Raw genomic sequence first — 57,671 nt, forward strand, 5'->3', positions numbered from 1 at the left:
ATTGACTTTTTTGCACAAGCACTGCTGGCTAATTCTAATAATTATCTGTCTCGGCCATCACTGCTTCCTAAATATTAGACCTGAATCCTTACTAATTTTGTAAATTCTCGTAGCTGAATTTGGGCTTTATGTAATGCTTCAGGGCGGTTTTTACCTTCTTGTCGCTGCTGGTAGTAAAAAATAGAAAATAATGCTGTAGCTAAATCATTAACTGACCACAAAGTACTAACAACGCTTCTAGCACCAGCACACAAAAAGCCTGTGGAGAGAGTAAGAATATCGTCAGTTAAGGAAGGAGTACCCAAATTAGTTTCGCAGCAAGACAGAAATACTTCTACAAGTTGAGGTAAACGCCAGCTTGGTGTCATCAATTGCCCCAAGGTGATGCTACCATCAGCTAATTTTAACTGTGATTCTAAGGGATTATCAAGGCGAGATTGGGCATGGTGGCAGCAATGAAGTACTTGAACTTGTTGTGCTAACTGTCGATACTTGTTAGAGGTAGCTTGGCTGCTGCCAATTAATCTGTTTTCTGGTGGAATGTTGTACATTTTGGCGAGTTGTTCGCCTTCAAATCTGGCACAGGGAAGGTTATCTTCGGCATCTTCCACAGTTCCATATTGTAGAGATATTTCATTAAATTTCCCTACATTGTCGCGTTGTTGACAAAATTCTAAAATTTGGCAGCTTGGGGTATAACGAATAATAAATTTATCTCCTAAATATTTCTGATATTCTCCTGTAGGCAAAGCAGCAAACGGAATCTGATGTAGTAATATGTGAGGTACTAAAATTAACTCTTCTATTTCTTCAAGATGTTGGTCAATGAGTTCAGATATTTGCAGGCGTTCAGCTAGTTCGCGGAGAATACTATTAATTTGAGTTTCCCATTTTTGGGAATCATTCATATAAGGCAATAACCAATTCTGGTTAATCCAGCCTTGCAACGTATTTAACCCTTGTCCTGTGCAGGTGTGGAAAGTAATTTGGTTTTGCTGCACAACAAAAATATGAGTGTCGCTGTTGGTAGTGTAGAAACTGAGGATAGCTGTATTGGGTTGGTCAATTAGCTTTTGAATTTCCGATAAGCTGAGGGGGTTAACTTGAATTTCGCCAGCTAATACGGGATCTTCGCGTCTGAGATTTTCCCAAACTTGTTGTTTTTGAGTTTTTAAAGATGCGATCGCCTCATTATAAGCTTCCCAAACAGCGCGTGTTTTACTGCGATTATTTTCAGATTTATGGCTTTGGCGTTCTTGATCAATTTGCCGTTGCAGTTCTTCATACTGCTGCAATAATTCTTGGATTTTCGGGGGAATTTCTTCGCCTTTAGAGAGGTTGTAGCTTGCCATTAAGTCTACCAGGCGTTTAGAACGCGATCGCTCTGAATATTCAAAAGCTTTTTCTATTTGTCCGACGTTGATACAGGCTTGCACCATGCTTTCGTAAATGCCGATGGATTCTTCTAGAATCTTTTGACGACGTGATTCAGATTTTACCCAACTACGGCTAGTCTCTACTGCTTTAATAGCAATACTATAGCCTTTAATAGCTTCGTCCCAGTATCCAAATTTAAAAGCTGTATTACCAAGATTGCGAGAAGCTCTAAGTGATTCATTAGGGTAAGCTGTGTGTATATGAATTTCTAAGGCTAACCAATAATAATTTATTGCAGAAGTGGCTAATCCTTGATCCCGGTAAGCATTACCTAAGTTATTCTGAAGTATGGCACATGTAAATGGATGATTCTCACAAGTATAAATTTTTAAAGAATTCTGATAAGCTTTAACTGCCAAATTAAAATTTTCTTGGGGATCTCCCTGAACCCTTTTATCATATGCAATACCCATATTCATTTGAGTATTTGCCCATTCTTCAGGAAATGATTCTTTATTCAATACACCTAATACTTCATTGTAAATATCTATAGCTAATTCAAAGTTATTTGAGCGATTAGGATGTGGAGTATCACAGTAAAGAGATGCGAGATTATTTTTAATAACAACCCATTTTTCAGTAAACCTATCTTGAGTAAAATTTTCTAACACTACATTACAGATTGATACTAATTTATCTAAATTTACATAATTATCATCTCTTTTTGTATTTTTGATTTTTGCAGAATAAAGAGGAATTACTTTCTCTATACGCCCCATTAGCAGCCAAAACATTTTTCACAGCAAAAATCCTATCTTCTTCAGATAGACTCAAACATTTTTCCAACTCTACAGCAACTTCTCCTTCCCTACTAGCGTTAGGGAGTAAGATTCAAAGTCTAAAAGGAGAGAGGTCAGACTGTATTGCATACAAACAAGAAACGCTATAATGTTCCGTTTCCACTCAGGCTAAAATAGGTAAATCCCTAACAGAGATGATTTATGAACCAGCCAATATCTGAAAGAGTGCGCTGGACTACCGCCGATTTAGAGTTGTTTCCAGATAACGGGAATCGCTATGAAATTATTGACGGAGAATTGTTTGTGACTAAGGCGCCCCACTGGAAGCATCAAAAAACTTGTGTGAGAATTAGCACTTCCTTGGATAACTGGTCACAAACTACTGGTCTGGGAGAAGTTGTGACTGCTCCAGGAATAATTTTTGGCGATAATGATAATGTTATTCCCGATGTTGTCTGGGCTAGCAATCAGACATTGCCTCTACTTTTAGACGAGGCAGGGCATTTGACTGGTGCGCCAGAACTGATTGTAGAGGTGCTATCTGCTGGTAGTGAAAATGAAAAGCGGGACAGAGAACTAAAACTTAAGCTCTACTCATCACGAGGTGTCAGAGAATATTGGATTGTAGATTGGCGCAAGCAACAGGTGGAAGTATATCGACGCGAACAAGCGAGTTTAAAATTAGTTGCAACGTTATTCAATGGTGATGAATTGAGTTCACCCCTATTGCCTGATTTTACTTGTGCGATTGCACAACTATTTAATTAATAAAAATTACGAATTACGAATTAGTTAATTGTGCTGTAAAAACTCAATTTTGGGCAATAACGGGTCAGTCACAATACCCACACCGCTAAAACCCCAACGCTTGAGCAAGTTTCCCAACTGTGTACGCGCAATAGATTCCACTGCAAAGCGATTTGCCACTTCTGCCGCATGGGTGTTGAGATAGCTAAGGGCGTCAAAGTTTTCTTGAAACAGCAATAAATAACCTGATGTTTCAGCATCAGGACGAGCTATAAGATAATTCCCGTCAGTTTTTGAGCGCACCAAGTAATAGACATCGGACAGCATGGAGATGAAGTTTGTTGGGGAGAAAAAAATCCTTAAAATAAAAAACATAGAGGAATATCGCACAACTTTAATTTCCGAGTATCCCTCATTGCTTTAATATCAACAATGTAAAATATTTATTTATCCAAATTTGCCACTGACGTAATCTCTGGTATCTTCCTGCTGAGGATTGTTGAAAATTACTTCTGTTGCATCATACTCTACCATATAGCCATTACGGGTTCCTGTTTCTGAAGTCCGAACATTAAAAAAGGCTGTCTTATCAGAAACACGCGCTGCTTGCTGCATATTATGGGTGACAATGACAATAGTATATTGCTCTTTAAGTTCGTGAATCAGTTCTTCAACACGCAAGGTGGAAATAGGGTCAAGAGCGGAGCAAGGTTCATCCATCAGTATAATTTCAGGTTGTACTGCGATCGCACGAGCAATACATAACCGTTGTTGTTGTCCACCCGATAAAGATGAGCCACTTTGCTGTAGTTTATCTTTGACTTCATCCCACAAAGCTGCTTTTCTGAGACTGCTTTCTACCAATTCATCCAAATTACCTTTATAGCCGTTGATTTTGGCTCCAAAAGTAATATTGTCATAAATTGATTTAGGAAATGGGTTTGGTCTTTGAAACACCATTCCAATTCTCCGACGCACTTCTACAGGGTCGATGTCGGATGCATACAAATTTTTATCGTAAAAAAGTATTTTACCTTCTGCCCGAAATGACTCAATCAGGTCATTGAGACGGTTATAGCATCGCAACAACGTACTTTTACCACAACCAGAAGGGCCGATAAAAGCTGTCACCTGATTTTTCGGTATATCTAGCCAAATATTCTGTAAGGCTAAAAACTTGCCATAGTAAACGTTGAGATTTTCAGTGCGTAAAACGGTTTCAGTGTTATTCACTGTCCTAGTGTTGGTAGCCATAAATTAAATCTAGTGTTAGTTTAAACGATGGGATTTGCACTGTGGATGGTTGTTTACTAAGCTTTTTTGCGAGTTGCCCAGCGAGCGATGATACTTGTGATTAGAACCATCAATACCAAAATTAAAGATGCTGCCCAAGCTAGAGATTGCCAATTTTTAAACGGAGAAATGGCGTATTTGTAAACTAAAACAGCCAGGGAAGCTGTTGGTTGGAATAAACCATCTGGCCAAAAGTTAGAAAATAGAGCAGTAAATAGCAAAGGTGCGGTTTCTCCAGATGCTCTGGCGATCGCTAACGTTGCCCCAGTTACAATAGCGGGTAAAGCTGCTGGTAAGACTACTTGACTCACCGTTTGAAAGTTAGTCGCTCCCAACCCTACAGATGCTTGTCGCAAATCTTGCGATACTAACTGTAACGCTTCATCAGTGGTTCGCAGAATAATTGGCAACATCAAAATTGCTAGTGCAAACCCTCCAGCTAGAGCTGAATACGATCCTAAGTTCAACTTTACCATTGTCAAAACTACAATCCCATAGGCAAATACCCCAGCAATAATTGAGGGAACTCCACTAAGGACGTTAGCTGCAAAACGCACCCATCTAGCTACTCTCGCCGAACTAAATTCTGTGATGTAAATCGCCCCTAAAACTCCAAATGGGATACTAATCAAGGCAGCAATTCCTACCATTAGTAACGTACCTAAAATGGCATTACCAAAGCCTCCTCCCTTTTGGAGAGCTTTAGGTGGCAATTCCACAAACACGGCCAGACTCAGACTGCTAAAGCCTTTAATAATCACATAAGAAAGCACTGCTAGCAAAGGTAAAAGTGCCAATACTCCGCAGGTAAAAGCGATTACGGTCATCACTGTATTAAACAGTGTCCTTTGAGACGTGGGGGAGCGAGTTAAACTGCGCTCTGGAAAATTAGAAGTCATAATTTAACCCAAAACTAAGCTATATTCGCTTGACTCTCAGAACGATCAACTCTGCCAGAATATTGACTACTAGTGTCAAAAAAAATAGAATTAAAGCCGCGTACATTAAAGCCGCAACTTGCAAACCACTCGCTTCTGAAAATTGATTTGCCAATAGAGAAGAAATCGTATTGGCTGGTGCTAAAAGAGAAAGACTGATGTTGTTGGAGTTGCCGATTAACATCGTTACAGCCATTGTTTCTCCCATTGCCCGGCCAAGTCCCAGCATCACAGCACTAACTATGCCCGAAAAAGCTGCTGGAATGAGAACTTGCAAAATTGTTTCCCAGCGGGTTGCTCCCAGCCCTATAGAGGCTTGGCGCAAACTGGGGGGTACAGAAATCAAGGCATCGCGCGATAAGGCTGTGATTATGGGCAAAGTCATAATTGCTAAGATGACTCCCGCCGGTAACATTCCTGGCCCTGTAGGAGAAGTGCTAAAAAATGGCAGCCAGCCAAAGTAACCATTGAGCCATTTTCCCAAGTTGGTTAAGATTGGCACTAAAACGAAAATACCCCACACCCCGTAGACAACGCTGGGAATAGCTGCGAGCAGTTCTACTGCAAAAACCAGTACCAGCTTCACTTTAGCGGGCAAAAAATCCTCGCTCAGTACAATAGCAGTACCAACCCCAATTGGCACTGCTATCAGCAGACCAATAAAAGAACTCACGAGAGTTCCATATATTTGAGGTAGAACTCCGTAGCTATCATTAACCGGGTTCCAAGTGGTGTTGACTAAAAAGCCAGCACCAAACTTTTGGATAGCAGGCCAAGAGGCAATTGCAACCTGCGACCCAATCCATAATAAAGTCCCAGCAACTCCAAAAGCGAAAATTTTAGTCAGCCAAATAAAACCCAAATCTAAGGATTTTTCGGCATCAGAGCGATTTTTCATCGCTGATGAAAGATTTTGAGAATTTGTAGTCATGAATACCGACTTTCAGAATTAAATCAGAGAAGAATATGGGAGGCAACGAGATTAGTAAAATTGTCGCCTCATCATCTATTTCAACTGATACAATGGTAACTTAATGTTCAAAGTTACTACTTAATAAGCGTGTTTTATTGCTTACTTGCTAGCGCTACTACCACTGGCGACAGAAATTTTATATTCTGGGCTGATTTGGTCAGCAGCAGCAGCCACCTTTGTGATCACATTTGAGGGTAAAGGAACATATCCTAATGCACTAGCCTGCTTCTGTCCATCAGTTAAAGCGTATTCGAGCGCAGCTTCAATCGCCTTGGCTTTTGCCGCATTGGGATATTTCTTGTAAGCCAAAATCCAGGTGTAAGTGACGATGGGATAGGAATCAGCCCCTTCGGGATCGGAAATGAAGGAGCGGAGATTTGCGGGTAGAGCTACTGATTCGAGAGTTTTAGAAGCTGACTCCTCACTAGCTACAACAAACTTACCGCCTTTATTTTCCAAAGCAGCAAACTTGAGACTATTTTGTTTGGCATAGCCATACTCTACATAACCAATGGAACCTTGAGTTTGTTGGATTTGGGCAGTAACACCCTCGTTACCTTTAGCACCTACTCCCTTAGGCCAGTTGACAGTTTTGCCTTCACCAACTTTACTTTTCCACTCAGGGCTGATAGCGCTGAGGTGTTTTGTGAACACACCCGTAGTTCCGCTACCATCGGAACGATAAACAACTGTGATTGACTCTTTTGGAAGCTTTGCACCTGGGTTAGCCTTAGCAATTTGGGCATCATCCCAAGACGTGATTTTGCCTAGTAGAATATCGGCGTAAACGGCTCGTGGGAGCTTGAGTTCTGGAACATCAGGCAAGTTGTAAGCCAACACGATGCTACCAGCAGTCACAGGCAGTAAAATAACACCTCTATCTGCTGGTACTTTCTGGATTTCTTCATCCTTCATTGCGACATCGCTGGCACCAAAGTCTACAGTGCCTTTGATAAATTGCTCAACTCCAGAACCGCTACCAACTGATGCATAGTCAACTTGCAGATTGGGATATTTTTTGTTTAAATCTGTGAACCAGGTATCGTACAGTGGTGCCGGAAAAGACGCACCAGCCCCGCTTAACTTTACGGTTCCGCCAAGGTCTAATTTAGCTGGGCTAGAGGCAGTAGTATCTGTAGCAGTGCCAGAAGGCGCATCCTTGGTGACTGTATTATCTGGTGCTTGCTGTCCGCCACAAGCTGTTAGGCTGATTGTCAGTGCTAACACTGAAATTGAACCTGTGAGGCGATGAATTTTTGTTGCACTAAGACGTGAGAGCATCGCTATCAATTTTTTAGTAACTTTTCAGGTGAGCGTTTCTAAGATACTCCCAAAGAACAACAATAGAGATTAACGAAAGGTTAACAAAGCAAAAAGATACTTGTTTTTTTAATGAAGTGCAAACCCTTATTTCTAGATTTTATTGATAAATTTTATACTCTTACTTTAGGTTTAAGATAGAAATATTACTACAGTAAGTTTGTTGTACTCATTTACAAAACTTTATTGCTAGTGTACTTTCGTTAGTCAAGTTATAAAAAAATATATTAATATTAATTAAGATTAAGCATTAAACACTTTGTAGCCAAATTTAGGCACTGCTCTGCAAAACTAGTATAAATACTAGTATAAATGTAGACTTTACCATTTTTTAGGTTAAATACCAGAATTCACAGCACTCTTCAGCCAAGAAAATCAGACAATAGACGCCTTAGTTGCAATTCGTAGAACTGAAAAATTACGTACCAAAAAGGCAAAAGAAAATATGCTAATTCTTAAGATGTAAGCACAAATTTCATTTCAATATTAATGAATATACTAGTTGCTGTTGGTTTTCCCTTTTGCTTTTCCTTGGTTGCCTGATAAATGTTTGCTGCTTCCAATCAATTACTATGGTCTATGATTGGCTTACTCCTGACAATGGGTGGTACCTTCTTAGAAGTTTATGGCATCACCTTACCTTGGACTTGGAGTCAGCACGGAATTCAGACTTTTTCTTTAGGTGTCAATTTTCAAATTGGCGCAGTATTGTTAGTGGGTTGTTTAGGGGGCAAAAATGCGGCTGCACTCTCGCAAATTGCCTATTTAGTCATGGGGTTAACCTTACTACCAGTATTTGCCGATGGCGGCGGTATTGGTTATCTCAAGCTATCTTGGTTTGGCTATCTACTAGGCTTTATTCCTGGAGCTTGGATTTGTGGCTTAGTTGCCTTTAAAGCAAGACCTCGACTAGAAACTCTTGCCTTCAGTTGCATCTGTGGCTTGTTAACTCTCCACCTATGCGGTATTACTTATTTGATTATTAGCTATCTTTTTCAGTGGAAAGGCACAGAAAATCTAACCTTGATGCAAGCAATCCTTAGATACTCCTGGTTTGCACTACCAGGTCAACTAACTGTGGTCTGTGCAGTTACTGTAATAGCATATATATTGCGTCACTTAATGTTTTATTAGTTCATTGTTATTTGTCTTTGTCCTCTCTTACAAAGTTCTGATGCCTACGGCGGGCTGCGCCAACGCCGGAAGGCGGCGCTCAGACTTTGCGCTTTGTCAAAAGCTCATGACTAATGACCAATGACTAATGACCGATGACCAATGACCAATGACTAATTTGCCATGCGTTTAAAAAATCGTCTTTTCTGGATCGCTGCCTTCATCGCTTTTTTCTTAGACCAAATAACAAAGTACTGGGTAGTACAAAGCTTTAGCTTGGGGCAGACACTACCACTCTTACCTGGGATATTTCACTTCACCTATGTCACTAACACTGGGGCGGCTTTTAGTCTGTTGAGTGGGAAAGTAGAGTGGTTGCGCTGGCTATCTTTAGGAGTGAGTTTAGTATTGATAGCCTTGGCGTTAATTGGCCCAACATTAAATTTGTGGGATCAGTTAGGCTATGGCTTGATTTTAGGTGGAGCTATGGGCAACGGTATTGATCGTTTTGTTTTAGGCTACGTCGTTGATTTTCTTGATTTTCGCCTAATTAACTTTGCTGTATTTAATGTGGCAGATTCATTTATTAGTATCGGTATTGTTTGCCTGTTAATTGCTTCCTTGCAAAAAACACCGACTCCAACTGGCAGATCGCATTAAACTATTAAGCCTGGGATGAGTAACCCCAGGCTATTAACTTAGTTAAACCCTTGCTCAGTCTTATATGCGAAGACTTTACGTATAAGGTTTTAGCAATTTTTTTTTATTTCTCACCTGACACCAGTTTGCATAACTGGTGCAAGAGTTCAAGGAAGATGCACCTGCGATCGCTGATGGCAAACCATTATTTAGATTATGCCCCAGCTTTTAATTTAATTACCTGTGGTAGGAGTTTTTGGCGAACTAGAGCCGGGAGTACTGGGAGAGCTACCGGGTGCGGGTTCTATACTGCTGCCAGGCGTGCCAGGAGTGCCAGGTTGTTCAGGTGGGGTTGCGCTTCCTGGGTCGGTAGTGCTACCAGGAGTGCCATCAGGAGTGGTTGAACTTCCTGGTGCTGGAGTTAAGTTGCTAGGTGCGCCATCAGGTGTGGTTGGAGTAACGCTTCCTGGTACTGGAGTTAAGTTGCTAGGTGCGCCTTCAGGAGTGGTTGGAGTAACGCTTCCTGGTGCTGGAGTGGTTTCGGGAGTGCCAGACTCAGGAGGAGTGGTTGAGCTTCCTGGTGTAGTGGTTCCTGGTGTAGTTGTACTATCAGGAGTGGTGGTGCTATTTGGCGTTGTTGTTTCTGCTGGTGCTGTAGTGCTACCAGGAGCGCTAGGGGTGGCTGCTGTGCCGCCGGGACAGCGGGAGTTGAGCGGAAAATGATCGCACAGAATTTTCTTACCTTCTGGCGACAGCTTGATTTCCGTTGGTGCGCTAGTGGAGTCGCTAGTAGATTGGGCTATGGGGGATTTACTGGATTCGGCTACAGCAATATTAGTGGTAAGTGCCAAAGATAAAGCTGTACCAATCAGGGTCAGAGATTTTCCCATCATTACTGTAATTAACCTCAACGGAATACTCGCCCCATTAAAGCAGATAATTAAGATTTAGAAAATCTTCCTAAATGAAGATATTTAGGTTTGTTTTAGAAGATGTGGATATGTAAAATTGGTAAAAATTAAATCAGTTATTTATTGAAAACTAGTGTTTAAAAAGACAAAATTGAAAATTATGGTTGTAGTTATTGAACTAGTAACACTACCTTAAATGAGCCTTTGAGAAGATATAAAAAGTTTTTACTTATATGAAGTAGGTGATTAAAATTACAAATTAATTATAGCTTTAATATAAACTAAAGTATAAATTAGCTCAAAAAGTTCCGTATAGTCAATTTATGCTTTGGCTTATGAGTAAAATGATGAAAGACTAACATCTAAATTAATTGTGATTCGCTCGATTCTTCATTAAAAACTGTGATGTGAATAGCCGATGAGTTCTCCCCAACCCCCTCACAAGCCACAAACGTTACTAGGTCAACTGACTCAAGCAGTACATACGATTCAAGCTAGGGTCGATTTTTCAAAATTGGCGCTCAAGCCTAATGCCAAAGTACCAGAACTTTGGGTGCAGGATGCGGGGGCGGATAAAGCAGAGGTATATCCACTGTTGGGCGATCGCTATATTCTCGGTCGTAGTTCCAAATCCAGCGATATCGTCATCCGTAACCCTGTTGTCAGCCAAATTCACCTGTCACTATCGCGGAATTCTACTCAGCGCACACCAGTTTTCGTGATCAAAGACGAAAACTCCACCAATGGCATTTATCGTGGCAAGCGTCGTGTTAGCTCCCTAGAACTGCGTCACGGCGATATTCTGACTCTAGGGCCCCCAGAACTCGCCGCTTCTGTACGGTTACAATATGTCGATCCACCAGCATGGTATGTCAAAGCTGCTAGTTGGACAGCTTATGGAGTTGGTGGTGTCAGTGCCCTATTAACTTTAGTGATTGGCGTCGAATGGCTGAAATTTTCAGTCAAACCTCTACCGACAGCGACACGCGCTCCAGTAGTTGTTTACGCCCGTGATGGAGCCACTCCCCTGAGAGAGCCTCGGACAATCTCTCATGTTGACATGAAGCGATTAGAGGAATTTGGCCCTTATTTGCCTGCTGCGGTAGTGGCTTCAGAAGATAGTCGTTATTACTGGCACTTTGGGGTTGATCCTCTGGGGATTTTACGAGCTGTGTTGATTAATAGCCGCAGCGGAGATGTGCAACAAGGAGCCAGCACCGTTACCCAGCAAGTTGCCCGCAGTTTGTTCCGCGAGTATGTAGGTAGACAGGATACCCTTGGCCGCAAATTGCGGGAGGCAGTTGTCGCCCTAAAGCTCGAAACCTTTTACAGCAAAGATGATATTTTGCTGATGTACTTAAATCGGGTTTTTTTGGGAGGTGATACCTCTGGCTTTGAGGATGCAGCCCGATATTACTTTGAGAAGCCGGCTAAAGAATTAACTTTGGCAGAAGCAGCAACATTGGTAGGAATTTTACCTGCTCCCAACGCTTTCGATTTTTGTGGGGATGGGCCAAATAAGCTAGAAGCGGCTGAATACCGAAATCGCGTAATTAAGCGGTTGCTGGACATGGGCAAAATTAAACCAGAGGATGCGAACCGAGCTAGACGTTCCACTGTCCAAATTAGTCTTAAAGTCTGCGAACAGCAAGCTAAAACGATCGCACCTTATTTTTACAGTTACGTCTTCTCTGAACTTGAATCAATCTTGGGGGAGGGAGCAGCAAGAGAAGGTAATTATATCATTGAAACCAAGCTCGATCCAGCGATACAGAGACAAGCAGAAGCAGCGTTGAATAATTCAGTGAACAACTCTGGTAGAAATTTTAATTTTTCTCAAGGGGCAGTAGTCACTCTTGACTCTAGTACAGGCAGTATCCTTGCAATGGTAGGCGGGACTGATTACAAAAAAAGTCAGTTCAATCGTGCTGTTCAAGCCAAAAGACAACCAGGTTCCACCTTCAAAATCTTTGCTTACACCGCCGCTATTCAACAGGGAATTCCAGAATCAAAAAGTTATTCTTGCGCCCCTTTAACTTGGCAAGGCTTTACTTATAAACCCTGTCGTGCTGGTGCTGACACTAGTTTAGATATTGCCACCGGGCTGGCGCTTTCAGAAAATCCCATCGCCTTGCGAGTTGCCAGAGAAGTCGGGCTGGATAAAGTCGTGGCAATGGCGCAGCGTTTGGGGGTAAAGTCAAACCTAGATCCGGTTCCCGGCTTGGTACTGGGTCAAAGTGTAGTTAATGTTTTGGAAATGACTGGTGCTTTTGGCGCTATTGGTAATCGCGGTGTGTCCAATCCTCCCCATGCCATTAACCGAATTTTAGACAGTGGTGATTGCCGCGATCGCAATGATATCAAAACCTGTCGTGTAATCTACTCCTTCGACCAAGATCCAGGTGCCAACAAACGAGTGTTGACAAATAATGTCGCCGATGAAATGACTAGTTTGATGCGTGGTGTAATTGCAAGAGGTACTGGTCGTAGTGCTGCCATTGGATTAGGTGAAGCTGGTAAAACTGGCACGACTAATAAAAACGTTGACTTGTGGTTTATTGGTTTTATCCCCAGTCAGCGACTTGTAACTGGCGTTTGGCTGGGAAACGACAATAATTCCCCGACATCTGGCAGCAGTGCTCAAGCAGCTCAATTATGGGGGAATTATATGCGGAGAATTACACGGTAATTGGGCATTGGGCATTGAGAATTGGGAACTATTGATCAATAAATGATCAATAGACTTTTGTGAGAAGACCTGATTTTGAAGATTTAGAAGTTTATGAACTTGCCCAAAAGCTAGCTAATGAAATTTGGCGTATTGCTAAAGGATGGGACAATTTCACTAAAGATACACTGGGCAAGCAAATTGTTCGGTCTGCTGATAGTGTTTGTGCGAACATCGCAGAAGGTAGAGGTAGGTATAACGACTAAGATAATCGGCGTTTTGTCAAGATTGCGAGAGGGTCTTTGTATGAAGCTATCAGTTGGTTGAGGTTAGCTTACGCCAGACAGTTATTGACAAATGAACAGGTAAGCAGATTCAAACCAATTCTTGATGAACTATTACCCAAGCTCAATGCTTACCTAAAAGCCATAGGGAATAGGGAATAGCAACTTAATTCTCTTGCCCCATGCCCCATGTCCCATGCCCAATGCCCCATACCCAATTACTGATATCCCTTCCAAGGAGTGACTTCGAGCTTGCCGTTAGGCTTGAATATCACTTGGAAGTGGGCTAGAGGTTCTTTGTCATTGGGAGGAGCTACATTAGAACCATAGATAGCGTTAAACATCTTAGGAAGAGGTGTTTCTCGGAAATAATCAAAGGCGACTTGATTAAGTGGTTCATAGTCAGCAATTACACTATCTTTGTTGACTGCTACCCGATATTTCAAATCTCGTGTAAAGGTGGGAGTGCCACTCCAGGTTTGGCGAACTGTATTATAAAGCTTTTGATTTAAACCTTTAGTGATATTAGAGTCAGTAATTTTTGCACCGAGTACTTCTGGTGTCTTAGCATATCCTCGCCAAGGGCTAACTTGCAGCACACCATTTGTAGTAAACACTATTCGGAATTGGGCGATCGGTTCATTGAAAATGGGAGCGCGGTTAGCAGGATTGTAAAGTAGGTTAGGCAGAGGAGTTTGCCCGACTCCTTGATTAGCCTCTTTATTCACCGCTTTATAACCAACGATCGCTCCATCCGCAGCTACACCCAAACGATAGATTAAATCCTGTTGCAATCCTGAACGCTTAGTCCAAGCTGGATGAACTTGGTTATACACTTGACGATTCAATGCACGCAGCTGGGATGGATCGGTAATTTCTGGAACTGTATTTAAAAGTGCTTCTAAATCTTTAACTACTGGCTTTTCATTAGCTGTGGGTGGTGTCGTCGGTGTTGCAGCTGCAATAGGTGTTGCAGCTGCAATAGGTGTTGCAGCCGCTGATGCTGGAGGATTAAGGCTCTTTGTTGTAGAGCTAGTTTGCTCATCTGGCTTAGGCTGCGGTGTACGCATTTGGGGAGGTGGAATCAAGTTAAATGCGATCGCTGCTACTGCTAAACTCGATACTCCCACAGCAGCAGGAACAGCCTGCCTAATTACAGCTTGACTGGCACCGCCATAGCGTCTAGTAACTGGTTGTAGTTCTAGGGATAATTCTGGTAAAGTCTGGGTATCAGCAAAAAACTGATCCACTGCTTCTACTAAATCAAACAACTGTACCGTATTCAAATCTATTTCAATAGGCGGACGTTTAGAATTATTAGAGTGAGACTCGAACCCCTCTGGAGCATTCTCTGAATGTATGATTAACCTGTGGCGGTTGCCGTCAATTTTTTGAAACTCTACTAGCTCCGATTCCTGGTTATGTGCTTGCGGATTGGGTACAGTACTCAGAAATTCTTGGGCGTAACCACTAACAGCCCTCACCAAACTTTCAAAAAATTCCCGCCCTCCCGTTAGGGGTTGATTGTAACCAGATAAATAGCATTCTGCATTTACCAATATTGATAATTCTGGGCGCATTTCCTGGAACTGTGCAGCCCTAGTGACATCACTTAACCCTTCTAAAAGAAGAGTACAATTAGGTAGACTGTACTTACGTTGAATATTCATTCCACTTCACCGTCAAAAAGACTAATCCAGAACCGCTGCATTCCAGCAGTACCAGTACAAAATAGTAATTGTCCTAACAAATTTATTGCTAGCGCATCTAATTTTTCATCAGAAGTTAATGCTAGTACACCAGAACGTCGAGTATTCATCCGGCTTTTAAAATGCGCCCTAAACCGCTCTAGGTAATTAGATAGCCGCAAATTCTGTTCTAATGGAATCTGTTTTTCTTCCATTTGTTGACATATCATTAATAACTGGCGGATGACAACAGTTAAACGCCGTGCTATGTAGCAAGCAATGACCACCAGAGCTTTTGCTTCCATAATAGTTAAGGGACGGCGCATATGCGCTCTTCGTAGCGGGTTAGAGCTACGCATCCGCCATAAATTCACCCTGTCTTTAACAATTCCTTTAAGATCCAACTCTTGAGCAAAAGCGAGGATTGCTTCCGAACCACCAAGCTCTAAAGCTTCAATTGCCAGTAAAATCAGGTCAATTTGCAGCCTAGTTCTCCGAGGACAAGTTTTGGAAGCGATCGCAGGATCTGGTAAAGTGTCCAGAATCATCGGCAGTGAGTCTTGGGTTGGACTGTTGAACGGCGTTAAACTTGCTGAAACATTCATTCTATAAATACCTTGTGCGGTTCCAACAGACTAGATAAAACAAATTTAAGATCGGTAGCCAAGACTTGAGCGTTAGACTTGTGGCAGTAGTATGACTACCTGATATATACATTACTTAACTCTTTCTACTCAAAGTTTTCCCTATATTGAAATCAAAATTTTAAAACATAACTAAATTCACCTCATTTATTAGTGAAATACCTTTTCTAGCTTGGTTTAGATTCTAATTATCGTCAATGAAGGGCGAAGCTTCAGCCTTTACCCCCACTTGACCCCCAGCGTATGACATTATAGTGTACGATTTTTCAGGTATCTGAAATTGGGCATTGGGCATTGTGCATTGGGTATTGCTTATTAATTTATCTACCTCATTCTCCATGCCCCATTCTCCATTTTCTACTCCCCATTACCCATTTTATGGATTTAAAGTCTCTCGTTCGTGACATTCCAGATTTCCCGAAACCCGGAATTTTATTTCGGGATATTACTACGTTACTGCGCGATCCAGAGGGACTGCGCTATACTATTGACTTTTTAACACAAAAATGCAATGAAGCTGGAATAACAGCTGATTATGTTATTGGTATGGAGTCGAGGGGATTCATTTTTGGTGCACCTCTGGCTTATAAATTAGGAGTTGGTTTTATTCCCATCCGCAAAAAAGGAAAGTTACCAGCAGCCGTTCACTCAATTGAATATGAACTAGAGTATGGTACAGATTGCCTAGAAGTGCATCAAGACGCTTTACACCAAGGTAGCCGAGTTTTGATTGTGGACGATTTGATTGCTACAGGTGGAACTGCGAGTGCCACAGCAAAGTTGGTGCAGAAAATTGGCTGTGAACTAGTAGGGTTTGGGTTTATTATCGAGCTACGGGATTTACAAGGACGTACACATTTGCCGGACGTGCCGATTATCTCTTTAATTGAATATTAGTCATTAGTCATTGGTCATTAGTCATTAGTCATTGGTCAATAGCAAAACAACTGGCAAATGACGAAGGACAAAGGACGAAGAACAAAGAACAAATGACAAAGGACAAAATATAAATGACATCTACGAAAATTTCCTTGGAGACAGGTCGGGATTGGCTGATCGGGCTAGTCACGAGCGAAACTTTTGTTTATGTGGCGAAGCGGCTATTGCAGGCACTGCTAACTTTGTTGTTGGCGTCAGCGTTGTCGTTTTTCATCATTCAACTCGCTCCCGGTGATTATGTAGATACGCTGCGGCAAAATCCGAAGATATCTCCTGAAAGAATTGAGGAAATCAAGCGGCAGTTTGGTCTGGATAAGTCTTGGCCAGAACAATTTGGGCTGTGGCTATGGCGAATCTTAACCAAAGGGGATTTTGGCACGAGTTTTATTTATCAACGTTCAGTTGCATCGCTGTTGTGGGAACGAGTCCCAGCGACATTGCTATTAGCGATCGCATCTTTAATTGTCACATGGGCGATCGCCATTCCTCTAGGGATCTTTGCCGCTGTCAAACAAAATAAGCCAGCAGACCGGATTTTACAGGTGATTAGTTACGCAGGACAAGGCTTTCCCAGTTTCATCACTGCCTTAGCACTGCTGGTTTTAGCCCAAATCACCTCGCCGTTTTTCCCAGTGGGTAGCATGACTAGCATCAATCACTCAGAACTGTCGTGGTTTGGCAGAATCTTAGATGTCGGCTGGCACATGATTTTACCCACCATCGCACTCTCAATTACTAGTTTTGCTGGTTTGCAACGCATTACTCGCGGCGAATTATTAGATGTTCTGCGTCAAGATTACATCCAAACGGCTCGTGCCAAAGGTTTACCAGAAAACCGCGTCATCTACGTTCATGCACTCCGCAACGCTATAAATCCCTTAATTACCTTATTGGGTTTTGAATTAGCTGGTTTATTAAATGGTGCCTTCATCGCCGAATTTTTCTTCAACTGGCCCGGTTTAGGAAGATTGGCTTTACAGGCTTTACAAGCTCAAGATTTATATTTATTAATGGCAAGCTTGATAATGGGCGCAGTACTGCTGATTGTTGGCAATTTAATCGCCGACTTAATGCTCAAAGCAGCCGATCCACGCATTCGCCTAGAAAACCTCAATTAGCAAACAATTCTAAATTCAAAAAATCAAAACGTATTGAGATTATTTCCAGTGTGCTGCCAACTATCAAACAACAAGCACGTAGCCAAAGTACGGATGTCGTTGAAGAAGTCTTCCTGATTCCTCATTTCGTCTTGAATTTGGCTGCTCTGAGTGTAAAATTTTGAATTGCTGTTTAATTAGTTATTTTAGCAAGATTCAGACTTACTTCTTGCACTAATATTTTTGAGAGTTTTTTCTAAGCGGGCGGCGGGAATCGAACCCGCATTAATAGCTTGGAAGGCTATAGTTTTACCACTAAACTACGCCCGCAAATTTCCAACCCTATAAACTTAACACAGTTTCTGCCAAAATTCAAGTGTTTAGTTGGAATTGGCGGATTGGATTGTGATCCTGACATACAGATTGCTTAATTCTGGTTTTGTGCCATCGTTATTGTGGGCAGCAATAAAGTTTTCTGTTTTGAAAACTTCGCTCAGGACTTGCTCGTATGTACTTTTTTCACTTTGCAGTGCTACTGGTTCTATTTTTAGAACTACAGCTTGTTGAAAGTTGCCATTCTGATCAATTATCAAGCTAGCTAAGAGTTGTGCTGGCTCAAGTCCTGAATTGTGGACAAGAAAACTTGAGTCTAATTGTTTTGTATTGCTTCCTCTGTATAAAGCGATAACGTCGGGTAAAGCATCTTGTCGGAATCCTCTTGATTGTATCAAGCTAATCACTTGATTTCTAGATAAGGGAGCTACTATTGCTACCGATGCTCCCTCAGTCGAAGTTGCGGGAGTTTCCCTAGTCGAAGTTGCTGGAGTTTCCCTAGTCGAAGTTGCTGGAGTCTCCCTAGTCGAAGTTGCTGGAGTCTCCCTAGTCGAAGTTGCGGGAGTTTCTCTATTTTCAGGTTCTGAAACTGGTCGATTTGATGGAATACCTGTTGGTAGTTGCGTTCCCTTTCCCAGTTTAATTTCTTGACGACGCTTCCAAGGTAAATTACCGACTGGAACTGTAGGTGTAGGTGTGGCTTTGGGTGTCGGTGTGACTTTAGCTATAGGTTTCGGTGTGACTTTAGCTATAGGTTTCGGTGTGGCTTTAGGTGTAGGTGTCGGTGTTGGCGTGGGGACTATCTGTTGTCTAGAGGGTTCGCTATTAGGTTGAGAGGCATAAATTCGGCTCTTTTTCTGGAGATTCTCAGGGGAATTTATTACGCCAAAATCTTGATTTTTAGGCGTAGTTTGTGCTGTTTGTGATGAACGTGCTGGTATAGACTTTTGAGTTGAGGATAGTGGCTTTGACGAAACTATTTTGACTGGTGATTTTGATTTGATTATTGATTTTGTTTTAGGAGCAATGTCTATCAATTCAATGGGAACAGCAGATTGATTTTGCTGGGGGAACCACAGACTAAATGCATTAGATGAGCGCATCAGCCAGAACACCAGCAAGTGCAGAGAGATTGAACTGACAACGACAAAAATCCACAAACCTGGTGGGTCGGTGTGTCGTCTCCAGACCTTGGCTGGAATTGGTGTTTTATCTGCAACCGATGGTGTCATATTATATAAACTGGATATGATTATGCACTTTTACTCATTGGTAATGCTTTAAAATACCAGTCTAAATTTTAGCGATTAACCATTACCTCTGGTGTAACAGCGAAAGTCAAAACTGTTTCATCTACTCCTTTAAGTTCTAGTGGCCTACCTTTAGTAATTTCTCCTTCCTGTAAATAATCTGCTACGGCAGCAGAAACCAGGATTGTACCGGGAACAGCAGCAGCTTGCAACCTTGCAGCAATATTCACACTTGGGCCAATAGCAGTATAATCGGCGCGTTCAGCGCTACCAAACATCCCCACAACAGCAGTACCTTGGTGAATACCGCACCGGAACTGTACGCTAGTAAGTTTGTTGCTATCGAATACACCTTGCTCTCGCCAGCGCTGGTTCAAGTCAGCCAGTGAGCGGTGCATTGCTCTTGCTGTATTAATGGCACGACGTACTTGTTCATTAGGAGTTAGTTCTTCCGGCGCTCCATATAAAGCTAAGATAGCATCTCCCATAAATTTATCTACAGTGCCGCCATTGCTAAAGACAACTTTGGTCATGGCTTCTAAATATTCATTTAGCAACTCCGCGACTCGTCTGGATCTGAGAGTATTTGCTAGCTGTGTAAAACCCACAATGTCGCTAAACAAAACTGTAATTAAGCGTGGTTCTGGGCGCAAATCTAACGTTAAATCTCCGGTTGCGGCTTTTTGCACCAACACGGCAGGCAAAAAGCGCTTTAGCACCGATTCTGTTAGATAAGTATTTAACTCCACAATTCGCCGTTCATTTTCTTTCAATGCTAAAAGATTGCGAACTTCCGCCAAAAGTTCCCGATCGTTGAATGGTTTTGCTAAATAAGCGTCCGCGCCATGTTCTGTACCTTCGATGCGGGTTTCTTCATCTACTTTCGCTGTCAGCAGAATGATTGGTATTCCTTTCAAAGTCTCCTCATTGCGGATCATCTGAATCATCTCAAGTCCGCTCACTAAAGGCATCATTAAGTCAGTCACAATCAAGCTGGGTATAATTTCCTTAGCTTTACTGTGCCCTTCATGACCGTTACGAGCTGTCTGTACATGATAGCCGTTGCGGCGGAAAATTTCAGATACATAGGTTCGCAAATCGGGGTTGTCATCTACAACTAAAATTGAGTGCTGAGTCTTATGTGCTGAGTCTTTAGTATCAACACTGGGGGAGAGGTTTATTGTAATATCTTCAATATTGTCTGTTGTTGACTCTACTAGTTCTAAATCAGCCAATTCTACGCTAGCGCGGCTGGTATTCAGTTCGGTAGGCGTTTCTAGTACTTGCTGTGCAGGTAAATGAGCATTTCCAGTCACCAGCCATAAACTAAAGGTAGTACCTTCACCATAAACTGATTCCACACTGACTTGACCACCATGTAATTCTACTAATTCTTTAACTAAAGCTAAACCCAAACCACTGCCTTCATAGGAGCGATTTGCTGAACCTTCAGCTTGGCGAAAGCGCTCAAATAGGTAAGGAATTTGTTCTTTAACAATACCAATTCCAGTATCTTGTACTTGCAAGATGCAGCGATCGCGCTCAGATTTTAGTCTGAGTGCGATCGTCCCACCTTCAGGAGTAAACTTCATGGCATTTGACAAGAGGTTATAAACCACCTTGTCAAATTTTTCCATGTCTAAGTAGACCATCGAACATTCATCTAGCTGGGTAACGAGATGCAGTCTCTTTTTCTCGCAGTAGGGACGAAAAGATTCCACTATTTGGCTGACAAATTCGACTAAATCGCAGGGATGGAAATTTGGCTGCATTCTCCCTGCATTCAGGCGTTGTAAGTCCAGGAGTTGATTTACCAGTCGCAGCAGGCGGCGGGAGTTACGCAGGGCGATCGCACTTTGAGAGTAAGATAATCCCTCACCAGCCGCCACCGCCGACTCTAAGGGCCCTTGAATTAAGGTGATCGGTGTGCGAAACTCATGGGAAATATTTTGGAAAAATTCGGTTTTTTGTTTGTCTAATTCCAGTAAGCGTTCAGCTTGTTGGCGAGTTTTTTGATACAAATGTGACTGCTGCACAGCGATCGCGGCTTGCGCTGCTACTGCTTTGGCCAAATCGATATCAGATGGCAACCATTGGCGTACTTTTTTACCTTCATGCAAGGTAATACTACCGATACATTTTCCATCAGCCAATAATGGCACAAACATTAGCGATCGCGCTGGCATTTTTAAAGGCAAATCAAAACCCCGCACATCCGAGGGAGAATGACTCACATTACCAATTACCACAGGTTCATGTGTCTGTAGCATTTGTTGGAGGATGGGATTCTCCTGTATAGATGCTTGAGAATAGGGTAATCTCTGCTTTTGTAGGTGATTATTGCTACCTAACTTATTGTCTGGGGCTGGTAATCGTAAATTTTCTGGATGTTGAAAACTGTCATACAAGCCCACACACTCAACAAACTCATCTTCCTCAGTCCATAAAGACAGGACACAGCCATCGACTTGTAAAGCTTGTCCCAATTGCTGGGTAATTGCCGCAAAGATATCTTGAGGATCTAAGCTAGAGCGAATCGCGCTAGTAATCGTATTAATCAAGCTCTCTCGCTTGGCAAGGGCACGTACTTGTTCGTAAGCATAAGCTTGAGACAAAGCTAAGGCTGCCTGATCCGCTACCATCAGCACTAACTGCACCTCATCATCTCCCCAAAAGCGAGGCAGAGAACACTGGTGCAGTGCTAGCACTGCCATCAGTTCTTGTTGGCAGATCAATGGCACAACTAAACTAGAACAAATGTTAGCAGCAGCAAAAGCTTGGCCACGCTCGCGCAGTTCGGGAGTGTTACCGTGAATGCGCTCATCATCAATTACATCGTGAATCACCTGAACTTCGCGGGTTTCCCACACCGTCTGAGCCAAAAGAGACAGAGGGGAAGCAGAGGATATAGAGGGCAAAGAGGAAAGACATACTGCTACTTCCGCTCCGATCTCCTGCACCTCTGCTTCTTCAGAAAGAGGCTTCTGATAAATAAACCCTTTATCCGCCAACTGCTCATCTTGGAAGGGACGCAACAGACAGACATCCACCTCCAACATGTGACCCACTGTATCTACAATTGCTTGCAAAATTTGTCTGTAGTCTAAAGCACTGCGAATCGTATTGGTAACAGTATTCAGCAGCGATTCTTGACGGAGTGTGCGGGTAAGTTCGCGGGTTCTAGCTTTGAGGACATTGTGGGTATCCAAAGCTTGGCGTACCACTGCTTTTAGTTCCTCCGCTTCCCACGGTTTAGTTACATATTTAAATACCTTGCCAGCATTGATTGCTTCCACCAAGTCTTCGACATCGGTGTAGCCAGTTAAAATAATCCGGATAATATCTGGATATTGAGTTGCTGTCAGGCTCAAAAATTCTGTACCGCTCATCATCGGCATCCGCTGATCGGAGATGATCACCGCGATCTCTCCCTCTTGAGCCAGCAGATCGAGTGCCGCAGGACCAGAGGTTGCCCTTAGCACCTTATAATCACGATAGAAAGTGCGGTAAAGCAAGTCAAGGTTGTCTGGTTCATCATCGACAACCAAAATTTTAGGCTTACTGTTTGCTTGGGATTTCATGCACCGCTTTCCTGCTGCAACGGCAGTCGGATAAAGAATAATCTGATCAGGTAAGGATTTTTCTGAGTCAGGTAAGAGCAGAGCATTTCGACCAATAAGGCTGTTTGGCTACATGACTGCTGAATGTAGGAGCGTTTACTCACAGTAATTCGTCTCAATTGCTTGTACCGATTACCGTTTGCGTTGGTGCAGTGTAATTGCTTTCATTGTCAGTTTTAGTGTTACAGAGTCGACGCTTGCTTGCCAAATCTTTTTTCACCTCCTGTGAGCAATGTCTGATAATACATACAGCGCTCATAGCCGGCTGAAAAATCCAGATAAAGCTGCATATTAAGTTTTCCCTCCACAGCTGTTGTAATAACACTTGCAGGTAAATTTTATTTATGGTAGTCATGGTAGAGTCAGCGAAATTAAAACAATAAGATTTAAAGCCAAAGTATACTATTAGACAAATACCTCTTTCTAATTTAGCAATCAGAACTATCATTAAGACAAGTGGTAGTGGTTGAGGAGTTAGAGATTAGGGATTAGGGAACCTTACAGATTCATGTCCCAGTACCTATACAGCCTATTTGGATGACTTGGTAGCAAAGTAGTGTCAGTGTAGCGGCAACTGCAAAAACAAGTTAAGTACTGCAACCAAGGGTGGTTTGAAACCAGAGCTTGCCAATAGTGTACTTACTTAACAATTTCGGAGATGCTGCTTACGGACAAGTTATGCTATTCCTCTGCCCACTTGCTCAAACCTCTATCACTTTACAGATGTTTTTGTGGCAATCAGTTTGATATCTTGCCTACCTAAAACAAGGGATGCAATGAATATACTGAATTTAAGGTTATAAATTTATGAAGTCGTAACTCCTAATACTCTTTCAAAATGCAGGTTAGAAAACTCTAAGCTAAAGTGTAATTTGTTTAATCGACAAGCAAAAGCGAATTAGCAATATTGGTTCAGTTAAATCTCCTCGGCAATTCTTAAGTTCTGATTTAATTTAAATCTTGTTTTAGGATATTTGAGAAAATTTTTGTTGAATAAAATCAATACTAAACTAGCCTTGAAATATCGGTTTTTTCACCCATACCAGCAACAGCCAATCGATCCAGCTTCCTACCAATTCCAAATTCGTACAGCTACACCTGCTGATTTGATTGGTGTTGCCCAAATTATTACTGAAAGCTTTCACTCCCATAAGGGTATATGGGGATGGGCTTTCCCGTTGCTACGTCTGGGTATTTACGAAGACTTAAGACATCGGATGGCATCACCTACGCCCCGTCATCTTTGCTTAGTTGCCCTTGAAGCTACTACTGGTGAGGCTAATAACTTAGTGGGAAGTGTGGAAATGGGTGTACGTTACAGTAGTGATTCATGGAGCCAGGTTGGTGTAGGTTTTCCTTACTTATCTAATTTAGCGGTTCACCCAAAATACCGTAGACATGGTGTGGCTTCAGGATTACTTACTAGCTGTGAAAAAGTCTCTCGCGAGTGGGGATTTCAAGACTTATATCTCCATGTTTTAGAAAATAATCATCAAGCAAGACAGCTTTATTTCAAGCTGGGATATCGAGTGCATAAAGTCGAATCTAATTGGAATACATTTCTTCTAAGACGCTCAAGCCAGATGTTATTGCACAAGCACCTGAGTGCTGATTCCATTATCTGAATTTTGTTTTGGCAATTGTCAAGTTTTGTGTTTTATTCCAATTAATTCGATAAAATCTATAAATCATAGCGGTAATTAAACACAAACTAGGCTAAACCACGTCTACCTTGAGAACCATAGTTATTTTGACTTAGAGAAAGCTCAAAACTCAAGCCAGGACTAAATAATATACTTTTCTTAAGAACTTTAGGTTTTCAAATAGACGAGGTTTAATTAGAAATCTAGCCAATATTAGCTAAATATCTAGATAAATCCGCTTTGATTTGGAGAACTTACGTAGTTTAGCAGGCAAGAGCTAACGGTAAAGAAGGCTCTTTGAGTTATACTGGCTTTTTCACGCAATCAAACAGGAGTCCTATAGATCAAAACTAAAACATGTTTGTTAATTTACGAAGCGAGTAAATAGCTTTTGATAATTTTTTCTCAAAAGAATATTTTATTTAAACTTTTTACGAAAAATCCCCTCGTCCGTTTAAACAAATTATCTTTTTGGTAAATATTTTTAATATTAAAAAATGTTAAATTTAGCCTTTTGGGATTTATGGTTAACAAATTTTTTAAAGCATTCGATATAGCTGAAAATGGACTATAATGGCAACATACGCGAAATCGCGTTGCAAGAAATAATTACTTCCTCATAATAACTTTGTAATTCATATATTCATCTTTATAAAAACTTTAATAAAACACTAGTATAGTTTAGAGACAAATCTAGTTATATTTTATAAAATATAATCACTCAATTACTGAAACAACGCCTATATATTGCTATTTTTAGTTGGATTGACCAGAAAGGTCTTGATAATAAAAGAATTCAAAAACTTGATTTGATATAACAGTTAATTCCGTTTTGAAGTGCATACTACAACAACATTCATTAAAAGTTTAAAAAACATGGATAGCGAACAGCATCGACGCTATCAGACCTCTATGGTATCAACTTATTACCCTGAAACAACTTTCCTTGACTCTGTTGTCATGTCAGACGGAACTGAGCAATCGCAAGGCTCGGATATCCTTACACGTTTGCACAGTGGAGAAGTTTTCATTGTCAATAGTCGTAGGCGAAATGGATTAATACTCTTTAAACGCTACCATGCAGAGTTTGCTGGGCCTGGGGCTGCTGTGGGTGGGGATTACGATTGTGATTGCCAAAGGGCACTGCCTATAGGTAATCTTTCTTTATTAACTCCTGAATCTAATGAAGAACGCCAGAAGGCTTACTTGATTAGGCGACAGTGGATTCGATTGATCAAACAAATTACAGAAAATCCATTGCCTGGGCAGCGAGTGCAGAAAATTCTCGATCAATTTGAACAATACTTTCCACCAGAAATAGTGGCTCTTTTGCCGGATGTTGCTTTTGCTCTTTTAGTGGGTGTGCTGCCACAAACAGTGGGAGTAGTTCGCCGTTTGGGCAGTGAGGTGAATAGCAGGTTTAATTACTGAGTAAATTGCTAAGATGACAAATTAGCCAAAGCAGCTTTTACTCGATTAACAGTGCGGGCGTTTTCCTCTATTGTTCCGACAGTAATTCGTAATCCTCCGCTAATGTGTCGCACAATAGTGCCCAGTGTTCTAAGTTTCTGGTGGAAAGTTTTTAAAGCAACTTCTTGTGAATTAAAGCCATTTGGTTTAAGACGCAGGTAAATAAAGTTGGCAGTACTTGGAGTAATTTGTAGTTCTGGTTGTTGGGATAAAATTTCGATGAGTTTGGCTCGTTCACTCAGAGTTTGGGAAATTGATTGCAGCAAGAGTGTACGATTTTGTAAAGCAACTAATGCTGCTGCTATGGAAAAACTAGGGAGATTGTAAGGTAAACGAACTTTTTCTAAAATGGCGATCGTTTCGGGATGAGCGACGCAATAACCAATACGGAGAGATGCCAATCGGAAAGCTTTAGAGAAAGTGCGTAATATTACCCAATTAAAACGCTGTGCTAATTCACCTACTAAAGTAGTTTGACTGAATTCAAAGTAAGCTTCATCAATTACTACCAAAATATGCTCTGGCAAACTTCTTAACCATGCCAACTCTGCCTCAGTTAAACTGTTGGCAGTCGGCGAATTAGGATGTACTACGAAAACTACGCGAATCGGGGGATTTTGAGTTTGTTCGATCGCAGACTGTGCGGCGCTTATGTCAATTTCAAAATTTGTTTCATTTCTCCCCACTGCCACTACAGGAATCCCTAAAGTTTGCGCCAAAATCCCGTACATAGAGAAAGTGGGATTGGCAACTAAAATTGACCCTTCTCCTCCTAGACAGGTGGCAATTAATAAAGAGCGGATAATTTCATCTGAACCATTACCAACAGAAATATTGGCAGTAGTAAACAACGATGACGAGAGGGCGGCTGATTGATTGACATATTCGGCGATCGCATTCTTAAGTGTTTCATGTCCGCCATCTGGATAACGATTTGTTTCAATTACTTGCTGATACGTCCACGCCAGCTTCTCTTTTAACTCAGGTGGTAAATCGTAGGGGCTTTCATTTGTATCTAACCGATCGAACTGTGTGGCGACATCGGCTTTATCGCTGCTAGGATGAGGTTTATAGGCGGTGAATTGGGCTAAATCTGACCGGATGAAGGGAAGCATAGTTTTAGTCATTAGTCATTGGTCATTAGTCATTGGTCATTAGTAACTAACAAAGGACAAATGACTAAGGACATTAGTTATGTGTAAGTCTAATATTTTACAACTTCAAGGTAATTGGCAAAAGAGGCGAATTGCCTGCCAAATTTCTTCCATAACATTACCCAAGGCGTGGTCACTGTCGAGTTCGACTAATTCCACCCAAGGACGCGATACCTGCGGTGGGCTTCGCCAACGCGCAAAGTCCCGACTAGCTTCGATCGGAATGACTTCATCCTTTTTGCCATGCAAAATTAGTGTGGAGATAGGGCGTTGCAAAAGCTTTTCTTGGTATTGGGCAGCATCTGTAACGAAATCGTAACTTAAGGAAAGCGCTCGCTCTTCTCCATAGTGGTAGACCATGATATATTTTTCTTGCTGCCAACGCTGTACTTCTTCATCCCCTAGTTTGGGCAACCAATGGGATAAAAACCCAAAAGCTGGTGCTAGCAAAACTAAGCGTTGCACTTGTAAATTTTGTTGTCCCAAGTGGGCAGCAGTCAAACCACCCAAACTTGAGCCAATAAGCGTTACTGGTGTAGAATCATTGCTGAATTCTGCGGCAACTTGAGCCAGCTGACGAGTAATTGTCAATTGGAAAAAATCGCCAGCATTAAGATCGGGAATTTTCAGCTTTGTCTGAATTTGAGTAAAGCGATCGCCTATATCCCGCGCCTTAGCAGATTTAGGGCTGGAAGCAAAGCCGTGAAGATATATGTAGTGCAATGTTAATAGTTAGGAGTTAGGAGTGAAGAGTTAGGAATTATAAGTTTTAAGTTATGAGTTTCTTTCTTCAACTCATAACCCATAACTCTTATTACCGCATTGTGACAAATTCCTCTGCGGCTGAGGGATGGACACCCACAGTAGCATCAAAGTCTTTTTTGGTTGCACCCATCTTGATGGCGATCGCCACACCTTGGATGATCTCAGCTGCACCTTCACCTACCATGTGAGCACCTAGAACTTTGTCGGTGTTGCTATCAACCACCAACTTCATCATTGTCTTCTCTTGCTTACCAGTCAAACTATGGTACATGGGGCGGAAGCGAGTACGAAAAATTTTGACGGCATCACCGAGTTTTTCTCGTGCGTCGGCTTCTGTCCAGCCGACTGTTGCGGCTTCTGGGTTAGAAAATATGGCTGTGGGCACAGTTTCGTGACTGAATTCGCGGCGATTATCCCCAAATTCACTATCGGCAAAGGCGCGACCTTCGCCAATAGCTACAGGAGTTAAATTGATTCGGTCGGTGACATCACCAACAGCAAAAATATTTGGTTGAGTAGTTTGACTATATTCATTGACTGCGATCGCACTTGTGGTAGGGTATCCAGGCCCTTCGATAGAACTGGCGACAACATCAACCCCAGCGTTTTCTAAACCTAATCCATCTACATTGGGGGTTCGACCGGTCGCTACTAAAAACACATCAGCAATTAGTGGTTCTTGGTCGTCTCCTGATAAAGTCAGTTTCAACCCTTCTGGGAGGCGTTCAATTGCTTTCACCACATTATTCTTAATCAAGCGAATTCCGTGGTTCATCATACCCTCTTCAATTTCTATACGGACATCTTCATCAAACCCATTCAAAATCTTTTTACCTCTGGTAATTTGTGTCACCTCAGAACCCAAACCGCGCATAATACAAGCAAATTCCGTGCCGATATAACCAGCGCCAATAATGACGATGTGTTTTGGTTGTTCTTTTAAATGAAAGATTTCGTCGGAGGTAATGCCATGCTCCATCCCTGGTAAATCTGGCTTGACGGGACGCCCACCAACTGCAATTAAAATTTTGTCTGCTGTAACCTTACGTCCATCAACTTCTACAGTGTGGGGGTCTACCAATGTGGCGCGACCGGAAAATAGTTCTACTCCGGCTTTTTCTAAAAAGCTGATGTGTAGTTGCGACAGTCGCCGAACTTCCTTATCTATAGATGTAATGAAATATTCCCAGTCAAACTCCGCATTACCCACTTTCCAACCATAGCCTGAAGCGTCACTGAACAGTGCAGGAAAGTGAGAGCCATACACCATGAGTTTTTTGGGAACGCAACCGCGAATTACACAAGTGCCACCAACTAAATCATATTCAGCGATCGCCACTTTTGCGCCGTAGCTAGCCGCTCGTTTGGAAGCCGCCAAACCTCCAGAACCCGCACCAATTACAAACAGGTCGTAATCAAAAGTCATAAGTTTATGTTCTCTTTCGCAACAAGTTAGTTCCTGGGAACTTACACACAGAATCTGATTGAACTATATAAGGATATCCCGTGAACCCTGTGTAAGTCCTGTCCTTGATTTAATCTAGCGTTAGCAGATGCTATCTGGTCGTAGGGAATATCACTTTTTGCTTTGGCGGCAGTAAAGGCAGTAGTTAACAGTTGTATAGTTCTGCCCCTAATCGAGCATAAGTCTGTGCTACCGCATTGGAGCAGCTAAGTTCCACAGGAATTACGCAAAATTATGACAAAACGTACTGTCTTCGGCTTTCGCATAGCATTTTTTACCCCCATTAGCAATTTTTATGTACTTGGAGAGTCAGTTGGGGTTACAGGTGTTGGAGTTACGGGTGTTACGGGTGTTAGATCTGTTGGAGTGACAGGTGTTGGAGTTACAGGTGTTACGGGTGTTGGATCTGTTGGAGTTACGGGTGTTGGAGTTACAGGTGTTGGAGTTACAGGTGTTACGGGTGTTGGATCTGTTGGAGTTACGGGTGTTGGAGTTACAGGTGTTGGAGTTACGGGTGTCACGGGCGTTGGATCTGTTGGAGTTACGGGTGTTGGATCTGTTGAGGTTACAGGTGTTGGTGTTACGGGCGTTGGATCTGTTGGAGTTACGGGTGTTGGATCTGTTGAGGTTACAGGTGTTGGTGTTACGGGTGTTGGATCTGTTGAGGTTACAGGTGTTGGTGTTACGGGTGTTGGATCTGTTGAGGTTACAGGTGTTGGTGTTACGGGTGTTACGGGTGTTGGATCTGTTGGCGTTACGGGTTTTGGATCTGTTGAGGTTACGGGTGTTGGAGTTACGGGTGTTACGGGTGTTGGATCTGTTGGCGTTACGGATCTTGGATCTGTTGAGGTTACAGGTGTTGGTGTTACGGGCGTTGGGTCTGTTGGCGTTACGGGTTTTGGATCTGTTGAGGTTACAGGTGTTGGTGTTACGGGTGTTGGATCTGTTGGCGTTACGGGTTTTGGATCTGTTGAGGTTACGGGTTTTGGATCTGTTGAGGTTACGGGTGATTTCTCAGTTTGGCCAACTGGTGAAGTTAGCTGCATAATAGAGGGGTTTTCAATTACTCCCTCGCCTTTTATAGGTGGCTGTGCTTCCAAAGCCGCAGCAGTTTCGGCTTGAACACTGGTGATTGCAGGATCAGGTGTAGACACAGGACTCTGCCTGTTCAAATCAAGTTCCCGAACCATCTGGCTCGTTTCATAAAAATTTCTTAGATCAAAATCATATAACCTCTGAAATTCGCCTTTAACTATAATCACCATTTGCCCTGCTTCCAACACCTGAGTTTCAGAAGCTTTCTTGTTAGAAACTTCGATGCCGCTATTTGTCAGCGCACCCACAATCGTGGTGTCTGTTTGTTGGTCGTAGCGTACAAATAATGCTGAACCACGAATTGCTGCTGCTGCATTTGGTGTTTGTATACGTGTTTGCCCCCTTCCTGGTGGGATGAGCAACAATACAGTCCCGTTTGTCAGTTTAAAGTCACGAGTCTTCGGCAAAAATTGAAATAACGCCTGTTCTCCAACTCGTGCCAAAGAGCCATCATTAAAACGTAAATCTGCTAGGGAAGCTCGACCAGTTGACAACCCGTCCCCAGGGGTCATTGCATCTAATTTGCGTGCAGGACGTTTCTTCAATTTATCTTTGGGTATCAGTTGTACGATGTTGCGGAGGTTCTGAATCTCTGCTCGCGTTAGAGGAGTTATAGCGCTTACTCGATTTGGCAGAGGCAGTACTATAACTCCCCATAAACCAATCACCAATAATGGAAACGATTTATAAAACATAGTTTGATAAATTTTGACCTTCAACTAATATCATAAAAATTAAAGTTTAAGCTAAGGCTAATTGTTGTAAGAGTTTTTTTAAGTAAATTAGTTTAAATTTTAATTTAGATTTAATGCATAAAATAGATAATAAGTGAAAAAAATGACTCATATTTTGTTTCTGAAAAAACTCAGTACACCTCTATTCTCTTTTTTCGTGTCCACCTGTTCCTTATCTATGCAAGCAAGTTCATGAATCAAATTGGATTACTATATGTATTTTAGTTGATTTAAGATTTCCTTCCGAGACTGAACTTGTATGCAATAAAGTCTATAGTAGATTTAAAAGTTAGTATTTGATATAAACAATTAAATGATAAGTACATTACATATAATCCTTTATAATCAGTTAAGCCAGAGGGTCATTAATTATAGGGGACAATAACTTGCTAAGGATTTGTTGTGAAATTACCCACTAGCTGTATTTCACTAAAATCTAAGCAGCAATTTTATCGGAGCCTCTCAGTTTTACAAAAAAATCTGGGAAAAATCCGAAAAGCAGCAATTTTAGTTTGTAGTTTCAGTATATACCTACAAAGCTAAAATAGATGCAATCAACTGTATCTTTGTAGTCGGAACTTCCGATACAGCTTGTGGGTCTACATTTGCCAAACGCAATCAATGCGATTTAACCAGATGCGACTCAAGAACTGGAAAAATTTGTTTTTTTGTATTTTGTTAACGTCCAGTGGTGGAACCTGGTGTTGCATTAGAGTAAATGCGGCAGAATCTGCAATTACAGATGTTTGGCATCCTGATAACTTAGCAACCACACAAGTAACTCATGAGCAGTTATGTCATAAGTTGGAGCAAAAGGCAATTAACTCTTTGTGCAAGCTGTCGAGTGAGTCACATACTTTAGACTCTCGAATGCCGTTAAATCTGGCACAGCAAACACCAGAAACGACTCAAATTCCAGATCAAACCGAAGAACCTATAGATACTCAAAAGCAAAATGACCCGCCACAGCTAGAATCGCAGCCAAATAATTTGCCCATATCTCCTTCAGACTCAAAAGAGCAACTATTAAATTTACCTGAGATAGAGTATTCCCAAAGGCTAGAGAGGTTGATAGAACTGCTACGATCGCCAAAACAAACGTTTGAATCTGATAGCGATCGCGAATTGGGGTTGCGGGTGCGGTTACGACCTCTAGAACAACAGCTACCACCACCGACAGAACAATCTGTACCTCAGTTTAAACCTATCGGCTATCTACAAGGACGTGTCGGCTACTTCCAGACGAGTAACATATTTTCCTCAAATGATAGTCCCATAGAAGATGGTTTAATTATTTCTGGACTGACACTAGCGTCTACATATTTACCTTTGGGATCTAAGACTTTTTTAAATGGCTCAATTGATGGCAATCTGATTCGTTATATAAATCAGTCAGAATATCATTACAACCAGGTGAGATTCAATCTCAGTATTTACCAGCAGCTATCCCAACGAATGTATGGAGAAATCAGTTGGAGCAATCAACATTTATTTTATGCCAACAACAGCGATCGCTTGGATAGCTTCAAAGCAGGGGATCGCTTTTTAAATGAAAATTCCCTGCAACTGTCTTTGGGACGCCGAGATCCCTTAACTTCAAGATTAACCCTAGATAGCTTCTACGAATTGAGTGTAAATTTTGCCGATCCCCAAAGTCGTAATCGGATAATCAATTCCTTTTGGGTGTCTCTGAACTACTACTTGCAAAAGCCTCTCCAGGTTGGTATTGACTACCAAATGAATTTATCAGACTTTACACAGCGCGATCGAGAAGACGAATTTTATCGGCTATTCGGACACTTAAATTACCGAATATCCGATACCATTTATATGAATGTCCAGGCTGGAGTAAGTTTAGGTAGTTCAACCGCCGAAAACATTGATTTTGATGGCTGGTTCTTCAGTATTAATTATGGTTTGCAATTAGGTAAGTTTTGAAATTTGTCCTTTGTCATTAGTCATTTGTCCTTTGTGATTTATCCTTTATTAAAAACTAATGACCAATGACTAGTGACTAATGACTAATGACTATAAATAGGAAATCCAATCACTCCAGCTACCAGCATAAAGTTTACCCTTGCTAATACCAGCTAATTCTAAAGAAAGTAAATTCACACAAGCAGTAACGCCAGAACCGCAATATACCAATATTTCTGCGGCTGTTTCTAGCTTTTCCCACCGACGCCGTTGTTCTTCTGGAGGGAGTAGGTAGCCGAAAGAGTCTGTAACTTCTTGCCAGGGATAGTTGACTGCACTGGGAATATGTCCCGCAATTCGATCGATTGGCTCTCGTTCGCCTCGGTAGCGATCGCTCTCTCTTGAATCTACCAATACTACCTCGTGGCTATCTTTCCAGCTTTTCACCGCTGTAATATCTACCACCTTTTCTCTTTGTACTTGAGCTGCAAACGTACCCATTCGGGGAGGAGGAATAACATCTGTAACAGAATATCCAGCTTTTTGCCATCCAGCCAAGCCGCCATCCAGTACTGCTACTTGCTCATGTCCTAGATAGCGCAATAGCCACCATAGACGAGCCGCAAAGGCAAAGCGCGAATCATCATAAGCTACAACTAAACTTTTTTGGTAATTTACCCCAATCACTGCCAATTTGTTAGCTATATCATTGGGGTTAGGTAAAGGATGTCTCCCGCCATGCTTACCCACTGGACTGGAAAGATCCTGATTCAAATCTAAGTAATATGACCCCTCTATATGGCTTGTTTGATACTGTTGTTGTCCTAGTTGTGGATCGGCTAAAGAAAAGCGACAATCCACAATAACAACTTGCGGATCTTCTAGATGTTCAAACAGCCAAGCTGGGGAAACAATAAACTGGGAATTGGGCATTAGTCATTATTTAGTTTTTTGGTAAGATGTCAGACTTAGAGAATTTTACACCTAAGTTAACAGCAGATGGTTCTTTCACCTTTGTCTCTCAAGAGTTTGGTGAATCCTTTCACAGCCATTATGGAGCTACGCAGGAAAGTTTTTGCAAGTTTGTGGAACCTACTAAGCTGGCTACAGCAGCGCAAAAACCGATCTTGCGACTATTGGATGTTTGTTATGGTCTAGGATATAACACAGTTGCTGCTTTGCAAACAATTTGGACAGTGAATCCTAGTTGTTGTGTTGAAGTAATCGGTTTAGAACTGAATCCAGCGGTGCCACAAGCGGCGATCGCTCATCATTTGTTCGACAATTGGAACTGTAACTATATTGAAATTTTGAAAAAGCTAGCTTTTGAGCATCAAGTGCAAACACCTTGCCTGAAAGCGAAGCTACTAATTGGCGATGCTAGAACTACGATAACCCTAGTACGTCAGTTTAGTTTCTGGGCAGATGCAATTTTCCTCGATCCCTTTTCACCACCACAGTGTCCTCAATTATGGACTGTTGAATTTATTAAACAGCTGTCATTGTGCTTACATCCAGATGGTTTATTAGCCACCTATTCTTGTGCTGCTGCTGTACGCACAGCACTTTTGTCTGCTGGCTTGGTGATATCTTCTACCCCACCCGTAGGAAGGCGATCGCCTGGTACCGTGGCAACACATTCTAAAAATGCTGAGTCTAAAGATCGCTCTCCACTCACCACCCTCTCAGAAGTTGAAAAAGAACACTTGCTAACTCGTGCTGCTATTCCCTATCGCGATCTTCAATTGAGCGATCCAACCGAAGTCATAGTCAGGCGGCGACAACAAGAGCAACAAACCTCTTGCCTGGAACCTGCCTCCCATTGGCGAAAAAGGTGGCTATTGGGAACACAAAGCAGGGATTTTATGGAAACTAGTTTGTAGTTTGATTGCAATATCATACAATATGCTACGCCTATGGAGTGCAAGCCTAATTCAACGAGTTTTTACGAGCCAAATAGCTTATCTATATGTTAGTATTTAATATCACATACTATTTAACAGTACTTGAGTTTTGCTATAACTGCGTAAAAACATTGATATCTAATGATTACTATAAAGACTTGAAATTCAAAATCCGATATCTCGATATAAAGCAGTCAACTATAACGCTTTCTGACGCCATAAGGCTAAAAAATCTCCGTAAAAAACCTGATTTAACATTTGTGAGAATTTATCATACTGGAATTAGAAGCAAAAAATTTGACAAAAAGATACACCTTGTTCGTAACATAAAAGATACATGCTGCGAAAAATTTAGACCGGCAGCTTGACATCATGCATAATCCATATCAAAACTCTAGCTCCGATACAGTCGAATATTCAATTTGTTTTTGAAATCTAACACTGTTAACTTGTGCAAAAACTTGGAGTGCCTTTGTGATTCAATGGAAATCCAACCATACAGGCTTTACAGAAAAAATTGTTAATGGGTCAAACCCCATTGGCATAGTGAAGAGTATCGGTTCAAATCATGCCGTGGGATCGCAAAATGCGGCGGGCTATTCTTTAAGCTTATCTAAAGAAGACTTTATGCTTGAAGATCAGCAAGCAATGTCTTCTTGGATAAAATCTGATATTAATTGTAGTGATGATTCATTGGTCTCTAGAACACTACAAGCCAAAGGTTCTAAAGTGAATGAGTTTGATTTAGATCCGCCGAAGGTTTTAGTAGTTGACGATCATGCCGCCAGTCGGATGACTGCTGTTGCCCTCTTGGGTATGGAAGGATACGAAGTGATTGAGGCGGACAGTGGTTCCATTGTTGTCGAATTGGTAACTCAAAAACAACCAGATTTGATTTTGCTGGATGTAATGATGCCAGGAATGGATGGATTTGAAGTGTGCCAATTGCTTAAACAGGATGAGCAGACTAGGTTAATCCCAGTAATTTTTATTACAGCGTTAAATGACAGGCGATCGCGCATTCGGGGAATTGAAGTTGGGGCAGATGATTTTCTCACCAAACCCTTTGATCGGGTAGAACTAGCGGCGCGTGTAAAGTCCTTGGTGCGGCAGAAGCGTATGAACGAAGATTTAGACCATGCCGAACAAGTACTGTTTTCCATTGCCATGTCTATCGAAAGTCGTGATCCTAATACAGGCAACCATTGCGAACGTCTAGTAAAACTGGGACAAGTTTTTGGTGAATACCTCAATCTCTCACGCTATCAAATTCGAGATTTGATGTGGGGTGGTTATCTCCACGATATCGGTAAGGTAGGTATTCCCGATGCAGTGCTGCTGAAAAAAGGCGAACTCACCCCCGAAGATTGGCAGCTTATGCAGCAGCACGTTTTGATTGGAGAAAAAATCTGCCAGCCACTACGCAGTATGCGGGGTGTAATTCCGATTATTCGTCATCACCACGAACGTTGGGATGGCTCAGGCTACCCTGATAGACTCAAGAGGGATGATATTCCCTACCTAGCCCAAGTATTTCAGTTAATTGATATTTACGATGCCCTAACCAGCGAACGACCTTACAAAAGAGCTTTTACTTCAGCAGAAGCACTTTTAGTGATGCAAGAAGAAGCTGATTCCGGTTGGCGTAATCCCAAACTAATGCAGCAGTTTGCAGAGTTTATTTGCTCTTGTCAGGAAAAAGGGAAGAGTGGGGAATAGGGAGTAATGATTTGTAGCTGCTGTAATGAACGCTAATTGGTATTATGGTAATCTCCACTTTTGAGGAGTGAAATTATACCAACTGCTGAATTCTGACTACTTTGATATTTTAGTCTTCTATAATTAGCTGGTATGATTTGAACCTGTATTTTAAAGTACCAACAGCATTAATCACAATTTCACTGATAGCTGATAGCTAATTATGGTAGTTGTAGCAATTCTAGCGGCAGGACGGGGCACACGGATGAAATCACGCTTACCCAAGGTTTTACATTCTTTGGGCGGGCGATCGCTATTAGAGAGAGTTCTCGAAAGTGTAGAACCACTTTCGCCCTCACGGCGAATCGTGATTGTGGGATATCAGTCCGAGGAAGTGCAAGCCGCCATGCATTCGATTCCCAGTTTGGAGTTTGTCGAACAAACTGTGCAATTGGGGACAGGTCATGCTATCCAGCAATTACTTCCTCACTTGGAAGACTACACTGGAGATTTGCTAGTACTTAACGGCGATTTACCGTTAATACGCAGCGAAACTCTTAAGCAGATGTTACAAACTCACATCCGAAATCAAAACGCTGCCACTATTCTCACCTCCCACTTACCCGACCCCACAGGCTACGGGCGCGTTTTTTGTAACGATGAAAATATTGTGCAGCAAATGGTCGAACACAAGGATTGTACGGCTACTCAAAGACAGAATCAGCGGATTAACGCTGGAGTTTACTGCTTTTGCTGGCCAGATTTGGCAAAGGTGCTTCCCCACCTTAAGGCAAACAATGCCCAAAAAGAATACTATCTTACCGATGCCGTGACTCAGGTGGGACAAGTAATGGCAGTGGATGTGGAAGATTACCAAGAAATTCTCGGCATCAACGATCGCTTGCAACTAGCAACAGCATCCGAAATTTTGCAAAAACGAGTCAAGGAAAAATGGATGCTGGCGGGTGTCACCCTCATCGACCCCACAAGCATCACCATTGATGAAACAGTGGAATTGCAGCCGGATGTAATTATTGAACCCCAAACTCATCTGCGGGGAAATACGGCGATCCAAACAGGAAGTCACATTGGGCCGGGGAGTTTAATTGAAAATAGTCAGTTAAGTGAAAATGTCACAGTGCAATATTCAGTAGTCATAAATAGCACCGTGCAGGCCGGAAGCCGAATTGGCCCTTATACTCATTTGCGCGGTCAGGTACAGGTGGGTGCTGGTTGCCGTGTAGGAAATTTTGTGGAATTGAAAAATACGCAATTAGGCGATCGCACCAATGCAGCACATTTGTCATATATAGGCGATACTGTTGTCGGCAATCAGGTGAATATTGGTGCTGGTACAATTACTGCCAACTATGACGGCGTGAAGAAACATCGCACCAAAATAGGCGATCGGACAAAAACTGGCGCCAATAGCGTTTTAGTGGCTCCACTCACTTTGGGAGATGATGTCTATATCGCAGCTGGTTCTACTGTGACAGAAGATGTGCCTGATGAGTCTCTAGTGATTGCCCGTAGTCGTCAGGTGGTGAAACCAGCTTGGCGCAGGAAAAGTGTTGACAATAAAACCACAGATCAACATAAATAATTCATCGGTGTTAATCGCGGTTGATTTGTGGTTTGAGAGCAGAAACCAAGATTTTTGCGAGTTGTCTAATCTAGCTAGATTAGTAGTAAAGCCAAAATCTCAACATATAACATGGAAGAACTGCTAGAACTTAGGCAATTTCTAGAACAAGGCAAAATCCATGAGGCGCTGCTGTTGGTGGATGAGTTAGAAGAAATGAGCCTCAGTGACAAAATCAATAAAATTGATAGTTATGGTGTAATTCTGCTCATCCATTTAATTAAACAAAAGGCCGAAAAACGTTCGACTCGCTCTTGGGATGTTTCTATAGAAAATACGGTGCGTGAAATCAACAAAATAAACAAGCGCCGCAAATCCGGTGGTTTTTACTTGAATCAGGCAGAATTAATGGATATTCTGGAACAAGGATATCAAGTGGCACTGAAAAGAGCGGCGCTAGAAGCTTTTGAAGGGCGTTATGAAGCCGAAGAATTAGCTGCAATGGTTGACCAGCAAGAAACTTTAGCCGAAGCACTGAAACTGATTCAACAATAGCCAATCAATTCACTATCATTCCATTCCAAAGTATCACCAATTTTTTCGCCGTCGTGGTAGGCGGCGAGTAAGATTTCACTAGTTTTTCCCCAAGCGATCGCTCCACTAGCATCTAAGGCGATCGCTCCTAAATCGCGTTTGTTCTGATGCGCTTCCCCAAAGGATCGGTGCATGGCCTCCTTCAGTGACATCCCATCAGTGACACGCACTACAATCCGCGCAGCTAAACACTCATCGATGATATCTTCACCAATGCCAGTACAGCTAACACCAGCATTACTAGTAGCATAATTACCTGCTGGCATCGCCGAATCACTTACCCTGCCAATCCGCTCAAATCCCTTACCACCAGTAGAAGTGCCAGCAGCTAACTTACCAGATACATCTAAAGCTACTATACCGATGGTGCCACGTCCGGCATTGCTGATTTCTAACAGTTCTGGTTCTGCTACCACGCCAGCCATTGTGCTTTTAAAATTATCCTGGCGCTCTTGTATCCACTCTTGTAACCGCAAATCAGTTAAAGCGTTATAGCTGGGAATTTGCATTTCCCGCGCCAACTCAGCGGAACCGAAATCTGATAGCACTCGGTCTGGCGAGCTTTGTAAAAATTGCGCTAAATCAATGGGATTTTTCACCCGCGAGATATTAATCACACCACTAAAGCGCCCTGATGCACCATCCATCAGGGAAGCACTCATACGAATTTGTCCATCAGATTGCAATACTGAACCAGTCCCAGCATTAAAGCGGGGGTTGTCTTCGAGCATTTGGCAACCCTGCACCACCGCCTCAGAGGCAGTTGCTCCTGACAATAGCAGAGAATAAACTTCTTCTATTACTGTATAGAGCGATCGGCGCACCGCCTCTAATCCGCCTTTACCGTGGAGAGAACTACCAGCCCCTCCATGAATAATTAATTTAGGTTGCACCTGTAACTCCATTAATCTCTTGCGCTATTTGCGTCTGTATTGCGGTTGGCTTCATTTTGAGCTTCAGAACGGCGACGACGACAACGTTCTGAGCAATATTTCACATCGTCCCAGCAATCTTGCCACTTTTTACGCCATGTGAAAGGACGTTGACATACCGGACAGATTTTTGTAGGTAAGTCAGATTTAGAACGAACACGTCCCATATAAATACTGTGTAAATGAGAATTTCATTTCCGAAGCAGATGGAAGATAATTATAACCAGTTTGCTATGAAGGCAGGATACATTCAACGAACAAATATATTGTCAATCTATCCTTAGACCTATTTGCAACATCTTTCCTAATACCAGAGAGGCTTTGAATCTTACTATCCTTCTCTTTTAGGGACTTGCAAAAAATAAATTATCCCGAATTATTTCTAGATTTGTAGGGGCGCAAGGACTTGCATTGGTGTCAACTTAAGGTTAAAGCTTTTAGCAGATTATCTCATTGCCTGTCGGAGACTGAGAATGCCTAATGGGAGGCAGCATTTCCAGCCTCTGATTGGAAACGAGATTTTAAAGGAGTTTTAGCTTAAGTTGACTGATACCAATCAAGGACATGAAACAGCCTTGCCCTTGTCAGGGGTGTTTCATTGCCTAAAAGGTGCTGATTTACAAGCGTTTTAAGCAAAAAAATCAGGTGAATAAAAAATCTGATTGCACAAGAAAATGGTGATGCCTCCGGCAAAGCTTCACTAACGCACTGAAATTGACTCTTTGAGATAGTAATTTTTCGATTACTAACTTCCCCAAATTTATTGCCTATGTTGTTGACAATATCCTTAATAGAACGAATGAAACAGCCCTGGAGGTTAGGGGGATTAAAAGTGCCTAAACTCATCTCGAAACACTTTTCAAACAACCTCTAAATACTAAATGCCGTAAGTAGCTTGATAATACATAGCAAAATACTTTTCAAACAATCTTTAAATCCTAGATAATGTAAGTAACTTGATAGTAGAAGGTTTTTTCTTTTTTAAAATAAAATTTAAGTAAAACTACTATTAATTGAATTCTAATAGTGCTATTCTTCTTTGTATGCCACTAAAAAACAAGTTGTAGTGGCACGACCACAAACAAGTTGACCTTACTAATTCTTAGGAAAGTAAAATCATGATTATTAACGATCTCTCTCATGTAGAAACCGTTCTTGAAAATGAGAATGTTCAAGGTGGAATAGCTTTTGCAGATGCTAATTCAAAAGCATTCGCTTTTGGTAAAAACATCGCTATCACCAGCATTGCCACTAGCACCGTTGCTGTCTCCAAGAAATACAGCCTATCTGCTAGTACCGGTTCATCTAGTTCTGCTGCCGGCTAAATATGCCTTAGTCCGACAGTGTACTACAGTGCATTTTAGATAGAAAAATTGCTGAAAGTTCTCAAAAACTTTCAGCAATACATTCGTTTTTCAAAGGGAGCTTTTTTATGGAACGATTAAGAATTTACGATCTCAGTTTTTGTGAAGATGAAGTTTCCGATCTTAGTCAAGTACAAGGGGGAGTTGCATCTGTTTACGCACGTAGTTATTCTACTGCTAACAAGAGCAGTTATAAAGTAGGCAAATACACTATTGAAGGTACTGTTGCTGGCGCTCTTGCTGGCGCTCTTGCTGGCGCTATTACTGATGGTGATAAGGCTATTGTATCTACCAATACATCGGCAACAGTTTCCTAAAGTCGGCATAACCAAATTGTAGGAAGCTTTTATGGACATCGCCCATAAAAGCTTGTTAAGAATATTTCTATACCTCTATCTCATACCACCTATAGCAGTATAAGATAGTAGGTAAAAGCGACACTTGGGCGTTGCTCAATGACTATGCTTGTTTTTGAGTTCAAAGCTTATGAAAAGTCAGCCCAGATAATAGCAGTAGATAATGCAACTCTAACTGTAAAAATTCATTCAAAATAGCTGTATTTGGCTATGGATGAATGTTAAAAATGATTTGCAGAAATTATTGAATTGATTGTGCTGTATTTGCAGCTAACTTTCTTTTTGCTAATGAACTTAACTCAATGGCAATACTTACCAGTGGAGTACAAGCATGGTCTTTTATCTCTTGGTTTTATGACAACTGTAAAAGGGGTACTCCGGGTTTAAAACCATTCATTTTTATAGCTATTTATTTGCATTTCTTTTATACTTGTATGTCAGGGTGCAAAATCACAAAATTATTTGCATACCTAATGACTTAAAGTTTCCATAAATGCCATTTCCCCTTAATTTTTTATTTTTTCAAGGAAGACGCTTTTTATAGCGGTTCTCGTTTATGTGAGTTACACCCGTAGTGGCATGGCTTGCCATGCCCCTACACCTTGTGATATAAAGTTGTGTACCGCATCTGAATGGGAACCGCTATATTAAGGTTTCTAGACCGTGCAGAGCGACATTAGCCAAAAGTAGAAAGAATAGAGTAGGGACGGAGCGCAGTTCGATATATCCTCTGTCTCAGTTTCCTAACGGTTTTGCTGATCTTACAGAAGTTTGCTACCTTTTGGTATAGAGCAGGGCATTAATAGCAACCCCGAATAACTATTACCGTTTTGGTCTGGCTTATCAGTCTCTTTTAGCCAGTTCGCTTTTACTATGGATTAATGTGACTTTGCTTTTGCTATCCATGACCTGAACTTCTCTTAGTGCAAACATACTAAACAGACCTTAAATCCTTATTAACCAACAACGCAGCCGAAGAAGCTCTTTTACGCTTGCGTATCGAGAGAGCACCAAACATAGTGCAACTAAACAGCGAACCTAGAATTGTTGAGGGTTCTGGGACAGTATAGACGCTCACCTGATTACTTTTAGATTCTATTAAAGTTAAACGAGTTGACTTATCGAAAGTACGGGAATATTTACCCTTAAAGCTAGTCAAAGCATATTCCTGTATTCCGCCAAAAGATTTATCAATAGAAGTCTGACTTGAATCAAAAGTTATGCTACTACTCGGTTCAAATACAAAAGCATCATTGTTACCTATAGTTGATAAATTTCCAGAAATCTTGAAAGAGTCCAAAAGCTCACGAGTCTCGCTGTCGTATAACTCATATAAGAACTCTCCACCAGCATTTGCACGTTCAGTCAATGCATCATCAATGGATGTTTTAAGGTTAAATAAGCCACTGAAATCAAAAGAAAACTCTTTGTCTACTATAAAATCATAACCGATAATCGCAGCGAAGCTTTCCGCCGACCCTGTATAGCCATCACCATGACCTTGAGCTTGGCTGAAGGACAAATTAGAGGCAGAGTTGTTTGCATCGATATTAAACTTAGCCTCAGCGTTAGCATCAGCAGTTACTTGACCACCTGTGCTAATTGTTTTAGTCACAGTATCAGTCAAAGTCCTAACATCTAAAGGGCTGCTACTAAAGTTGTTGATGTTGAATTTTGACTCAGAATATGCAATGGTAGCAGCTTGGCTCGGTAAGGTTGCCAATATCGAAGTAGCGATCGCTGGAGTAGCTAGTGTCAAAAAACGCTTTACAAATTTGATGTATTTTTTCATACAATTACTCATTTTTACTTTTATAATGTTAGGAGTGTAAATTTTTCATGCTTACTGACCCCTTGCTAATGAGCAGGAGTAAATTATAGGCAAGCATGATGGACAACTTGGGAAATTCTCAAGCCATTTTTGTCTTATGCAGAAGAAATCTTCTATTCTAAGAACAAACTTTTATTACCGTTTTTGTACCGTCAATTCAGTAATAACCGCATCAGTAATTTAGTCATAAATCCGGGACGGTCGATAATTGGTTACATACTTATACTAACCGTGATCGATTTATTTCTTGTAAAGTTTGAGTGAAACGGAGAGTTTTTTTATTGGTATTTACGTAAGGATTCAAGTAGTGAGGAGTTGACATAAGTGATGTTGTTGCCAAAGCATCCTTTGATGAGCAAGGAAATCACTGTAAAATCAAGCAACGATCGCCTGTACCAATTGTCGAAGTCAGAATTGGTAGCAATACGGTTCGGTTAAGGTGCATAGTCTAAAGATCACCCTTAGTGCCTCTTAAAAAGCTACGGTGTACACACAAGTCCTAAAAACCTAGCTTGAATAAGACTTTTCTCGTTCCCAGTCTGAAACTGGGAATGCATTCATTGAGTCTATGACTCTATATCTGACTGGAGGCACAAGGTATTCATTGGTGTCAACTTAAAAAACGTTTTGCCCTCACCCCCAGCCCCTCTCCCATCCGTGAGAGGGGAGCTTGAGATTCAATTCCCCTTCTCCCAAGGGAGAAGGGGTTAGGGGATGAGGGCGTGAGGTGATGTGTAAAACACCTACCCAATATAGCTTTCAGCTTAAGTTGACACCAATGCAAGGTCCTGTGCCCCTACGTTCGCGGAGCGTCCCGCAGGGATGGGATATTTTTTTCCTGGAAGCCTTTTAGGGGTTGGGTTAGGTCTATATTAAATTTCCAGAGAAGTCAAAAAGGTGATTGAATGCCTAATTCAGAGGGTTATAGTCTGAGAGTAGATGATCCAAAAGCTTACGTTCGTAAGGATTTAAATCTGAGGCAGATGTTCCGAATTCCTGTAATTTATGGAAGATAAAATCACGTTCAAGTGTTTCGATACGTTCTTCTAAGTCTCCATAGAGTTCCTGAAGGGTAAACTCAGTTGCTAAAGCTAAGGCAATTTGTTCTCGGTCTTTACCAATTGACAGACCCTTGAATTGATAATCACCTTGAGAATGCTGGGATAGTAGCCCAAGAGCGATCGCTAACAGCAGAGTTTGATAAGCTAGCTTTAATTCCCTACCAGAACCAATTTCCTCTGGGATTAAATCGGGAATGTTTTCGTCTAGCTCGATTTGTTCGCTCTGAGTACGTTCATAGCAGTCTCGATAATACTCAATTTGACTGAGAAAATAAGCCGGAAAGCCCAAGGAACGGGTCAAAATACACAACCGTTGCTCATCTTCAGCTACCAAGGCGGTTAAGCTACGACTAAAGCGACTGTAAAACGCAAAAACTTGTTCTTTATCTTTTGCTCCCACCCAGAGAGTAATCTCCCGTTGAGAAGTTGGGTTTAAGTTAGTGTCAATATCTTGAATTCGCAGCAATAAATTAGCGCTATCATAAAGTTGATTCAAACGCAGAGTAGCTGTATTGACGGCAATTAAATCTGATTGCTTTAATACTTCGCCAATAGACAAGTTACCCAATTGCTCGAATTGCTTACGAGCAAAGGGCATAAGTTGATTCTGAAATTCTTCAGCAGAAATTTTCCACGACTGAGAACGGCTAACCTGTTCCTGAGTAAACTTTTCTGTTGGTAATGTGGAAAGGAAACTTTGGTAATAAGCATCAATATCTGCATCAGTCAGAACTGTCAGCCGAATTTCGGAGAACTTCGTGGTAGCTTGATCGCGTTGAGCAACCAAATTATTGTATATCTCAGAGAAATCGGCCAGAGTTTGACGTAAGGTTTCAGTTCTTTGTTTAGCTGTTTTAATCAAATAATTTAACGCCTCGACACGGAGATTTTGGGCGTATAAATCGTACTCTAACTTTAATTGTTCATTATAGCTGCGACGCAATTCGACAGCGGTTGCTTTAACAGTGCTTTCTAGGCGTTTAATTTGTTTCTGAACCTTCTGAATGCGATCGCGAATATTAGTGCTGTACTTGAGCCAAACTATACCTAAGTAAGTCAAAATTGTTACCGCAGTCCAAAGCAGATAAGTAACTAAGTTAGCCCAAAACTTTTGTAATAACAGCCATAGTGTTGATTGACTGAAAATTCCGGTCAGAACCAGCAAGGCGAATAAAGCACCAGTAACCAAGGTAGGATAAACGATCAGATACTGTGAACGAAAACGGTTTTCTTCAGTTAGCAGTTCATCTAAGTTATCTGTAGCTGTTTCAAGTTGATTTTCAATGGCCGTTAAGTGGTTCTGAGCGACAACGATCGCAGCTTCGGCTTGTTCACGAGCGCGATCGAGCGCTATAAAACGAATTTGTCGAGCTTGTTCGATTTCTGCATTTAACGCTTGGCGATACTCAGCAATTGCCGTTTCTAACTGTTTCTGAGTTGTTTGTAGCTCTTGCAGTTGTTCTTCAGACTTTCTTTCAGCTAAAATATCTTGTAATTGTTGCTGCCGCAATTTTAAGGACACAACTTGGTTGAGTAGCTTTTGAGTGGCTTCTTTATCAATTCTTACCTGCAATCTTGAGTCGAGAAATGCTTCAGCCGCACGCAGTTCTGTAACAAGATTCTGGGATTGATCGCCTATGGCATCCGTTTGCAGTTCCAAATACAAAAAGGTCAATATGTTTAATAGCCTAGCTGCTTCATGCAAGCCTCTAGGTGTAGCATCAGCATAGCGATTAATGGTGCGGTCTAAGAAGGCGGTTAGTGTTGCCTGTAATTGTTTGCAACAATTTTCCAGCGTGCGCTTATAGGAAAGTAGCTCTTTATTTTCAAATTGCCGATAAGCGCGCTGCAATTCCATCCCATATTCCTGAGCCTGGCCAGCACGCATCTCAAGGCGCGGATTAAAATCTTGCCAAACTGGTTTGCCGTTGTCTCGTTCTAATCCGAGAAAAGCATTACTGAAATCTTCGCTGAGTATAAATCCTTTGGCATCTAACAGGCATTTGCGAATTGCCTCTGGAGTAAATTCTGCCTTCGGTAAAAACTGCTCCATAATAGTATCGGCAGCTAAGGCAGCACTCAAACGATTAATAGTTGTTTCTCCTGCGAAAAACAATTCTCCATAACCAAATGAACTGTAAGCGGGTATTTTCCCCCGCACTTTTTGTGCGCCAATCAATAAGCCGTTGGTTTCCGGTTCCACGGTGAGAAAGCCTGCCAAAGCATCAGCATAGCTAGGTAAATTATCCCTCAGTCCCCCAATTCGTTCGTCCATCAGCCAGCAGTTATCAAAAGGTGGTACTTTTTGAGTACCTGTAATCACAACGCCACTGGTCATTTTGTAATCTAACTCTTTCAGGAGCGTGTAAGCAGCACCGTAATCAGCAGTTGTGGCTTGGGTAAATAACCCTGGCAGTAGCAATAAAGCTTCTAAGCTGTAAGGAATATCTGTAAAGTACTTAGAAAATAGCCAACGAATTAAGCGTACTATGTCAAAGACTACTCCCCTAGCAAATTGATTGCTGACTGACAGCATGAGATATACTCGATGGCTGCTGCTGATTTCCACTCCTTGGCGTTTCGCTGCAATCGCTTCTTTTGATTGACTAGCCGTTTTCAACAATTCGATCAGTGCAGTTTGCAGTTCGCCAGTTCCTTCGCTGAACTGGGTACGAATTTTGGAGACATAAGCTTGTTTACTATGAGTTTGAGCCAGATCAAAACTCGTGTCAGCAAACCGATCTAACTCGCCACTAAAGCCAAAAGTTTGACCATCCCAAGTTAAGGTATAAGTTTGAATTAAACAGGTTTGATCGGCTGGTAATTCTTGCAGTTGCCGTTTAATGGCTGCACAAAAAGCGGCACTGTGAGGATCGAGTGCAAGTAAAATAGTTGGTTTTGGCATGGGGACACTCTCAGAGTGCAAACTATGGGGCTAAATAATCACATCTAAATCTTCCAGGTAAGCTTCAATTTCCTGGATTTCCATTTCTACCTGTTCTTGAATCTGGGCATCAACCTTGCCTCCCTTTAAAACCTGATTGAGGTGATTGATGTAGTTTTGCAAAGTAAATTTGGCTTTGTCTTGGTCTTCGTGGGTAATACGCTCAACTTTGTGAGCAATTTCCTTGACTAGAGGTAAATTACTTTTGAAAGCTTTAAATGCTGACTTGCGATCGCCTCCCAAAGGCAAAACTCCGCCCTCTAATCTTTTCGCTTGTTCTGTAGAAACAAAATATTTTTTACTCTGATTGACAACCAATTTATAAGGATCGGGTGCCAGCGCTAAGGCAAACCAACGCAACGCCCCACCGTCGTCTTCTGGAGGAATTAAATTGGCTAAGTTTGTCCAATTGCGATGTAAGTGTTTGAAGACTTTATTCGGATCTAGATAAGCTGACTCCAGATCCCTCATTCCGTTGAACGCAAATAAGGGAACACCGACTTCCACCCGAAACAGCATCACCTTATGGGGTTCGCCTGTCGGTACGAAAGAAGGATTATTATTTCCTTTAGGCAAGCGATTAGAAAGAGGTGGATCGCTAAAAATTGTGTTGTTGCTCTCTACTCCGTAGTAATAAAATTCTGTGATTAAGTGCTGCTGTTGAATAGGAATTTCCGATACTTCATACTGCCAAAGAGGAACTGCAAGTTTGCCAAGTTGTTGCAAATCTTGCCCCGCATCTTCGGGATTACTATCTGCTAAAACCTGCTCAACAGTCATACTGGTGAGAGGATAGTAAGCTTCATCCACAAATTTCAGAATTTCGTTTTTGACATCTTCAGCTTTTTTCTCAGATCAATTCGTTAAAGTTTGAGACTGTTCTCGATGCCAACGGATAAAATCTTCGCCAGTAACTTTGGGGCGTTTCGATTGCAGATTGATGCGCCCAATGGTGTGAATAAAAGGATTATCGTTACTTCCTTGACGATTGACCTCGTGATAACTCTGTTCTATATCTCGATAAACTTTATCTAAGTTGCTGTGTAGACGCTGACACTTTTCCTGGATTTGCTCTACCTTAGCCCGCAGTACACCATAGAGTTCAGCCGCTTTATCACACCGTTTCCAATGTAAATAAGTCTTCCACTTTTGGTCAGCCCGTTCTTTGTATCTCTGACAAGCTGCTTGGATCGTGTTTTTATTTGGGAACCAAGTTTCTGCAACTTCTTTAATCTTTTCTTCTTGTGGTTCTAATTTCAAAGCATTGAAACTGGATTGCGCCTCTTGCGACTTACGCTGGACACCTTGTTGTAGTTCGTCTAATTTTTGGGAAAGGTTACTCAAAAATTCCAAAACATAAGCTAGTCCATTGGGACGATTAAGACTGCGTTCCCAGAAAGTTGCGATCGCAGCAGATGTAGTCTGCTCTAAGCGATAAAAACTCAATCCCAGTTCTTGAGCTGTCCGTTGTTCAAATTGATCTAACTGCCGTTTGTAAAGTTCTTTTATTGTCGGCAAAGCTGTGCGATCCTGACGGATTTCGCCAATTCTAAATTCGGGTTTCATCTGTCCGCCGCGATCGCTTTCAGTCAATGCATTTAGGACAGTAGTCGCTTCTGCTAATTTGCAATCTTCCAAAAACCGGGTGATGTCACTTTCTAGATCAAGTGTTGGGGTAGATGCCATCAACTCATTCTTCAGCAAGCTTTGAGCATCCTCTAATTTCATCCGCTCATATTGCTGTACTGGCAGAGTCAGGGTAGCAAACCCAAAACTACAGTAATTTATATTGCGTCCTCGAACTTTTTCACCAGTTGCCAGATAAGCGCGAATATTATCAGCAACGTTAGCAGCGTCTAGACCGATTTGAGAACCAATCTGGATGTACAAGCCATCTGCAACTAAATTTTGCAAATCGTCAGGACGACCAACTACAGTTCCATTTTTGTTAACCCCGTCAATTAAAAATACAGCATCAAAGGGAGGGCGATCGGCTTTGACTTTTGTGATCCCATAATCAATCTCAATACTATTAGATGGTGACAATCCCCAAAAGTGTTCGATTTCCTTGAGAGCGCCATAGGCATTAGACTTCACCAGGTGAGTTTGGGGAATATTGGCAAACACTCTGGGTAAAACAAATACCCCCGTAATATTAGAAAAATTATTCAGATGTCCCCGTGTTAAAAAAGCTGTATCTAAGAATGTGCCACTGCCCGTTCCACCAGCCAAACTGCCAACAATAAAAACTTCGACACCATCCCGACTGGAAACTTGAAAGTTATCTGAAAATGCTTGTTTACTAGTGCGAATTTCGCGGACAGCATTGATTGCTTGAGCGATTAAAGCGTCAATATCGCCTACTTTCGCAAACAAGGCGAGCCGTCCCCGTGCCCGAATCTGTCCGGCACCACTGATCAAGCTAGCTGCGGAAATATCTCTAGGCCACCATTCAGCGATGTGGTCGTTACGTGTTAGCGGTAGGGGATTTGCGACAGAAATTGCATAAAGTTCATTAGGCTCTAAGACAACCTTGGTGCCATCAGGTGATTTTTCTCGTTCTTGGATATTTTCAGTAGTATCAATTGAAATAAAACGAATAACTTCTGGAACTGAGCCGTAAACATCTATAAATCGCTTTTTAAGTTTGAGTACAACTTCATAACCCGTTCCTCCTAGCCCGATAACAACGGTAGGACGAAAAACAACCGTGGGACGCACAACCGTGGGACTTAACATTCACTTTCCTGTGATATTATTCAAAAGTTTGTCTGCCCACTGCCTGGCTCAGAGGGTCTTTGGTGTTCAATCCAGTTGAATTGCAACTTAACGTTGCCAATCTGGATGATGTCCTCGTTGAAGAGTTCATCTGTATTTATGTTTTTAGTATTGACAAAAATTACACCTTTCAAACACCGCAAATCTATATTCTTTTTGCCTAACCGCCAAACTGTGACTAACTCGGCATCAGAATTTGTTGCAGCGATAGCTGGTATCAAATCACTCAGGTATACTCTACCCTTTTGTAGGTGAGTGAGACTAATCTCTTCGTCTTCCGATGATTGTGGCAGTGGTTCCAGCACTACCAATGCTCCTTCTAAGCGTTTACGGTTGCGGAAATCTTCTACTAATTCCAAGGGGGTTTTGCGTTGAATCAAACAAACTACTATCAGAGCAATTAACAACACCAACAGCAGTAAGAGCAACCAAATAACTATTTTTCGCCATAGTGGCATCAAAATATACAGATGAGCTTCCGCACTGACAGGATTAGCAATTGAGTTATCTGGGGTTAGGACTAAGGTGAAAGTGCGATCGCCTGCAAAACTGCTATCAGTAACGTGCAACTGCACAGGAATTTTAGTTTCTCCTGGTTGTAAGGATATGGCTGCTGAAGGTTCTGCCATAGAAACGTCTTTGAAATTGCCTTGCAGTTGTAAGCTAGCGATTCCAGATATATTAGTGCGAGCTACAAAAATTTGGGTTTGAGTGGTTTTGCCTGCTTCTATTGAGCCAAAATCTATCTTTGTCGGTTGTATTTGTAGTTGTGACTGAATGGTTACAGGGAGGTCAATTTTTATTGGTGCGTAGACGCCTTGCGGCTTGTCGCCAGACATCGCTTGATCTGCGCTGATCAACACCAAGCGCAAGTTATTAGTGCCCCCCTTTGCCTCTGGTGGTATCTGTAAACGCACAGGAATGGCTGTTGCTTGATTAGCAACTAAGTCGATGGTGCGATCGCCTGGAATTAAGCGAATACCACTTTGATTAGGGTCTTCCAGTTGCAAACTGACCTTAGTATTGACATTACTGATAGTATTAACATTGAGCGGTTCAGTAGTTGTTCCCGGTAATACTGGTGGCAAATGGGCAGTGGGTAAATTAACATCAAGTTTGGGTGTAATCAGTACTGGTCTGATATTTTGAGCCAGTTGGTTGAGCTGAACTCCTCCAGGATCTCGCAATACCTGCCCCTTACCGCAAAGCGCTGGATTGCTAGCAAAGTCATTCAGCTGCTTTTCGTGTTCTTTTAATCCTAAAGACACAAAAAATATATAGGGTTTGCATTGTTGCTCACGTAGAAATTGGGTATTACCAGGAATAGAAACAGGATTAGGAATACCACGTACATCTTCTAATCCGTCTGTCAGAAATACGATACTAACAGTACGACCAAGAGCATCAGCACGTTTATTTAACAGGGCAGAATGTTGCAAAGCCTTTTGCACAGCCTTACCTGTATGAGTACGCATACCCTCAGCTTGAAGTGAGCTAATTATTTGCTTGAGTTTGCCTCTGTCTGGATTACTGTTAATAGTGATATCATTGGCGTTGAGGGTGACATCTTGATCGAAACTATAAATAGTAACGGTATCCCCTAATCTGGCCGTGTTAACAAATTCAGTAATAGAATTTTTGACTGGTTCAAAAATGTTTTTTGTTCCACCTAAACCACGCATGGAAGCAGAAGTATCTACTACTAAAATCCAGTCAATTCCTCCTTTAGGAATAGTCTGAGCAGATGCACTACAAAAGTTAGTAATTGATATTAGAGCCAAAAAAATAATGCTTCGGATTGAACTAAATCTCAACCAATGCTTGAAGTATCTAAAACTCATTGATAGATTCCTCCAGGCATATAAATTTTATATTGGTCTTCCTCAAAGCGGTAGTTTAAGAGTTGAGATTTAATCATCTTGATGCTTTTAAATATCTTGTCGTAGTATCCAGATGTTCCTCTTTGCAGTAAACTTAGATTCCATAAAATTACAGTTATAATTTGATGCACTGATTTCATCTTATTAACTAATAAAAGTAGACTTTTTCTGCTATTGCTATACCCAAAATTGATATAAATATTTGATTAAATACGTAAATATGATATTTTATTTAAAAATAGATATTAATTTAATTATTTATAAAAATTTTTAGATAATATGGCGAAACTAAACCAATATTTAAATATTGGAAAAGCACTAAAGAAAAGAAAATTGCTAATTATTTACTTTATCATCATCTTTGCGTATGAACTTCACAGAAAATTTCGATGAGCTTTGGCTGACTAATTATTTTTTTATTTAAAAAATAAATGGTATTGATCAGCCTTTTATCAAGTTACATGTTAACTACTATTATAAAAAATGTCACGTTTTTCTGTAAATATTAAAATTATCAAAAGTTACAACTTTAGCTATTTATTGAATCAGTAAATATATCCAACATAGTTGAGATAATTGCCAAGATAATTTTATATTTCCGTTTAATTAGCCTTGACAGTTACAAAGATAAATTGTTAACGCTTATAGTGATAGAAGTTCCCATGTCAGTCAATACAGTTCAGAATGAGTAACAAAACCCTGATGTAGAGACGCAATTTATTGCGTCTTTAAAGACCAATTAGCTACACCAATAACCCTTAACCCAAGCGTATTGCCGTATAAGTAAGTAAGGTACAAAAAAATAATTAGCCACAGTAGCACAGTTGTGCTAACCTTCCGTGCGGGAAGATGAAGCGCATCTGCGTTTAAATTTCAACCCTTAATTTGCCACGATTTCACCCAAAGCAGCACTAAGAATCATGAGCAGCTAACGGCAACAACAAGCGACTGACTACCCGATTATCTGGTAACTGATAGAAATTCAACTCTCCTCCTAGTTCTTGCATGAGGTTTTGGCAGATCGCCAGATGTAAAGCTGGTGGTTGGTCGAGGTTGGAAGGAGCAAGCACATCTTTAGGTGTATTATCATGTAGTTCTGTGAGTAGCTGTGGTTCGATCGCACCGTTATATGTGATCGATAATTCTAGCGATGTCTGATGTTCAGCCCCTCCACTTGTAGAAGAATGCTTTGTATCTGAAGGTTTTGACGCATCTAAACGGCGACACCAAATATCAATTCTGCTGCCGGTTTGAGAACGGTTACAGGCAGTAACCAATAATTCATGGATAACTAATTCAATTTTGACAATATCACCAGTGATCGCCATTGCAGATTGAGCGCTGGAGGTAGGAACGCTTCTAACTAATGAAGAATTCTTGGGCGCTTCTTGCTCGTCAATTGGTTGTCCCAAACCATGTACACCAATCCACAGCTTTTGTTGTTTGAGTAAATTTTCAATCCGTTCGAGCGATCGCTTTAGTAAACTGGCTATGGACATAGTTTCCCAACTAATATGTAGCTGCCAGTTCTCAAGTTTTAGCATTCCACTCATGGAGGTGGCTGTATGGTCTAACTGCCGCAGCAATAGTTGGTAGCGCATCTGAGTCAATTCATTAGCAGGAATGCCCAAATCGTGTATTTGTTTAAGGGAGTGCGCCGTTATTCTTTGAATTTCCTCTAAACGGCGATGTTTATACCAGTTGAGTTGTCGTAATTCTTCGGTTGTGGATTTTAAAAGTCGGGTAATTTGCTTTTCACGACGCCACCAGGCTAATTGAGAAATCAGAGTTGCTGTTGCACTCAGGTTTTGTTCTGACCAGCGACGGTCTTGATAGTCTACAAGCAACACTACACCAGTGGTTTCATAATCAGCAGTTGTACGTAATGCCATTACCAAAATTTGACTTTTGTCTGGAACATTCAACCATTTCCGGGTTTCTGGAGGTAAATTATCCACCTTCAAAGTCAGGTAAGTCTCTGTAGCAAGTGCCCACTGAATTAAGGCTTCAGCCTGGATAGAAATAGATGCATCAGAAAAAATCCCAAATTGGCTATTGTCAATCACTCCAGGGATAATTTCTGCCCAACTTTCACCAGGTGCCCAGGATAGCATTAGCGCTAGGGGACAACCCAAAATTGATGCTATTTGTTCGAGTGCTGTACGTTCTAAATGCTTTTTTTCGACCTCAATCCTGTTCTGGGATTGTGTCAGGATGCGTAAGCATTGCTCAAATGCCTGAGAAGTTTTTTGCTGCTGGGTAGTGCGGTTATGTAATTGCCACTGACGAACAATTACACCAATCTGTTGGCTGACAGCCCACAGCAATTCTTTTTCTAGAGTTGTCCAAGAACGATGGCTTTCATGAGTAATCACCAAAAGTGCTGCTGGTATATGTTCGTGAGTGCATTTACAAACAAGTAGCGATCGCACATTATTCTCTAACAACGAGGGTCGCCAGTTAAAAAAGCGTAAATCTTCATCTAAGTTCTCAATTTCTACCGCTTGAGTTGAACTTTCCAAAAGCTGCCCATCTAATTCTTTGAGACTATGCAGGGTAAATGTCAACGGTCGGCGATTATGGGGCTGACTTTGGTAAGTAAATTGATAATTCTTCTGCTCAGGGTCATACTGCAACACTAAAAAGCGGGTAGCACCTAATCGAGCTAAAACTCTTTTAGCACAACTGTGTAAAGTTGTCTGAAGGTCATGTTCGCTATAGATACCTTGGGCAACTTGGCTAGTTAGTTGAGCATCCTCTTGAATCTGTTTGATAGTGCTTTCCATGCTTTCGGTAGGTGTAACTAGGGAGATTAAACCAGCAACACCCTGGACGAAATTTTTGTCTGTGTCCGTCCAGATGCGAGGTTCATTGCTTTCCACCGCCAGAAAACCGACTAAGTTCTTTTGCCAGATAATCGGAGCTGCTAGGAGTGATCGCACCTTCAAGCGTTGCAGCAATTTAGCTGTAAAATGACTATTTAAAGAACTGCGGGCATCACCAATCGAGACTATTTGGTTTACTGCCAAAGCATAATAAAAATCGCTCAACTCTTGTACAGTCATTCCCGCTGCTTGCTGACTGCTAGAATTGCGATCGATTTTGACCAGCTGATTGCTCATTCGACACCAAAAGTAGCGCCCTTCTCGCTCAAACCAGTAAACATTTGTCCGGTTGGGGGAGACAAATTTATGAGTTGCTTGCACCGCTACTTCAAGCCTTTGATTCAGATTACTGAGGGTGCGTAAATTTTCTAGCAGTTCTAATAATGGCTCGTCGGTTCGCCTGGTTTGCCTTTGCTGCTCATGCATCTCATTTTGATAAAGCACTGCCCCTAGTTCACCTAAAACCATCATCAAACGTGCTTTTGTTTCTCCTGTCAGTAGGTAGCCCCAGCGTTCTGAACCCAATAACAGCAAGCCCAAGCAACGGTCTTTGGAGCGAATTGGTAAAATAATCGTTCCTTGGATGTGGGATTTTTCGGCAATTTTTCGCCATTCGGCGGCGCGGATTTCAGTTTGCAAATCAGCAATGCCTAAAGGATGCTGTTCAATTACTACTTGCTCTAATAAATCTCCAGGACTTAGAACAACCCTTTGGCGTAAAAAGCTCGTGTCACGATCGGGTGTGATGCCCCCTTTGCCGAATAATATGTGATTCAGGCGATCGTAAAGAGCAATCCAAATCAGTTTGTAGTCAAACTCTTCTTTGAGATAAGAAATAGTAGTTTCAATCAGAACGTCAACATCATCTTCTTCTCTGAGGCTCTGGAGGAGGCGCCCCAAAGAGAGGATCTGCTGTTCGGCGGCTATAGGTTTTTGTGGCTGCCCCATCTGATTTATTGGTTAACATAACTTGTAATATATAAGATGCCCAGAAAAGCACCCTGAGTAATATTGCCACAAGTGTTTAATGTTGAACCTAAACAGCTCAATAAGCGGTTATGTACCCACAAGTACCTACAGCAAAACAAACCGTTGAATTTTTCTTAGTTTGCGTCAGATTAAGTAATGTACTTCAGCCAATTAATATAGTCAGACTAGATGACAGAACCAACCAAATTTATATCTTAGCTGGCGATGACATAGAAGTGCTAATTTACCCAAACGGAAAAGTGAGGTTTTTATGACCGATATAAATCTTGCCGCAATGAGCAGAGAGCAATTGAGAAACTACGTGAAAAAACATCCACAAGACCAGATTGCATTCCAAGCATACATGGACAGACTACAAGATGAACCTGGAATTGAGATCGCTTCAATGGATCAATTTGAGCAGCTAGTCCGCGAGAAAATTAGACAATCCCAAGCGGAATGATCTGCAATAACTCCGAAAATAAAAGCTAATGGATATTTATAAATTTGCAATTAGTCCGCTTTTGTTCAATGTGATAAAAACAGACCCGGAGTGGTTACACCAGCAGACGATTCGTAGTTTTAATTGGCTATCGCAAAGAAATATAAGCCCTCCTGCTAGTTGGGTAAACCACCGCCTACAAAAATCCCTGTGTCTGTACGATTCCCGCCTAGAACAAAATTTGTTTGGGCTAAACTTCCCAAATCCCGTAGGATTAGCAGCTGGCTTCGACAAGGATGGAGTGGCTGCTGGTATTTGGTCTAATCTGGGTTTTGGCTTTGCGGAACTAGGAACTGTAACTTTTCACGCACAGCCCGGAAATCCGCGTCCCCGTTTGTTTCGCTTACCGTTGGATAAAGCTGCTCTCAATCGGATGGGCTTTAATAACAGCGGTGCAGCAGCAATGGCGGCACGTTTGGAACAAGAAAAGCATCAGTTAACCCGATCAATACCCATAGGGATAAATTTGGGTAAATCTAAGGTAACTCCCCTAGAAGCAGCCGCAAAGGATTATCTCGATAGTTTTCGTTTACTCAAGAATTTGGGAGACTATTTTGTTGTTAATGTATCTTCTCCCAATACACCAGGTTTACGATCGCTCCAAGATGCTTCTATGCTCAGTGCCATCTTAGATTTATTACAGCAAGAAAATAATGCACAAAAACCTATTTTTGTCAAGATAGCCCCAGATTTATCATGGGAAGCGATCGCTGACATTATAACTCTTGCCAAAACCTACCAACTGGCAGGAATTATCGCTACTAACACCACCATCCGCCGTGATGGACTAAAAACCCAGGTGATTGACCAAACGGGCAAATCACCCCAGGAAGAAGCTGGCGGAATTAGTGGTGAACCATTGCGCGATCGCTCCACTGAGGTAATTCGGTTTATTTGGCAGCAAACTCAAGGACAAATCCCGATTATTGGGGTTGGTGGCATCTTTTCTGCTGAAGATGCTTGGGAAAAAATTACTGCTGGTGCTAGCTTGATTCAGGTTTATACAGGCTGGATTTACGAAGGGCCAATGATGATACGCCGAATTCTAGCTGGTTTACTTTCCAAGCTAGAACAAAGCGGATTAAATTCCATCAATGATGCTGTGGGTTTAGAATTCAAAAATCAAAAGTAATTAATATTTTTGAATTGTTATCCTTCTTCCACTGGGAAAAACTCTTTAGTTTTTTCCGAGTATGACCAGGCAATACCATCAGGGTCTTTGCTACGACTCCACTCAGGAAACTCTGGATCGTTTCGCCGTTTATAAACTGTGCTGGAATACACATTGAGCCGTTTCGCCAGTTCAGATTGAATCAGAGAGCCAAAAACTAACTGTTTTTCCAGCGATCGTTTAACTTCCTCATGTGTTTCTTGTGGTAGTGATTCGGTTTCTGGTTCTTCCTCCTGTGGGGTTGGTGGTGCTAATAGCGATCGCGCAGTTTTAGTAACTGGTTGAGCCGGAAGTTCTTTAACTGGCTCACTACTGTCAAGAATATTGCCGAGAATGCTGGCAG

At 41.6% G+C, this 57,671-nt stretch carries 43 protein-coding genes, 1 tRNA gene and 1 pseudogene (1 of these 45 running past the window's edge); 19 read left to right on the forward strand and 26 right to left on the reverse strand.

Annotated elements, in window-relative coordinates; all coding sequences use genetic code 11:
- Window positions 1–74: 74 nt before the first annotated feature.
- Window positions 75–2,171 (reverse strand): CHAT domain-containing protein, encoded by a 2,097-nt coding sequence (locus tag V7L12_RS25135; protein WP_335088502.1) that lies wholly within the window; start codon window positions 2,169–2,171, stop codon window positions 75–77.
- Between the two features lie 207 nt (window positions 2,172–2,378).
- Between V7L12_RS25135 and V7L12_RS25140 the strand changes: the two genes are divergently transcribed.
- Window positions 2,379–2,945, forward strand: a complete 567-nt coding sequence (locus V7L12_RS25140) for a Uma2 family endonuclease (protein ID WP_335088504.1) — start codon at window positions 2,379–2,381, stop codon at window positions 2,943–2,945.
- Window positions 2,946–2,969: 24 nt separating this feature from the next.
- On the opposite strand, the gene V7L12_RS25145 is transcribed toward V7L12_RS25140, so the two are convergent.
- The 5 genes from V7L12_RS25145 to pstS form a co-directional block, all read right to left on the reverse strand.
- The gene (locus V7L12_RS25145) at window positions 2,970–3,251 is read right to left on the reverse strand and encodes a hypothetical protein (RefSeq protein WP_289795754.1); all 282 of its coding nucleotides are present in this window, start codon (window positions 3,249–3,251) and stop codon (window positions 2,970–2,972) included.
- 120 nt (window positions 3,252–3,371) lie between these two features.
- Window positions 3,372–4,178 (reverse strand): phosphate ABC transporter ATP-binding protein PstB, encoded by an 807-nt coding sequence (gene pstB, locus V7L12_RS25150; RefSeq protein WP_292774531.1) that lies wholly within the window; start codon window positions 4,176–4,178, stop codon window positions 3,372–3,374.
- Window positions 4,179–4,234: 56 nt separating this feature from the next.
- On the reverse strand, window positions 4,235–5,116 hold the full coding sequence (gene pstA, locus V7L12_RS25155; protein WP_335088506.1) for a phosphate ABC transporter permease PstA: 882 nt from the start codon (window positions 5,114–5,116) through the stop codon (window positions 4,235–4,237).
- A gap of 19 nt (window positions 5,117–5,135) precedes the next feature.
- Window positions 5,136–6,086: a phosphate ABC transporter permease subunit PstC gene (gene pstC / locus V7L12_RS25160; RefSeq protein WP_292774533.1), complete on the reverse strand. Its 951-nt coding sequence runs from the start codon at window positions 6,084–6,086 to the stop codon at window positions 5,136–5,138.
- Window positions 6,087–6,227: 141 nt separating this feature from the next.
- Window positions 6,228–7,409 (reverse strand): phosphate ABC transporter substrate-binding protein PstS, encoded by a 1,182-nt coding sequence (pstS, locus tag V7L12_RS25165; RefSeq protein WP_335088508.1) that lies wholly within the window; start codon window positions 7,407–7,409, stop codon window positions 6,228–6,230.
- 585 nt (window positions 7,410–7,994) lie between these two features.
- Between pstS and V7L12_RS25170 the strand changes: the two genes are divergently transcribed.
- Together V7L12_RS25170 and lspA are read left to right on the forward strand one after the other, a co-directional pair.
- A complete protein-coding gene (locus tag V7L12_RS25170) occupies window positions 7,995–8,582 on the forward strand; it encodes a biotin transporter BioY (RefSeq protein ID WP_335088510.1) in 588 nt (195 codons plus the stop codon).
- A gap of 162 nt (window positions 8,583–8,744) precedes the next feature.
- On the forward strand, window positions 8,745–9,221 hold the full coding sequence (gene lspA, locus V7L12_RS25175) for a signal peptidase II (RefSeq protein ID WP_334849097.1): 477 nt from the start codon (window positions 8,745–8,747) through the stop codon (window positions 9,219–9,221).
- Window positions 9,222–9,433: 212 nt separating this feature from the next.
- Here lspA and V7L12_RS25180 read toward each other — a convergent pair whose 3' ends face one another.
- Window positions 9,434–10,093 carry a hypothetical protein gene (locus V7L12_RS25180; RefSeq protein ID WP_335088512.1) on the reverse strand — a complete coding sequence of 220 codons (660 nt, stop codon included), beginning with the start codon at window positions 10,091–10,093 and terminating at the stop codon, window positions 9,434–9,436.
- Between the two features lie 436 nt (window positions 10,094–10,529).
- On the opposite strand from V7L12_RS25180, the gene V7L12_RS25185 reads away from it, so the two are divergent.
- Together V7L12_RS25185 and V7L12_RS25190 are read left to right on the forward strand one after the other, a co-directional pair.
- Window positions 10,530–12,800: a transglycosylase domain-containing protein gene (locus V7L12_RS25185; RefSeq protein ID WP_335088514.1), complete on the forward strand. Its 2,271-nt coding sequence runs from the start codon at window positions 10,530–10,532 to the stop codon at window positions 12,798–12,800.
- A gap of 59 nt (window positions 12,801–12,859) precedes the next feature.
- Window positions 12,860–13,225 (forward strand): annotated as a pseudogene (locus tag V7L12_RS25190) (four helix bundle protein).
- Window positions 13,226–13,281: 56 nt separating this feature from the next.
- On the opposite strand, the gene V7L12_RS25195 reads toward V7L12_RS25190, so the two are convergent.
- Together V7L12_RS25195 and V7L12_RS25200 are read right to left on the reverse strand one after the other, a co-directional pair.
- On the reverse strand, window positions 13,282–14,733 hold the full coding sequence (locus V7L12_RS25195; protein ID WP_335088516.1) for a DUF4335 domain-containing protein: 1,452 nt from the start codon (window positions 14,731–14,733) through the stop codon (window positions 13,282–13,284).
- Window positions 14,730–15,356, reverse strand: coding sequence for a DUF3038 domain-containing protein (locus V7L12_RS25200; RefSeq protein ID WP_292774545.1), 627 nt, complete (start codon window positions 15,354–15,356; stop codon window positions 14,730–14,732). Before V7L12_RS25200 ends, V7L12_RS25195 begins: the two co-directional genes overlap by 4 nt.
- A gap of 417 nt (window positions 15,357–15,773) precedes the next feature.
- On the opposite strand from V7L12_RS25200, the gene V7L12_RS25205 reads away from it, so the two are divergent.
- Both V7L12_RS25205 and V7L12_RS25210 read left to right on the forward strand, forming a co-directional pair.
- The gene (locus V7L12_RS25205) at window positions 15,774–16,292 is read left to right on the forward strand and encodes an adenine phosphoribosyltransferase (protein WP_335088518.1); all 519 of its coding nucleotides are present in this window, start codon (window positions 15,774–15,776) and stop codon (window positions 16,290–16,292) included.
- A 113-nt stretch (window positions 16,293–16,405) separates the two neighbouring features.
- Complete coding sequence (locus V7L12_RS25210; protein WP_335088520.1) at window positions 16,406–17,452, forward strand: ABC transporter permease; 1,047 nt, start codon at window positions 16,406–16,408, stop codon at window positions 17,450–17,452.
- 238 nt (window positions 17,453–17,690) lie between these two features.
- Here V7L12_RS25210 and V7L12_RS25215 read toward each other — a convergent pair.
- The 3 genes from V7L12_RS25215 to V7L12_RS25225 all read right to left on the reverse strand — a co-directional run bounded on the left by V7L12_RS25215 (window position 17,691) and on the right by V7L12_RS25225 (window position 22,595).
- Window positions 17,691–17,761: transfer RNA gene (locus V7L12_RS25215), tRNA-Gly, on the reverse strand.
- A 50-nt stretch (window positions 17,762–17,811) separates the two neighbouring features.
- Complete coding sequence (locus V7L12_RS25220) at window positions 17,812–18,996, reverse strand: hypothetical protein (RefSeq protein ID WP_335088522.1); 1,185 nt, start codon at window positions 18,994–18,996, stop codon at window positions 17,812–17,814.
- Window positions 18,997–19,064: 68 nt separating this feature from the next.
- The gene (locus V7L12_RS25225) at window positions 19,065–22,595 is read right to left on the reverse strand and encodes a response regulator (protein ID WP_335088523.1); all 3,531 of its coding nucleotides are present in this window, start codon (window positions 22,593–22,595) and stop codon (window positions 19,065–19,067) included.
- A gap of 1,028 nt (window positions 22,596–23,623) precedes the next feature.
- Between V7L12_RS25225 and V7L12_RS25230 the strand changes: the two genes are divergently transcribed.
- Window positions 23,624–24,259: a GNAT family N-acetyltransferase gene (locus tag V7L12_RS25230; RefSeq protein WP_335088525.1), complete on the forward strand. Its 636-nt coding sequence runs from the start codon at window positions 23,624–23,626 to the stop codon at window positions 24,257–24,259.
- Between the two features lie 894 nt (window positions 24,260–25,153).
- Window positions 25,154–25,708, forward strand: a complete 555-nt coding sequence (locus V7L12_RS25235; RefSeq protein ID WP_194043947.1) for a hypothetical protein — start codon at window positions 25,154–25,156, stop codon at window positions 25,706–25,708.
- Window positions 25,709–25,716: 8 nt separating this feature from the next.
- Here V7L12_RS25235 and V7L12_RS25240 read toward each other — a convergent pair whose 3' ends face one another.
- The 4 genes from V7L12_RS25240 to V7L12_RS25255 form a co-directional block, all read right to left on the reverse strand.
- A complete protein-coding gene (locus V7L12_RS25240; protein ID WP_335088582.1) occupies window positions 25,717–26,862 on the reverse strand; it encodes a histidinol-phosphate transaminase in 1,146 nt (381 codons plus the stop codon).
- Between the two features lie 105 nt (window positions 26,863–26,967).
- Window positions 26,968–27,624, reverse strand: a complete 657-nt coding sequence (locus V7L12_RS25245) for a YqiA/YcfP family alpha/beta fold hydrolase (RefSeq protein ID WP_335088527.1) — start codon at window positions 27,622–27,624, stop codon at window positions 26,968–26,970.
- Between the two features lie 91 nt (window positions 27,625–27,715).
- On the reverse strand, window positions 27,716–29,092 hold the full coding sequence (gene gor / locus V7L12_RS25250) for a glutathione-disulfide reductase (RefSeq protein WP_335088529.1): 1,377 nt from the start codon (window positions 29,090–29,092) through the stop codon (window positions 27,716–27,718).
- A gap of 332 nt (window positions 29,093–29,424) precedes the next feature.
- Complete coding sequence (locus V7L12_RS25255) at window positions 29,425–30,921, reverse strand: FecR family protein (protein WP_335088531.1); 1,497 nt, start codon at window positions 30,919–30,921, stop codon at window positions 29,425–29,427.
- A 675-nt stretch (window positions 30,922–31,596) separates the two neighbouring features.
- Between V7L12_RS25255 and V7L12_RS25260 the strand changes: the two genes are divergently transcribed.
- Entirely contained in the window at window positions 31,597–32,898 is a 1,302-nt protein-coding gene (locus tag V7L12_RS25260; protein ID WP_335088533.1) for a hypothetical protein, read from the forward strand.
- Window positions 32,899–32,988: 90 nt separating this feature from the next.
- Here V7L12_RS25260 and V7L12_RS25265 read toward each other — a convergent pair whose 3' ends face one another.
- A complete protein-coding gene (locus tag V7L12_RS25265) occupies window positions 32,989–33,810 on the reverse strand; it encodes a sulfurtransferase (protein WP_335088535.1) in 822 nt (273 codons plus the stop codon).
- 26 nt (window positions 33,811–33,836) lie between these two features.
- Here V7L12_RS25265 and V7L12_RS25270 point away from each other — a divergent pair, with 26 nt between their 5' ends.
- The 4 genes from V7L12_RS25270 (at window position 33,837) to V7L12_RS25285 (ending at window position 38,616) form a co-directional block, all read left to right on the forward strand.
- Complete coding sequence (locus V7L12_RS25270; protein WP_335088537.1) at window positions 33,837–34,760, forward strand: tRNA (5-methylaminomethyl-2-thiouridine)(34)-methyltransferase MnmD; 924 nt, start codon at window positions 33,837–33,839, stop codon at window positions 34,758–34,760.
- 495 nt (window positions 34,761–35,255) lie between these two features.
- On the forward strand, window positions 35,256–36,500 hold the full coding sequence (locus V7L12_RS25275) for a response regulator (RefSeq protein ID WP_335088539.1): 1,245 nt from the start codon (window positions 35,256–35,258) through the stop codon (window positions 36,498–36,500).
- Between the two features lie 202 nt (window positions 36,501–36,702).
- Window positions 36,703–38,082 (forward strand): bifunctional UDP-N-acetylglucosamine diphosphorylase/glucosamine-1-phosphate N-acetyltransferase GlmU, encoded by a 1,380-nt coding sequence (gene glmU, locus V7L12_RS25280; RefSeq protein WP_335088541.1) that lies wholly within the window; start codon window positions 36,703–36,705, stop codon window positions 38,080–38,082.
- A gap of 111 nt (window positions 38,083–38,193) precedes the next feature.
- Window positions 38,194–38,616 carry a DUF29 family protein gene (locus V7L12_RS25285; protein WP_335088543.1) on the forward strand — a complete coding sequence of 141 codons (423 nt, stop codon included), beginning with the start codon at window positions 38,194–38,196 and terminating at the stop codon, window positions 38,614–38,616.
- On the opposite strand, the gene V7L12_RS25290 is transcribed toward V7L12_RS25285, so the two are convergent.
- The gene (locus V7L12_RS25290) at window positions 38,607–39,560 is read right to left on the reverse strand and encodes an isoaspartyl peptidase/L-asparaginase (protein WP_335088545.1); all 954 of its coding nucleotides are present in this window, start codon (window positions 39,558–39,560) and stop codon (window positions 38,607–38,609) included. The genes V7L12_RS25285 and V7L12_RS25290 overlap by 10 nt on opposite strands.
- On the reverse strand, window positions 39,560–39,754 hold the full coding sequence (locus V7L12_RS25295) for a DUF2256 domain-containing protein (RefSeq protein ID WP_292749151.1): 195 nt from the start codon (window positions 39,752–39,754) through the stop codon (window positions 39,560–39,562). Before V7L12_RS25295 ends, V7L12_RS25290 begins: the two co-directional genes overlap by 1 nt.
- 951 nt (window positions 39,755–40,705) lie before the next feature.
- Here V7L12_RS25295 and V7L12_RS25300 point away from each other — a divergent pair.
- The gene (locus V7L12_RS25300) at window positions 40,706–40,912 is read left to right on the forward strand and encodes a hypothetical protein (RefSeq protein ID WP_335088549.1); all 207 of its coding nucleotides are present in this window, start codon (window positions 40,706–40,708) and stop codon (window positions 40,910–40,912) included.
- Window positions 40,913–41,019: 107 nt separating this feature from the next.
- Window positions 41,020–41,268: a hypothetical protein gene (locus tag V7L12_RS25305; protein ID WP_335088551.1), complete on the forward strand. Its 249-nt coding sequence runs from the start codon at window positions 41,020–41,022 to the stop codon at window positions 41,266–41,268.
- A gap of 973 nt (window positions 41,269–42,241) precedes the next feature.
- Here V7L12_RS25305 and V7L12_RS25310 read toward each other — a convergent pair.
- The 6 genes from V7L12_RS25310 to V7L12_RS25335 form a co-directional block, all read right to left on the reverse strand.
- Window positions 42,242–43,099, reverse strand: a complete 858-nt coding sequence (locus V7L12_RS25310; RefSeq protein WP_335088553.1) for a PEP-CTERM sorting domain-containing protein — start codon at window positions 43,097–43,099, stop codon at window positions 42,242–42,244.
- 948 nt (window positions 43,100–44,047) lie between these two features.
- Complete coding sequence (locus tag V7L12_RS25315; protein WP_335088555.1) at window positions 44,048–47,104, reverse strand: hypothetical protein; 3,057 nt, start codon at window positions 47,102–47,104, stop codon at window positions 44,048–44,050.
- Window positions 47,105–47,134: 30 nt separating this feature from the next.
- On the reverse strand, window positions 47,135–47,953 hold the full coding sequence (locus V7L12_RS25320) for a hypothetical protein (protein WP_335088556.1): 819 nt from the start codon (window positions 47,951–47,953) through the stop codon (window positions 47,135–47,137).
- 45 nt (window positions 47,954–47,998) lie between these two features.
- Window positions 47,999–49,882 carry a tubulin-like doman-containing protein gene (locus tag V7L12_RS25325; protein ID WP_335088558.1) on the reverse strand — a complete coding sequence of 628 codons (1,884 nt, stop codon included), beginning with the start codon at window positions 49,880–49,882 and terminating at the stop codon, window positions 47,999–48,001.
- Window positions 49,883–49,902: 20 nt separating this feature from the next.
- Complete coding sequence (locus V7L12_RS25330) at window positions 49,903–51,702, reverse strand: vWA domain-containing protein (protein WP_335088560.1); 1,800 nt, start codon at window positions 51,700–51,702, stop codon at window positions 49,903–49,905.
- Window positions 51,703–52,712: 1,010 nt separating this feature from the next.
- Window positions 52,713–55,634, reverse strand: coding sequence for a GAF domain-containing protein (locus V7L12_RS25335; RefSeq protein ID WP_335088562.1), 2,922 nt, complete (start codon window positions 55,632–55,634; stop codon window positions 52,713–52,715).
- Window positions 55,635–55,744: 110 nt separating this feature from the next.
- Here V7L12_RS25335 and V7L12_RS33360 point away from each other — a divergent pair, with 110 nt between their 5' ends.
- From V7L12_RS33360 to V7L12_RS25345, 3 genes are read left to right on the forward strand one after another with little or no spacing between them, the layout of a single operon-like run.
- Entirely contained in the window at window positions 55,745–55,930 is a 186-nt protein-coding gene (locus V7L12_RS33360) for a DUF6888 family protein (RefSeq protein ID WP_442947921.1), read from the forward strand.
- The gene (locus V7L12_RS25340) at window positions 55,927–56,118 is read left to right on the forward strand and encodes a DUF6887 family protein (RefSeq protein WP_335088564.1); all 192 of its coding nucleotides are present in this window, start codon (window positions 55,927–55,929) and stop codon (window positions 56,116–56,118) included. Before V7L12_RS33360 ends, V7L12_RS25340 begins: the two co-directional genes overlap by 4 nt.
- Window positions 56,119–56,146: 28 nt before the next feature.
- Window positions 56,147–57,289, forward strand: coding sequence for a quinone-dependent dihydroorotate dehydrogenase (locus tag V7L12_RS25345; RefSeq protein ID WP_335088566.1), 1,143 nt, complete (start codon window positions 56,147–56,149; stop codon window positions 57,287–57,289).
- Window positions 57,290–57,306: 17 nt separating this feature from the next.
- Here the strand turns inward: V7L12_RS25345 and V7L12_RS25350 are convergent, their stop codons facing one another.
- Window positions 57,307–57,671, reverse strand: partial view of a hypothetical protein gene (locus V7L12_RS25350; RefSeq protein WP_335088567.1) — the 3' portion only. The gene runs 355 nt beyond the window's last position; only the last 365 of its 720 coding nucleotides appear in the window; its start codon lies beyond the right edge, outside the window; its stop codon occupies window positions 57,307–57,309.

Origin of the sequence: Nostoc sp. (genome assembly GCF_036918245.1) — a bacterium.
In the GTDB taxonomy this organism is placed as follows: domain Bacteria; phylum Cyanobacteriota; class Cyanobacteriia; order Cyanobacteriales; family Nostocaceae; genus Nostoc.

Bases quoted from the DNA above. Each gene is read 5' to 3' on its own strand.
- V7L12_RS25135 (WP_335088502.1), bottom strand. From the start codon at position 2,171: ATGTTTTGGCTGCTAATGGGGCGTATAGAGAAAGTAATTCCTCTTTAT.
- V7L12_RS25140 (WP_335088504.1), top strand. From the start codon at position 2,379: ATGAACCAGCCAATATCTGAAAGAGTGCGCTGGACTACCGCCGATTTA.
- V7L12_RS25145 (WP_289795754.1), bottom strand. From the start codon at position 3,251: ATGCTGTCCGATGTCTATTACTTGGTGCGCTCAAAAACTGACGGGAAT.
- pstB (WP_292774531.1), bottom strand. From the start codon at position 4,178: ATGGCTACCAACACTAGGACAGTGAATAACACTGAAACCGTTTTACGC.
- pstA (WP_335088506.1), bottom strand. From the start codon at position 5,116: ATGACTTCTAATTTTCCAGAGCGCAGTTTAACTCGCTCCCCCACGTCT.
- pstC (WP_292774533.1), bottom strand. From the start codon at position 6,086: ATGACTACAAATTCTCAAAATCTTTCATCAGCGATGAAAAATCGCTCT.
- pstS (WP_335088508.1), bottom strand. From the start codon at position 7,409: ATGCTCTCACGTCTTAGTGCAACAAAAATTCATCGCCTCACAGGTTCA.
- V7L12_RS25170 (WP_335088510.1), top strand. From the start codon at position 7,995: ATGTTTGCTGCTTCCAATCAATTACTATGGTCTATGATTGGCTTACTC.
- lspA (WP_334849097.1), top strand. From the start codon at position 8,745: ATGCGTTTAAAAAATCGTCTTTTCTGGATCGCTGCCTTCATCGCTTTT.
- V7L12_RS25180 (WP_335088512.1), bottom strand. From the start codon at position 10,093: ATGATGGGAAAATCTCTGACCCTGATTGGTACAGCTTTATCTTTGGCA.
- V7L12_RS25185 (WP_335088514.1), top strand. From the start codon at position 10,530: ATGAGTTCTCCCCAACCCCCTCACAAGCCACAAACGTTACTAGGTCAA.
- V7L12_RS25195 (WP_335088516.1), bottom strand. From the start codon at position 14,733: ATGAATATTCAACGTAAGTACAGTCTACCTAATTGTACTCTTCTTTTA.
- V7L12_RS25200 (WP_292774545.1), bottom strand. From the start codon at position 15,356: ATGAATGTTTCAGCAAGTTTAACGCCGTTCAACAGTCCAACCCAAGAC.
- V7L12_RS25205 (WP_335088518.1), top strand. From the start codon at position 15,774: ATGGATTTAAAGTCTCTCGTTCGTGACATTCCAGATTTCCCGAAACCC.
- V7L12_RS25210 (WP_335088520.1), top strand. From the start codon at position 16,406: ATGACATCTACGAAAATTTCCTTGGAGACAGGTCGGGATTGGCTGATC.
- V7L12_RS25220 (WP_335088522.1), bottom strand. From the start codon at position 18,996: ATGACACCATCGGTTGCAGATAAAACACCAATTCCAGCCAAGGTCTGG.
- V7L12_RS25225 (WP_335088523.1), bottom strand. From the start codon at position 22,595: ATGAAATCCCAAGCAAACAGTAAGCCTAAAATTTTGGTTGTCGATGAT.
- V7L12_RS25235 (WP_194043947.1), top strand. From the start codon at position 25,154: ATGGATAGCGAACAGCATCGACGCTATCAGACCTCTATGGTATCAACT.
- V7L12_RS25240 (WP_335088582.1), bottom strand. From the start codon at position 26,862: ATGCTTCCCTTCATCCGGTCAGATTTAGCCCAATTCACCGCCTATAAA.
- gor (WP_335088529.1), bottom strand. From the start codon at position 29,092: ATGACTTTTGATTACGACCTGTTTGTAATTGGTGCGGGTTCTGGAGGT.
- V7L12_RS25255 (WP_335088531.1), bottom strand. From the start codon at position 30,921: ATGTTTTATAAATCGTTTCCATTATTGGTGATTGGTTTATGGGGAGTT.
- V7L12_RS25260 (WP_335088533.1), top strand. From the start codon at position 31,597: ATGCGACTCAAGAACTGGAAAAATTTGTTTTTTTGTATTTTGTTAACG.
- V7L12_RS25265 (WP_335088535.1), bottom strand. From the start codon at position 33,810: ATGCCCAATTCCCAGTTTATTGTTTCCCCAGCTTGGCTGTTTGAACAT.
- V7L12_RS25270 (WP_335088537.1), top strand. From the start codon at position 33,837: ATGTCAGACTTAGAGAATTTTACACCTAAGTTAACAGCAGATGGTTCT.
- glmU (WP_335088541.1), top strand. From the start codon at position 36,703: ATGGTAGTTGTAGCAATTCTAGCGGCAGGACGGGGCACACGGATGAAA.
- V7L12_RS25285 (WP_335088543.1), top strand. From the start codon at position 38,194: ATGGAAGAACTGCTAGAACTTAGGCAATTTCTAGAACAAGGCAAAATC.
- V7L12_RS25290 (WP_335088545.1), bottom strand. From the start codon at position 39,560: ATGGAGTTACAGGTGCAACCTAAATTAATTATTCATGGAGGGGCTGGT.
- V7L12_RS25295 (WP_292749151.1), bottom strand. From the start codon at position 39,754: ATGGGACGTGTTCGTTCTAAATCTGACTTACCTACAAAAATCTGTCCG.
- V7L12_RS25300 (WP_335088549.1), top strand. From the start codon at position 40,706: ATGATTATTAACGATCTCTCTCATGTAGAAACCGTTCTTGAAAATGAG.
- V7L12_RS25305 (WP_335088551.1), top strand. From the start codon at position 41,020: ATGGAACGATTAAGAATTTACGATCTCAGTTTTTGTGAAGATGAAGTT.
- V7L12_RS25310 (WP_335088553.1), bottom strand. From the start codon at position 43,099: ATGAAAAAATACATCAAATTTGTAAAGCGTTTTTTGACACTAGCTACT.
- V7L12_RS25315 (WP_335088555.1), bottom strand. From the start codon at position 47,104: ATGCCAAAACCAACTATTTTACTTGCACTCGATCCTCACAGTGCCGCT.
- V7L12_RS25325 (WP_335088558.1), bottom strand. From the start codon at position 49,882: ATGTTAAGTCCCACGGTTGTGCGTCCCACGGTTGTTTTTCGTCCTACC.
- V7L12_RS25335 (WP_335088562.1), bottom strand. From the start codon at position 55,634: ATGGGGCAGCCACAAAAACCTATAGCCGCCGAACAGCAGATCCTCTCT.
- V7L12_RS33360 (WP_442947921.1), top strand. From the start codon at position 55,745: ATGTACCCACAAGTACCTACAGCAAAACAAACCGTTGAATTTTTCTTA.
- V7L12_RS25340 (WP_335088564.1), top strand. From the start codon at position 55,927: ATGACCGATATAAATCTTGCCGCAATGAGCAGAGAGCAATTGAGAAAC.
- V7L12_RS25345 (WP_335088566.1), top strand. From the start codon at position 56,147: ATGGATATTTATAAATTTGCAATTAGTCCGCTTTTGTTCAATGTGATA.